Source organism: Stenotrophomonas bentonitica, from assembly GCF_002887735.1.
In the GTDB taxonomy this organism is placed as follows: Bacteria; Pseudomonadota; Gammaproteobacteria; order Xanthomonadales; family Xanthomonadaceae; genus Stenotrophomonas; species Stenotrophomonas bentonitica_A.
The window spans coordinates 1-45547 of record NZ_PKQP01000014.1 but is presented as its reverse complement, the minus strand read 5'-3'; the positions used below and the strand labels follow the sequence as shown (position 1 = coordinate 45547).

Sequence of the window (45547 nt, the reverse complement as noted above, 5' to 3'; positions counted from 1 at the left end):
CGCCTGGGCGTGGTCGTTCCGGTGACACTGGCGTTGATCTTTGCTCTGCTGTTCATGGCCTTCGGTTCGGCCAAGGATGCGACCATCGTGTTCAGTGGCGTGCCACTGGCGCTGACCGGCGGTGTACTGGCACTGGCCTTGCGCGGGATTCCGCTGTCGATCTCGGCCGGCGTGGGCTTCATCGCGCTGTCGGGCGTGGCCGTACTCAACGGGCTGGTCATGATCGCCTTCATCCGCCGTCTGCGCGAACAGGGCGATCCGCTGGACGAGGCTGTGCGCGACGGCGCCCTTGGACGCCTGCGGCCGGTGCTGATGACCGCCCTGGTGGCCTCCCTGGGCTTCCTACCCATGGCCTTGAATGTCGGTGCTGGCTCGGAAGTGCAGCGGCCGCTGGCCACTGTCGTCATCGGCGGTATCGTCTCATCCACCGCATTGACCTTATTGGTGCTGCCGGTGCTCTATCGTTGGCTGCATCGCGACCGAGCTCCCCGCGCCGGTGGCACTGCTTTGGAATCTTCGACACCATGAACGAGATCAACCTGGAACAGGTGCGTGCGGCGATGTTTACCGACCCGGGCGTGAAAGCGGTCGATGACCTGCGCCTGGTCCCCGCCAAAGAGCACGGTCGTGCGATCGCGGCCACCATCACTGTCGCGGCGCCCTCGGTCGACCTGGACCTGGTGCACGCGGTGACCGCGCGGGTGCTTGCCGACCAATTCGGCATCGATCAGGTCATGCTGTGCTTCAACGACCCGGGACCGGTGCCGCCGCCACCCACCGCAGCACCCCTGAAGAAATTGTGATCACTGACGGCGGCCTTGCGTCCACGCGGTCATTGCGCGAGCGGCAGCCAGATCCAGAGCGCGATGAGCGTGGCCAACAGGACGGGGGGCGTGAGGATCAGCCCCACCTTCATGTACTGCCCCCACGTAATCCGTTGGCCCTTGCCGGCAAGGACGTGCAGCCACAGCAGGGTCGCGAGCGACCCAATCGGAGTGAGCTTGGGGCCAAGGTCGTTGCCCACGACGTTGGCATAGATCATCATTTCGCGGGTGGCGGCCGGAAGATTGGCCCCGTCGATGGCCAGCGCGCCCACCAGGGTTGCCGGCATGTTGTTCATGATCGATGCGAGACCCGCCACCGCGAAGCCGGTACCGATCGTGGCCACAAAGGTTCCCTGCGCTGCCAGCCACTCAAGCACCGCACTTGCCACCTTTGTCAGCCAGGCGTTGCCAAGCCCATAAACCACAAGATACATGCCAACCGAGAACAGCACGATCTGCCAAGGCGCGCCGCGCAGAATCTTGGTCAGGGCCATGGTGGCGCCTCGGCCGCCTCTCGCCCAGCGACCTGCAATTGCCACCAGCACCAGCGCAGCCGCACCCGTCACCAAGGCGATGGGGACGCCGAGCGGCCCGGTTACGAAGTACGCAACGAGCAACGATGCAAGAAGGGGCAAGGCGGCGCGAAAGACTGCCTTGTCGCGGATCGCCTCATGCGGCGCTTCAAGATCGTGGAGCGGGTAAGTGCGCGGAATGTCGCGGCGGAACCAGAGCCACAGGACGATCAGCGTGGCACCGACCGACACCAAATTCACCGGCACCATGACCGCTGCGTAGCGTCCAAATGAGACGTCAAAGAAGTTCGCGGTGACGATGTTGACCAAGTTCGAGACAACGAGCGGCAGGCTGGCCGTATCAGCAATGAAGCCGCAAGCCACAGTGAACGCCAGCGCACTTGCAGGCGGGAAGTTCAAGCGCAGCAGAATGGCAAGAACAATCGGCGTCAGCAGGAGTGCAGCGCCATCGTTGGCGAATACTGCCGCGATCGCAGCGCCCAGCAAGACGACCAGCGGGAAGAGCTTCCGGCCATTGCCGCCGCCCCAGCGGGCCACATGCAGGGCAGCCCATTCGAAGAAGCCGGCTGCGTCTAGGATGAGCGAGATGATGATGAGTGCGACGAAAGTGAACGTCGCATCCCAGACAATCCCCCACACCGTGGCGACGTCACCCCACCCGACGACGCCGGTGGCCAACGCTACTGCGGCGCCGGCGAGTGCCGACCAACCGATACCGAATCCGCGCGGCTGCCAGATGACGAATACAAGGGTGACGATGAATATCGCGAGGGCAAGCATGCCGCGCTCCGACAAAGGTTAGATGGAGCGCTGATTCACGCGCTTGGACAGTTCTTCGGCGCTCTCAACGCGCTCGGAATAGCGATCGGTCAGATACACAGAGCGACCACGCACGAGCCAAGTGAACTTCACCAACTCCTCGCACACGTCAGCAACTCGCTGATAGTACGCAGATGGCTTCATGCGTCCGGCCTCATCAAATTCCTGGAATGCCTTGGCCACCGAGGACTGGTTCGGGATGGTGACCATACGCATCCACCGGCCGAGGACGCGCAGCTGGTTTACCGCGTTGAAGCTCTGCGAGCCGCCGGACACCTGCATCACCGCCAAGGTTTTGCCTTGTGTTGGGCGCTTGGCGCCGTCGGCCAGAGGAATCCAATCGATCTGTGCCTTCATGATCCCGGTCATGGCGCCGTGGCGTTCCGGGCTGACCCAAACCATGCCTTCGGACCAGTACGCGAGCTCGCGCAACTCACCCACCTTCGGATGATCCGGGGTGGCTCCGTCAGGCAGTGGCAAGTCATGCGGATCGAAGATTCGCACCTCGCAGCCATACCAGCGCAAGAGTCGGCCGGCTTCTTCTGCCAGCAGCCGGGAATAAGAGCGTTCCCGCAGCGATCCATAGAGGATGAGGATCCGCGGTGGGTGCCTTGGCTCGCCGGGCCCAGCTAGTGCGTCAACGTCGATCGGTGCAAGTTGCGTTGCGTCGATGCTCGGCAGATCTACGGCAATGCGATCAATCACGTCGACGCCCCGGCTGCGGTCACGATTTCGCCGTCTTCCTTGGTGAAGGAGGACACCGGGTTGTCGAGCAGCGCGAGCACCTTTTCGGACGGTCGGCACAGCGCCACGCCCCGGTCGGAAACAACGATGGGACGGTTGATCAGGATCGGGTGCGCCATCATCGCGTCCACCAGTTGTTCGTTGGTGAGCGCGGGATTATCCAAGCCCAGCTCAGCGTACGGTGTTCCCTTCTGGCGCAGGAGCTCACGAGGGGACATGCCCATCGCGGCGAGCAGCTCGACCAGCTTCTCGCGCGTGGGCGGCGCCTGCAGGTACTCGATGACCACCGGGTCTTCACCAGACTGGCGCATCATTTCAAGGGTATTCCGAGACGTGCCGCAGGCCGGGTTATGGTAGATCGTCAGCGTCATGATGATCCCTCAAGCCACGTCGGGTCGGGTCGGGGCGACGTGGCGCCCTCGAACTGCCCGATGTCGCTTACCTGCGCCGTCAAGGCCGCCCGCGACAGCGTGTGGATCGGTAGCGCGACGAACGCCTTGATGCGGTTCTCCATGTACACCAACGCCTGCCGGAAGGCAGCGCGCTGCCACATGTCCCCGCGCGTTTCGTGGCTAGGGTCCTCGATGCCCCAGTGCCCGGTAACCGGCTGTCCTGGCCAGAACGGGCAGGCCTCGCCGGCGGCTTGGTCGCAGACGGTGAACACGAAATCCATGCGCGGGGCATCCGGCACTCCGAACTCGTCCCACGCCTTGGAGCGCAGGCCCTCGACTGGGTAGTCGGCCTGACGCAGCGTCTCGATTGCCAGAGGGTGGACCTCCCCCTTGGGGTGGCTGCCCGCGGAGAACGCATTGAAACGGCCATCGCCGATCTTGCGAAGGACGCTCTCGGCCAGGATCGAGCGGGCTGAATTACCGGTGCATAGGAACAGGACGTTAAAGGGCTGAGGAAAGCTCATGCGCAGGTCTCCGCGGTACAAGGAGTGACGAGGTTATTGAGGGCGCCGCAGATGTCCGGATTCCCGGAACAGCAGTCCTCAGTGAGGAATTCAAGAAGCTGGCGCATGTCCTCGTAGCTGGCCGCGTACAGGACGCGCCGCCCGTCGCGCCAAGAGCGCAGAAGGCTCGCCCGCTCCAGGGTCGCAAGGTGAAAGCTCATGCGCGGTGGCGCAATCCCAAGCGCTTCGGCGATCTCGCCCGACGGCATGCCATTGGGGCCTGCGCGCACGAGCATCCTGAATGCGGCTAGGCGGTCGGAATGCGCAAGGGCAGACAGCGCTGAGACAGCAAAGTCATCTTTCATAACTGCACTATACAACTATTCTTGTAGAATCAAAATGAGGTGGCGGACCCTCCGCCTCTACTCGGCGGAGCTGAGGAAGGTCGCCCGTGGCCGATGGCAACACCGTCCACGGCGAGCCTGTCTCGACATAGCGCCGCTCCTTCGCCATTTTCGCGAGGTCAGCTTCCAGGTGAAGCCAGTTAGTGGCCGACGCAGTTCTGGTCCGAGGGCGACACCGCCGCTCCTCGGATATCCCGCAGACCCAGCTACTGTGCAGGAGCGATTCGGGTGATCCTGGCCGTCATGCCTCGCGCCTCGAAATCGAACTGCACTTTCTGTCCGACCTCCACCGGAGCGATCAGCTCGGGCGATGCCGTGAAGCCCATCGTCATAGCCGGCCAGTGCAGTGCCTCTACCGGGCCATGGGCGATGGTGATCTTGCCGGCAGCAATGTCGACGGACTCCACCGTGCCGGCGGCTGAAGCGTTTTTAGCCCTCTCGGGCGAAGCGGGTTTTTCCCGATCAGCCATCTGTGCATGTTCTGTGGCCGACATAGCCATGTTGTCAGCCGTCGCAGCGGAGCCATGGGTGGTCGCATCGTCATTGCTGGGTGCCTGCGAGCATGCTGCCAGCAGCAGTATCGCCAGGGTGGACGCGAAGGGCATCAGTTTCATCTGTTCTTACCTCGATTATTGAAGGGTGACTGCAGAGTCATGCGACGGCAACGCAGTCGGCCTGCCGCCACCGTTATAAAAGCAATTTCAATGTGGTCTTTGACACGTCGCGGCATCTGGCGGCGGTGCCGCGGGCGTGGTTCGTGACAAAGTGCGACCACGCAGCAGGCGATACGCGGCCGGAATCACCAGCATCGACAGCAATGGCGCGGTGACCATCCCGCCGATCATCGGCGCGGCGATGCGTTGCATGACTTCCGACCCGGCACCGCCACCGATGAACAAGGGCAGCAGGCCGGCGAGGATCACGGCGACGGTCATGGCCTTGGGTCGCACGCGCAGCACCGCGCCTTCGCGGATGGCCGCCTCCAGCGTGGCGAGAGTCTCCGGTTCGCCCGCAGCGAGGCGCCGCTCCCAAGCGTGGCGCAGGTACAGCAGCATGATCACGCCGAACTCGGCGGCGACGCCGCCCAACGCGATGAAACCGATCATGGTTGCGATCGACATCGCGTGGCCGAGTCCCCAGATCAGCCACAGCCCGCCGACCAGCGCCAGCGGCACGCTCAGCAGAATGATGGCTGCCTCGCTGAAGCGGCGGAACACCAGGTAGATGAGCAGAAAGATGATCGCCAGAGCGGCCGGCACGACCCACTGCAACCGAGCCAGCGCCCGCGCCAGGTATTCGTACTGGCCCGACCATGCAATGCCATAACCCGGCGGCAAGGTGATGTCCTTGGCGGTGCGCTGCTGCAGGTCCTTCACCACCGAACCGAGATCCCGGCCGGCGACATCGACGAAGATGTAACCGACCAGACGTCCGTTCTCGCTCTTGAGCATCGGCGGTCCGGGCGTCAGCGTCAGATCGGCCACTTGCCCCAGCGAGAGTTCCACGCCACCTGGAGCCACCAGTGGCAATTGCGCTAGCGCCGCCAGCGAATCGCGTTGCCCGCGGGGGTAGCGCAGCACAATGGGATAGCGCTCGCGGCCCTCGATGGTCTCGCCGATGGGATCGCCACCGACGACCGTGGCGATGAGCTGCTGCAGATCCGCCTGGCTCAAGCCGTAGCGGGCTGCGACTTCCGGACGGATGCTGACATCAACATAGCGACCGCCGGTCACGCGCTCGGCCAACGCGGAACTCACACCGGGCACCGTTCTCGCGAGGCGTTCAAGTTCGCTGCTGATCTGCTCGATAACCCGGGTGTCCGGCCCCGACACCTTGATCCCGATCGGGCTCTTGATGCCGGTGGCAAGCATGTCAATGCGGTTGCGGATCGGTGGCACCCACAGGTTCGTCAGACCCGGCACCTTCACCGCCGCATCAAGTTCAGCACGCAACTTGTCCATGGTCATGCCAGGCCGCCATTGATCGCGCGGCTTGAACGTCACCGTGGTCTCGAACATCTCGATCGGCGCCGGGTCGGTTGCGGTATCGGCACGGCCGGCCTTGCCGAACACGTGCGCGACCTCGGGCACGGTCTTGATCATGCGGTCGGAAAGCTGCAGCAACTGACCGGACTTTCCCGCCGACAACCCCGGCAGCGCTGTGGGCATGTACAACAACGTGCCCTCGTCGAGCGGCGGCATGAACTCGCTGCCGATGCGCGCATAGGGAACGGCAGTGAGCAGCAGCAACAATCCGCTCAAACCCAGCGTCAGGCGCGGGTGCCGCAGGACCCAGTCCAGCACCGGCCGGTAGCCGGCGATCAGCACGCGATTGACGGGGTTGGCCTGCTCGGGACGGATGTGGCCGCGGATCAGGTAACCCATCAGCACCGGGATCAGGGTCACCGACAAACCGGCCGCCGCCGCCATCGCATAGGTCTTGGTGTAGGCCAGCGGGGAGAACAGCCGGCCCTCCTGCGACTGCAGCGCGAACACCGGCACGAACGACAAGGTGATCACCAGCAGGCTTGCGAACAGTGCCGGACCGACCTCGATGGCCGACGCGGCCATCAGATCCCAGCGTTCCTCGCCCTCCGGGTCACGACCGTTGGTTTCGCGCCAATGCTCCAGATGCTTGTGCGCGTTCTCGATCATCACCACGGCACCGTCGACCATCGCGCCAATCGCGATGGCGATGCCGCCCAACGACAGCAGGTTCGCGGTGATGCCCTGGTAGCGCATCACGATGAACGCGGCCAGCACGCCAAGCGGCAGCGTGATCACCGCGACCAGTGCCGAACGCAGGTGCCAAAGAAACAGAGCGCACACCAGCGCCACCACCAGGAACTCCTCGCCCAGCTTGTGGGTGAGATTGCGTACGGCCCCATGGATGAGCTCGGAGCGGTCATAGACCGGCACGATCTCCACGCCCTCCGGCAGGCTGGCTTGCAACTGCTTCAGTCTTGCCTTGACGTTCTCGATCGCGCTCAACGCATCCTTACCGGTGCGCAGCACGATCACGCCACCGGCGACTTCGCCCTCGCCGTCGAGTTCGGCGATGCCGCGGCGGAAGGTCGGGCCACGGGTGATGGTGGCCACTTCGCCCAGCAGGACGGGCACGCCGGCGGCGGTGCTGCTGAGGGGGACGCGCTCGAAATCCTCGCGGCTGCGCAGGTAGCCCTCGCTGCGCACCATCAGTTCGGCCTCGCCCTGTTCGATCACCGAGCCGCCGGTGGCACCGTTGGCCGCATCCACCGCCGCGATCACCTGCGCCACGGTGAGGTCGCGGGCCGCCAGTGCCTGCGGGTCGGGCACGATCTGCCAAGCGCGCACCATGCCGCCGACGCTGGCGACCTCGGCCACGTCGGGCACGGTCTTCAACTCGTAGCGCAGGAACCAGTCCTGCAGCGCCCGCAACTGGCCCAGGTCATGCTGGCCGGTGCGGTCCACCAAGGCGTACTCGTAGATCCAGCCCAAGCCCGTGGCGTCGGGCCCAAGGGCCGGACTGACGTCTGGAGGCAATTGATCGCGGACCTGGCTCAGGTACTCCAGTACGCGCGAGCGCGCCCAGTACAAGTCGGTGTCGTCGTCGAACAGGATGTAGACGTAGGAGTCTCCGAAGAACGAGAACCCACGCACGGCGGTGACGCCGGGCACCGACAACATCGTCGTGGTCAGTGGATAGGTGACCTGGTCTTCGACGATGCGGGGCGTCTGGCCGGGCCATTGGGTGCGGATGATGACCTGGGTGTCGGACAGGTCGGGCAGCGCATCCAGCGGTGTGTGTAGCGCCGACCACAGGCCGGCGGCAGCCAGCAGCACGGCCGCCATCAGCACGAGGGCGCGGTTGGCGATGGAGGCGCGGATCAGGTGGGCGATCATGGTTGATCTCCCGCGCGTTCTCCGATCGGCTCAAGCCGTTCCACCGTCAGTCCCTTGGCGTCGGAGCGGACAAAGGCGTGTACGCGGTCGCCAGTCTGGATGTCCTTGGCCACGTCCGGATTGGCCAGCGGAAAAGCCATCGTCATGCCCGGCATGTTCAGCGTCGCGAACGGGCCGTGGTCGAGGGTGATCTGTCCGCCGGCGATGGACTCGACGGTGGCCTCAGTCTCGTGCAGGACCGCTTGGCCCGCGGCTTCGGGCGCCTTGGCCGTTTCAAGACGTCCGAGCAATCCCGACAAACTGGCCTCCGAGTCGATCAGGAACTGGCCCGACACGACCACGCGCTCGCCGCCCTTGAGCCCGGCGAGGATTTCGGTGCGGCCACCGCCACTGCGGCCGGTGCGCACGCGCACCGGCTGGAAGCCGCCCTTGGCGTCCTGCACGATCACCCGACTGTCCGTGCCGGTGGCGATCAGCGCTTCGGTGGGCACCAGTGGTACCGGTGCGCCGCCTTCGGGCTGCACCGTCACCTCGGCAAACATGCCCGGCGCCAGCGCGCCGTCGGGATTGCGCAGCACGATCCGGGCCTGCTGCGTGCGGCTTGCCGTGTCGACTTGCGGCAGCAGGGTTTCGACTTCGCCTGCGAAGGTCTGCCCCGGAAATGCGCTGACGACCGCCTCGACCGGCGTGCCCGGTCGCAACCGCGCCGCATCGGCCTGCGGGATCGCCGCCTCCAGCCACAGCGTGGCCGTGCCGTTGACGCGGAACAGCGGTGTGCCGGGCATCACCGTCTGGCCTTCGCGGGCTAGCACTTCGGTGACCACGCCGTCGTGCGGTGCGCTCAAGGTCACGCTGCCGTCGCGGCCCAGGCCGCCGGGCACGCCGAGTACGCGCAGCCGTTGCTGCGCGGCCGACTGCAGTTCCCGTGCCGACGCGGACTGCGCATGGCGCAGCGCCTGCGCTTCGGCCAGCGCACTGCTCCATCCTGGTGCCAGCAACGCCGCCAGCGGCTGACCCCGTGCGACCCTCGTGTACGGGGCCTTGACTTGCACCCGGCTCACCAGGCCTTCGGTCACCGCGCTAACCACGGCTTCCCGGCGAAGATCCCAGGCCAGCGTGCCTGGCACGCGCATCGTCGCCGCCAACCGGCCGACCTCGACTTCCTCGGTGCGGATGCCCACGCTCTGCCGCAGGCCCGGGTCGATGTTGACGCCACCGCCGGCCACTTCGTCGGCGTACTTCGGCACCAGTTGCATGTCCATGAAGGGCGACTTGCCCGGCTTGTCGAAGTGCTGGTCTGGCACCATCGGGTCGTACCAGTACAGCGCTTTGCGCTCGCCAGCAGCGGTCGCCGGTGCATCGGCTATCGCCATGTCGTGGTCGCTTCCGCGCTGGGCCCACCAGTAACCACCGGCGAGGCCGGCCACCAGCAGTGCGGCCGCTGCGGCGATCATCGCCACTCGATTCATCGTGTACGTCATGGCGAGCGTTCCTCTTCGGGCAGCAGATAGGCCAGCGCCGCCCAGGCGCGGCCGAGTTCGCCCAGGTGGCGGGCGTGCATCACGTGCAGTTCGATTTCGTCGCGGCGCGCTTCGAGCCACGGTTGCAGGTCGGCGCCGGCGGCGTAGGCGGCCAGCGCGGTCTTCGCGCGGTCACGGGCCAGCGGGAGCGACTCGGTTTCCTTGCGCGCCACCTGCCGCTTGAGTCCTTCCCATTCGGCCAGGGTCATGCGCACGCGCTCGGCCTGTGCACGACGGGCGTCCTCGCGTTCGGCGGCCACCGTGTCCAGTTCGGCACGCCGCGCGGCCACGCCGCGGTCCTGCCGGTTGCGCGGGAACAACGGCAGATCGATCGCGAACTCGACCATCAGCATGTCGCTGCGTGGCAGGCCTTCGGGCGTGCGTTCGCGCTGCCCGTAAGTCACGCCGAGGCTCCAGTCCGGCCGCTTCTCGGCAATGGCAGCATCGACTTGCGCTTCGGCGATGGTCTCGCGGGAGTGCCAAGGCAGAAGTGGCCCTTGTCGATCGACCGAGGCCACCAGCGTGGCTGGGGCAACCGGCAGCGTCATCAGCTCGGGCGGTGCGCCCTCGATGCGAAGCGCCATCGGTTCTTCGCCCAACCAGCGTGCCAAGCTGGCACGCGCGGCTTCCAACGACGCCTCGGCGTCGTCGATGCGGTTTTCCACTTCCAGCGCGGCGTTTTGCGTCGCCATCGCGTCGACCGCCGAACCGGTGCCGCCGGCGAGCCGTGCCTTGGCGGAGCGAACGGCTATGCCGGTTGGTTCGCGCAGGGCCTGCAACGCCGTGACTTCTCGTTGCGCCGCCCACTGGGCGATCCAGGCTCGCGCCACGGCCTGTCGCACGGCGAGTCGTTCGGCCACCGACAGCGCCTGTGCCTGCTCGACGGTGCGGTCGGCGACCGCCTGGCGTACCTGACGCTTGGCATGAGCCGGAAAGTCTTGCATCACGCCGATCTGCTTCATGGTCATGAAGTCGGCGCTGGCGTCGAACGCGTCGGCGCCCGTTACCGGTAGATTGGCGACGCCCAGCGTCAACCTAGGGTCGGGCAAGGCCGCCGCGCGGACGGCTTCTTCCTGGCTGGCCGCAATCTGCGACTGACGCGCCTGGAGCATCGGGGCGCGCTCGGCCGCCAAGCGTACCGCGTCATCGAATGTGATGCTGGCCGTAGCAGACCAGGCAGGAGCGACGGCAAACAAGCCGAAAGCGAGCACCCAGACGCGCAAACGGCAAATGCTGCACCGGTGGTGCAGCGGGGAAGAAAACGACATGAGACCTCCGAACACGCAACGACGAGCGCGCCGGCGGATCCGGCAGCGCGGGGACGAGTTACGTTGGGGGTCTAGATCTGCAGGCTACAGAAGCGCTGCGCCGGCGGCGGGTCGGACCGGCAGGTGGGCACGTCTTCGTAGTACTGGGCTTCAACCGGCGGCAGTAAGGCCGCGGTCAACGCGAAGTGCACCGGCGGCAGGCCGAGCGACGGCACCTGTGGCGCTTTGAGGTCTTGGCTGGTGACGTGATCCCGCAGACAATGCTGGTCGCACAGGGCCGGTACCTGCGGATCGGGCATTTCCATGCCTTCGCAACCGGCCATGACCATCCGCGGTTCCAGTGGCGTTTCGCTGACGGGACACGCATAGGCGGCCAGCGCGATTTGCTGGAACAACAGCGCCAGCAATGCCAGCCAAGCAAAGCGCAGACGGAGCGAACGGGTCCGGAACGCGCGCAGCTTCATCGGCGACCCGCGCAGGGCAACACGACCACCCGAGCACACGGGCGTTGGTTACGCGTAAGAGGGGCCAAGGAAGAGAGCATTGCGAATGAGCATAGCTCTGCGAGTGCTTGCTTGGAAGCGCGGTACATGCCGGAAGTTCACGGAATGGTGGTTTCGTACTGCTTGACGTCTGTCTGACGGGCCCAACGGGGTATCACGCGGGATAATTCAATATTATCCCGCCTGAAGCCGAGGTCCCCGGCTCGGTTTGTCCAGCCGTTGAGTAGTACGTAATTACATGGTATGTAATACATTACGAAATACACGTGAGAGGGCGAATGGCGCGTTCTGGCTTGTACAAAAGCGATGTGCAACGCGCCCGGGACAGTCTCCGGGCCGAAGGCAAGAACCCCTCGGTGGACGCGGTACGCGTGGCACTGGGCAATACCGGGTCCAAAACAACCATCCACCGCTACTTGAAGGAACTGGAAGAGGAGGAAGGGCACGGCGTGGGCGCCAAGATCGCGGTCAGCGACGCCCTGCAGGACCTGGTGGCTCGCCTGGCCGAGCGGCTGCATGCCGAGGCCGAAACGATGGTCGCGCAGGCACAGGAACGGTTCCAGGCCGAGCTGCACGAGCGCACCCAAGCCTTGGAACAGGCCCGGCAGGAGGCCGGCAATCTCAGCGCGCAGCTTCAGCGCACCGAGACAGCTCTGCAGACAGAACGCGAGGCGGGCGAAGCCGCCAGCGACGAGGTGGCCAGCCGCACCACCGAGCTGGCACAACTGCAGGAACGCATTGAGGGCCTCACGGCGCGGCTGGCAGAGCACGAAAGCCACGCACGCTCCCTGGAGCAGAAGCACGAGCATGCCAGGGAAGCCCTTGAGCACTACCGCACATCGGTCAAAGACCAGCGCGAGCAGGAGCAACGCCGGCACGAGCACCAGGTGCAGGAACTGCAGGTCGCTCTGCGCCAGGCCAACGAAGCATTGACAGCCAAGAACCACGACCTGGTGCAGCTCAACCGGGAAAATGGCCAGTGGCTGGAGCGCCACACCCGCCTGGAAAGGGAGGTGGCGCAGCTGCGCCAGACCATCCAGTCACAGCAGGGCGAGCTCGATGCGCTGCGCCTGACGGCGGCCGAATACCAGGCGCTGCAGGTGCGATGGAGCCAAGACACTCAGGCCTTGGAAGTGACTCGACAAGAGCTCGCGCAAGCCCGGACCGAGCTGGTCCAGGAGCGCGAACGACGCGAGCACGCCGAGGCGGAGACCCTACGCGCCACTGTGCGCCTGAGCACCTTGGAGCCGCTGCTTGCCCAGCTGCAGCCAGCCAGTGCCGGCGGCAAAGGAGCCAAGCGGATCTCATCGGAAGAGACGCCGGGGTCATAGCCTAGGAACGGAACATCCGCCACGATCGCAAGGAGCTTTGCCATGAGCGTAGTCACCACCACACCCCCCGAAATCACCCGTGCGGTGCGGCGCTTAACCGATTCGGTCGTGCGCGGCGCAGAGCCGGTCTATCTCCCTGTGCAGCCAGAAGCCGATGCGATCGTGCACGAGTGCTTCCCCAATGTGCAGGCCAAGGTCGCGCGCGACGGTGGTCAGATGCTGTGCGGATGGCAGCTATGGGAATGGCCGCACGTGCTGGTCGAGGCAGAATTCCACGCGGTGTGGGTCAGCCCCGCAGGGGAAATGATCGACATCACGCCAAAGCCCGAAGGCGAGAGGCGCATTCTTTTCGTGCCGGATCCGCGCAGGCGCTATGAGGGCGTGTCGATCGACAATGTCCGCATGCCGCTGCGCGATGACCTGCTGATCAAGCACTTCATCCAAATGTCCGAAGCAATTGTCCAGGTGATGAGCCGCGGCGAGCGCGCATCTCAATACGGAGAGGTGAGCGTCCCGGCCAACGAAATCCAGCCCCTGCTACAGGCGAGGGATTTCCTGGGCCAGTCACTCGGCGCGGGACTCCGCGAGCATGCGCCGTGCCTGTGTGGCAGCGGCAGCAAGTACAAGCGCTGCCATGGCGCGCAAGTAGAAGCATTCTTCCGTCGTTGACGGTGGTGCCCCTGGTCGGAATCGAACCGACGTGTACGCGCTCATCTGGCGCGTGCTCTCACCGGGGTATAAGGCCGGCGCTCTGACCAACATGAGCAACAGGGGCGTGATCCATCAATGCGATCACGCCGGTATTCGGTGGTCGAGCTGGCAGATGTGACTCATGGCGCAAGCATACCCAATTCGCTCATAGCTTCAAAGCCAGCAGAGCCTCTATACCCTGAGTCGCCGGTACGACTTGGCCCATGCTGGCGGCGGCAGGCGATCGGTAGCGACCAGCCACGCCATCCGCAACGCCTGCGCATCCACCAGCGCGTGATGGCGCTTGGCGTTTTGCTCCGGATGTGCGGCGAACCAATCTTCTACCAGCATTCCCGTGAGGCCGTCCTTCAGCATGCGCGTCAGGATGGGGGTGGGAATTGGGCCGCAGGCTGCAGCCTGCTCGTCAGGCAGTTCAAAGCCATCCAAGGCGTACTGCAAGAGGTGCAAGTCGTTTGGGTAGTCCGCCATCACCGCTGGCGTCGCAACCGACCCCAAAAAGGCACGAAGCGCCGTGGTGAAAGCCGCATCCGACATGGCCGCATTTCCGCGGGTCAGCAGCGGGTATACGGCCTGGCGAACAAAATCGGTCGGCGTTTCGGAAAGATCGGCACGTTCGGCGTAAAAGTCCTGCTCCCCATCCTCCCGGACCAACGCGAGGCTGACCAACTCAGCGCCCAATACATCGGACCACTCGGTATCAAGAAAGTAATATGTCACCGCCATCCCTCCATGGTGCCACAACACCATGCGATAGATAACCCGTTGCACGGTGCAACGTGAAATCTGGGGAAGGAGGTGGTCCCGTCGTCACAAAACGGCTCTCCGACCTCGTCGCCGTTGGGCGCAGCGGCCCAATATGCAGGGATAGTGGGTTTTTTAGCTGTTGCCGAGGTTGTCACTTCCCGCCCTGGGCAGGGTGCTTTCATCCATCTTGGGGCGTTTGCCGATGGGTAACGCTCCGCTAACCATGTATACGACGTCCTCGGCTATGTTGGTTGCGTGGTCACCAACCCGCTCGATATTTTTCACGACAAACAGGAGGTGAGCTAAGTCAAATGCAGAGGCGCGGTCGTCGGCCATGCATTGGACGATATCCTTGAACAAGATCGTGTGCATCGCGTCAATTACTGCATCTTCCTCCCAAACGCGATAAGCCGAATGAATGTCCATCGTGGCAAAGGACTCCCGCGCTGATTTCAGCTGTAATAGCGTGAGCTCGGCCATACGCTGCATAGGCTCCGCAAGCTCTGCTGGTATCGGAGCCTCGCTCATTGCCATCGAGCGTTTGGCAATGTTGTAAGCAAGATCGCCCACGCGCTCCAGGTTTGAACTAATTCGGATTGCCGCCATCACATGGCGAAGGTCGATCGCCAGCGGCTGTCTACGCGCGATCATGCTCACAGCGTCGCTATCAATCTGCGCCGCAAGCCGGTTCAGTCGCTCCTCACGCTCTGCCACTTCCTTGGCCATTTGCTCGTTGCCACGCCGTAGCGACCAGACGGCATCCGTAAGCTGCTGTTCGGCAAGGACGCCGAGCTCAAGGATGTGTGAAGTAAGCCCCCGCAGCTCTACATCGAAAGACTGGACAATATGGTCGGTCATGACCTTTGCTCCTCAGCCGAAACGGCCGGTGATGTACTCGTGGGTCTTCTGCTCTTTCGGATTGGTAAAAAACTCCGCCGTAGGGCCACTCTCAATGAGCTGTCCCATGTGCATGAATGCCGTCCTGTCCGAAATCCGCGCAGCCTGCTGCATGTTGTGGGTAACAATGACGATAGTGTACTGCGCACGCAACTCGTCGATCAGCTCTTCAATCCGCGCAGTTGCAATGGGATCGAGTGCAGATGTGGGTTCATCAAAGAGAATGATCTCGGGGTTGGGCGCGAGCGCCCTGGCTATGCACAGACGCTGCTGCTGACCGCCGGATAACTCGAATGCTGACTTACCTAGCCTGTCCTTCACCTCATCCCAGAGCGCAGCTCCGCGCAATGCGCGTTCGACATGCTCAGTGACAACTGATTTGTTGCGCACACCGCGAATCATGATCCCTGAGACCACGTTGTCAAAGATTGATTTCGGGAACGGATTTGGCTTCTGAAAAACCATGCCAATGCGCAGCCTCACGCGCATCGGGTCCACATCCGGCCCTACGATATTCAGGTTCTCCGGCATGAGGGTAATCGCGCCGGAGTACCGGTTGTTCGGATACAGGTCATGCATCCGGTTGAAGCAGCGCAGTAGCGTACTTTTGCCGCAGCCCGAGGGGCCGATCAGCGCAGTGACCTGATTGCTGCCGATCGACAGGTTGATGTCCTTCAGCGCGTGGAACTTGTCGTAATGGAAGTCAAGCCCACGGACCTCAGCACGCACCTTCGCATCGTGCGCGGGGGTTGAGGTGCGTTCGGCCACGGGAACCGGAATTGAGATGGTCGAGTGATTCATGTTGTCTCCGTGGATCACCGCAAGCGGCGGCGAAGGCGGTAACGCAGCCAGATTGCAAAGCCGTTCATCAGCAGGGTCATGCCCAGCAGCACCAGCCCGGCGGCGGCTGCATTCACGTGAAAGCCAGCCTGCGGTCGCGACACCCAGTTGAACATCTGGATGGGCATCACGGTGAAGGGGGAGCTGAGCCATTCAAAACTGATGAGGGGAGCAGATGCCTGGATTGGTGACGGCGGCAGGAAGGCAATGAACGTCAGTGCGCCGATGGTGATGATCGGCGCGGTCTCGCCAATGGCCCGCGACATGCCCACGATGGCGCCGGTCAGGATGCCCGGACGCGCGGCGGGAAGCAGAAAGATGCTGACGGTCTGCCACTGATCTGCCCCCAGCCCGAAAGCAGCCTCGCGGATGTCTTGAGGAATGGCGCGCAGTGACTCGCGGGTCGCGACAATGATGATGGGCAGGATCAGCAGAGCAAGCGTCATGCCCGCGACCAGGATCGTCTGGCCGAGCCCGAACATCTGGACGAAGAGCCCCAGCGCCAGCAGTCCGAAGATAATCGAAGGAACGCCAGCAAGGTTGGTGACATTGACCTCAATAAAGTCGGTGACCCAGTGCTTCGGGGCGTATTCCTCAAGATAGACGCCTGCGGCGACCCCCACCGGCACGGCAAGAACCCCGGTCACCAGCATAACAAGGCAAGTACCGATCCAAGCCGAGAGAATACCGGCCGACTCAGGTCGGCGAGAGGGGAAGTTGGTGAAAAAGTCTGGAGTGAGTCTGGCCGCGCCGTCGACTACGAAGTCGGCTACAAGCGCCATCAGAATGGTCAGGGTCAGGAACAGTACCAGCAGCCCGAGCACGGTGAAGCACAAGTCTGAAACTCGTGCGCGCCGTGTAATTGCAGCATCGTCAAGGCCCATGGGCTCGATGTGGTCGCGCATCAGTAGGCCTCCCGGTAGCGCTTGCGAAGCCAGAAGGCGAAGAGGTTGAAACTGAACGTAAGTGCGAAAAGCGTCAGTCCGGCGGCGAAGATGGTCTGATAGGCAATCGACTCATGTGGAAGATCGCCCATGCTCAACTGCACGATGTATGAGGTGATAGTTGCTGCACCCTCGAGCGGATTGGTCGCGATCCTGGCCTGCTGGCCGGCAGCGATAGCCACTACCATAGTCTCGCCGACCGCCCGCGACATTCCGAGCAGGTAAGCGGCGGTGACGCCCGAGAGCGCAGCTGGCGTCACCACCTTCAGTCCGGTCTGCAGGCGGGTGAATCCCAGTGCGTATGCCCCCTCACGCAGCGAATCAGGCACGGCGCGCATGGCGTCTTCGCTCATGGATACGATGTAGGGCAAGATCATGATGCCGATGACCACCCCAGACACGAGCAGGTTGAAGCGCGCCAGACCCGGGATGAAGGATTGAAAGATGGGCGTCAAGAACAGCAGAGCGAAGTACCCGAAAGCGACCGTTGGTACGCCTGCAATGAGCTCAAGGAACGGCTTTACCGCTTCACGGAGCCTGGGCTTGGCGAACTCGCTGAGATACAATGCGAGAATCGTGCCGGCAGGCACGGCAACAACCAAGGCAATGGCCGTGGTCATCAGCGTACCCGACAGTAGTGTCATGATCCCGAAGTGCTTCTCTTCGAAGACGGGCGTCCACTGCGTATCGGTCAGGAAGTCCACGATGGAGACCTGAGTGAAGAACTTCAAGCTCTCACTGAGTAGGACGTAGAGGATGCCGAAGGTGACCAGAACTGATAGCGCCGCTGCGACGAACAGTACCAGGCGAATGCCTGTGTCGATGGCATGGCGGCGGCGCAGGAATGCGTCGCTTGGCTGAAGCGGGACAGGACCCACATCGAGGAAGGAACCACTACTTTTCATCAGACGGCCTCAGCCAGCGCGCACATCGCTGTGCGCGCCGACCATGATTGTCAGTAAACCAGCTTCTCTTTCAGCAGCTCGTCGATGGAAACGCCAATCTTCGAGCCAGTGAAGCCGGTGCCAATCTCTCGCTTTGCAAAGCGCTCGCGCATTGCGGCCAACGCGTTCTCCGGCAGTGGTACGTAGCCCACCTCCTGCACCAATCCCTCAGAGTGCTTGGAGTCCAGATAGAACTCGACAAAGCGCGCGACTTCGGGCTTGGTTTCGGCGGCCTTCTTGCTTACGTAGATGAAGATCGGGCGCGACAGAGGCTGATACTGGCCGGAGCGCGCGGTTTCGACACTGGGCGCGACCGCCTGGGCGGCGGCGTTGGTCTTGATGCCTACTGCCTTGAGCTTGTCGGCGTTTTCTTCGTAATAGGCCAGACCGAAGAACCCCAGTGCATTGGCATCACCCGAGACTCCCTGCACCAGCACGTTGTCGTCCTCCGAGGCCGTGTAGTCGCCGCGACTGGAGTGCTCCTTGCCAACGATGGCAGCGGTGAAATAGTCGTAGGTGCCCGAATCGGTGCCTGCACCGTAGAGGACCAGCGGCTTGTCCGGGAAGCTCGGACGGATCTGGTTCCAGTTGGTGATCTTGCCCTGTGCTTCAGGGACCCACATGGCCTTCAGTTCGTCGACGGTGAGGTCATTGGCCCAGGTGTTCTGTGGGTTGACCACGACTGTCAGAGCGTCCATCGCGACTGGCAGCTCGATGTACTCTACGCCAGCGGCCTTGCAGGCTTCCTTCTCCTCACCCTTGATCGGGCGCGACGCATTGGAGATGTCGGTTTCACCGCGACAGAACTTCTTGAAGCCGCCGCCGGTTCCTGACATGCCGACCGTTACTTTGATGCCGGCATTTTCTTTCTGGAACTCTTCAGCCATCGCTTCGGTGACGGGAAACACGGTCGATGAGCCGTCCGTGCTCACCATGCCGGTGAGCTCGCCGGCTTTTGCAGATGCCCCGGCACTGTCCTGGCCAGTGGAAGCAGGTGTTCCAGACGGCGAGCAGGCGAGGATGCTGAGCGTTGCGGCGGCAAGCAAAGTGAGGCGCAGGTACATGTAAGTCTCCGAGGTTCAGTTGAGCATGGGTGCGATGGTTAGGTACCCCCGACTCCCCAGCCGGGCGGTACACGACTATTTGAGCGGCCGCGGTGGGGCAGGGACCTCCGCCACGCAATCGCAGGCGGGATCGGTGGGATGAGGCTGCAGACAGAGCTCGGAACGACCGCCGCAGCAATCGTCCAGCAGGAAGGCCAGCAAACCATGCATGCCGTCCAGGCAGGCGCGATAGCGCACGAAGCGGCCTTCGCGGGTGCCGCAGATCAATCCGCCTCGGCTCAGCACGGCCAGATGGTTAGACAAGGTGTTGTGCCGCATTCCCATCATGTCGGTCAGGACACCGGCGGTCAGTCCTTCCGGCTCGTGGTTCACCAGCGTGCGGAAGATCACAAGACGTGCGCCGTTGCTCAGTGCCGACAGTGCATCCAGCGCATGGTCGATCGACATCGATGCGCTGAGTGAGCGCCGTTCGAAGTAATCAAAATCCAAGACGCGTTGGGGCTGGGCCATCACGGTGCTCCAATTGCACAAGATGTCGACATGTCGAGATATGTCGACATGACGAAATGGTGGACCCTCTATGTGACACCGTGATGACACACACCTATTCAGTTATCGATCAACGTCGCTCACAAAAAATCCCGCGGGAGCGGGACGTTGAGGGGAGCAAGCTGGCACGGTTGGCAACAGGGGTCAGCTCCTGTCCTGGTGGTCTGCGCAATAGGCAGTGACCTGCCTCATCGCCTCGCGGGCGTAACGCGTGACCCCAATCAGCGTGGCAGAGGCCATGCCGTTCCAATCCCCGTATCCCAACAACCAAACCGAGGGCACCGCCAACGCGCGCAGGCCGCTGCCGTCGACCTCCACCTGGCCCTGCGGGGTTACAAGGTCCAGGCCCTTCAGGTGCGACAGCGCCGGGCGGAAGCCGGTGCACCAGATCACTGCATCGAACGCACGTTCGGTGCCGTCAGTCCATTGCATGCCGGTGGGGGAAAAGCGGGCCGGCGGTGGGACTGCGGCGAGCACCCCCCGCGCGCGCGCATCGAGCACCGGCGGCACCATGACGATGTCGCCGAAACCGCCTGGTGGCAGGTCAGGCTCCCGGCCTTCCTGCTGCGCCTTCCATCGCTCAGTCGCGCGTTCGAACAGCACGCGGCCGTCGACGTCATCGGCCAGGAACGCCGGTTCCTGCTGGGTGATCCAAGTGGTTTCAGCCACCATCGATACTTCGGCCAGAATCTGCGCACCGGAATTGCCACCGCCCATGATGGCCACCCGCATTCCGGCGAACGGCGCAGCGGTACTGTAGTGGGCAGAGTGCAGCTGGATCCCCGCAAAGGAGTCCAGCCCCTCGTACTCAGGCATGTAGGGTTTCCCCCATGTTCCGGTGGCGCTGATCACCGCCCGGGCCAACCATTGCCGACCGTCGCTGGCCTCCACCCGCAGCCGTCCGCCGGCGCGGCTGATTCGTTGCACGCGGATGGGGCGAATGATTGGAAGCGCATATTTCTGTTCATACTGCGCCAGGTAAGCGAGCACCTCCGCCCGCGCAGGGTAGGGGCCCTGGCTGGCGGGCATGGGCCACCCGGGAATCGAGCTCCAGCCCGCCGGGGAAAACAGATGCAACGAGTGCCAGGCATGCTGCCATGCCCCGCCGGGCGATGTTTCCGCATCGAGAATCACATAGGACAGCCCGCTGCGACGCAGGAAATAGCCGGCCGAAAGACCCGACTGCCCACCTCCGACTATCAGCACGTCGACGCTGTCCATCTGTGCTCCCTCGCGCCGCCGCACTCAGGCGGCGTTCTTACGCTGCTGTTGATCGGAAATTCTGAGTGCATCCAGATAGCGCTCCGCATCCAGCGCGGCCATGCAGCCGAAGCCGGCCGAGGTGATCGCCTGGCGGTAGTGCTGGTCGGCCACGTCGCCGGCGGCGAACACGCCTTCCACCGAGGTCTGGGTGGCGTTGCCGCCCAGGCCCGAACGGGGGCACCTCAGAAAACGGAAAATAAAGCACGCTAAGGCATAGCTGACCTTGCCAGGCCTGCTTCGCCCTGTAGTGACGCGATCAACGGGCAGGAAACATTCCCCTTTCGTGCATGGCAGGCGCACACGAGTTCAGACAGCACGGTTTCCATGCGCGCCAAGTCGGCCATCTTCTCGCGCACGTCCTTGAGCTTGTGTTCGGCCAGGCTGCTGGCCTCCTCGCAGTGGGTGCCATCGTCGAGCCGCAACAGCTCGGCAATCTCGTCCAGACTGAACCCCAGCCGCTGTGCCGATTTCACGAATTTCACCCGAACCACGTCCGCCTCCCCATAGCGGCGGATGCTGCCGTAAGGCTTGTCCGGTTCCGGCAACAGGCCCTTGCGCTGATAGAAGCGGATTGTCTCCACGTTGACCCCGGCCGCCTTGGCAAAAACGCCAATGGTCAGGTTTTCCAAATTATTTTCCATATCGCTTGACTCCGTACATGAGTACGGAAGTAAGGTTACGCTATCCAATCCAAATTCAAAAGGGCCAACGTATGTCTGAACCACAAAACGGGCGCGGTGCGCTCTTCGCCGGCGGGCTGGCCGCCATTCTTGCATCGACCTGCTGCCTGGGGCCGCTAGTACTGGTCGCCCTGGGCTTCTCCGGTGCTTGGATCGGCAACCTGACGGTGCTGGAACCCTATCGACCGTTGTTCATCGGCGCGGCGCTAGTGGCGCTGTTCTTCGCCTGGAAGCGGATTTACCGGCCCGTGCAGGCATGCAAGCCAGGTGAGGTCTGCGCGATTCCGCAGGTGCGCGCCACCTACAAGCTGATTTTCTGGATCGTGGCCGTGCTGGTCCTGGTCGCGCTTGGATTTCCCTATGTCGTTCCATTTTTCTATTAACCAGGAGTTCATCATGAAGAAACTGTTTGCCTCCCTTGCCCTCGCCGCCGCTGTTGCCCCGGTGTGGGCCGCTACCCAGACCGTCACGCTAGCGGTTCCCGGCATGACTTGCGCCGCCTGCCCGATCACAGTCAAGAAAGCGCTCTCCAAGGTCGAAGGCGTGAGCAAGGTCGATGTGGGCTTCGAGAAGCGCGAGGCCGTCGTCACTTTTGACGACACCAAGGCCAGCGTACAGAAGCTGACCAAGGCCACCGCAGACGCCGGCTATCCGTCCAGCGTCAAGCAGTGAGCCAGCAAGCCAACGACAACAGCGAGAGCCGCTTCATGGGACTGATGACACGCATTGCCGATAAAACCGGCGCGCTCGGCAGCGTCGTTTCCGCGATGGGCTGCGCCGCCTGCTTTCCAGCCCTCGCCAGCTTCGGCGCGGCCATCGGGCTGGGCTTCTTGAGCCAGTACGAGGGACTGTTCATCAGCCGCCTGCTGCCGCTGTTTGCCGCGCTGGCCTTCCTGGCGAACGCGCTGGGTTGGTTCAGTCATCGGCAATGGCTGCGCAGTCTGCTCGGCATGATCGGCCCGGCCATCGTGTTTGCGGCCACGGTCTGGCTGCTCGGCAACTGGTGGACGGCGAACCTGATGTACGTCGGCCTGGCCTTGATGATTGGGGTGTCGATCTGGGACTTCGTGTCGCCGGCGCATCGCCGTTGCGGACCGGACGGCTGCGAACTCCCCGCCAAGCGCTTGTGAAAGACGGCTGACCGTGCGACACGGCGGCCCACACGAATAAGGAACGATGGTATGAGCACTCTCAAAATCACCGGCATGACTTGCGACTCGTGCGCAGTGCATGTCAAGGACGCCCTGGAGAAAGTGCCCGGCGTGCAATCAGCGGATGTCTCCTACGCCAAGGGCAGCGCCAAGCTCGCCATTGAGGTCGGCACGTCACCCGACGCGCTGACGGCCGCTGTAGCTGGACTCGGTTATCGGGCCACGCTGGCCGATGCCCCCTCAGTTTCGACGCCGGGCGGATTGCTCGACAAGATGCGCGATCTGCTGGGCAGAAACGACAAGACGGGTAGCAGCGGCGCATTGCATATCGCCGTCATCGGCAGCGGCGGGGCCGCGATGGCAGCGGCGCTGAAGGCCGTCGAGCAAGGCGCACGTGTCACGCTGATCGAGCGCGGCACCATCGGCGGCACCTGCGTCAATGTCGGTTGTGTGCCGTCCAAGATCATGATCCGCGCCGCCCATATCGCCCATCTGCGCCGGGAAAGCCCGTTCGATGGCGGCATCGCCGCTACCACGCCGACCATCCAGCGCACGGCGCTGCTGGCCCAGCAGCAGGCCCGCGTCGATGAACTGCGCCACGCCAAGTACGAAGGCATCTTGGAGGGCAATCCGGCGATCACTGTGCTGCACGGCTCCGCCCGCTTTAAGGACAATCGCAACCTGATCGTGCAACTCAACGACGGCGGCGAGCGCGTGGTGGCATTCGACCGCTGCCTGATCGCCACCGGCGCGAGCCCGGCCGTGCCGCCGATTCCCGGCCTGAAAGACACTCCGTACTGGACTTCCACTGAAGCGCTGGTCAGCGAGACGATTCCTAAGCGCCTGGCCGTGATTGGCTCATCAGTGGTGGCGCTGGAGCTGGCGCAGGCGTTCGCCCGACTCGGAGCGAAGGTGACGATCCTGGCTCGCAGCACGCTGTTCTTCCGCGAAGACCCAGCTATAGGCGAAGCCGTCACGGCCGCATTCCGCATGGAGGGCATCGAGGTGAGGGAACACACCCAGGCCAGCCAGGTCGCGTATATCAATGGTGAAGGGGACGGCGAATTCGTGCTCACCACGGCGCACGGCGAACTGCGCGCCGACAAGCTGCTGGTCGCCACCGGCCGCGCGCCCAACACACGCAAGCTGGCACTGGATGCGACGGGCGTCACGCTCACCCCGCAAGGCGCTATCGTCATCGACCCCGGCATGCGTACAAGCGTGGAACACATCTACGCCGCAGGCGACTGCACCGACCAGCCGCAGTTCGTCTATGTGGCGGCAGCGGCCGGCACTCGCGCCGCGATCAACATGACCGGCGGTGACGCGGCCCTGAACCTGACCGCGATGCCGGCCGTGGTGTTCACCGACCCGCAAGTGGCGACCGTAGGTTACAGCGAGGCGGAAGCGCACCATGACGGCATCAAAACTGATAGTCGCACGCTAACGCTGGACAACGTGCCGCGCGCGCTCGCCAACTTCGACACGCGCGGCTTCATCAAACTGGTGGTTGAAGAAGGCAGCGGACGACTGATCGGCGTGCAGGCAGTGGCCCCGGAAGCGGGCGAACTGATCCAGACGGCCGCACTGGCGATTCGCAACCGGATGACGGTGCAGGAACTGGCCGACCAGTTGTTCCCCTACCTGACGATGGTCGAAGGGTTGAAGCTCGCGGCGCAGACCTTCAACAAGGATGTGAAGCAGCTTTCCTGCTGCGCCGGGTGAGGACAAGGAGGTGTGCGATGAGCGCCTACACGGTATCGCAACTGGCCCATAACGCTGGGGTGAGCGTACATATCGTGCGCGACTACCTGGTGCGCGGCTTGTTACGGCCGGTGGCCTGCACCACGGGCGGCTACGGCGTGTTCGACGATGCGGCCTTGCAACGGCTGTGCTTCGTGCGCGCGGCCTTCGAGGCGGGTATCGGCCTGGATGCCCTGGCGCGGCTGTGCCGTGCGCTCGACGCAGCGGACGGCGCACAAGCCGCAGCGCAGCTTGCCGTGCTGCGCCAGTTGGTCGAGCGGCGGCGCGCGGCGTTGGCCCATCTGGACGCGCAACTGGCCTCCATGCCAGCCGAGCGGGCGCACGAGGAGGCATTGCCGTGAACGCCCCTGACAAACTGCCGCCCGAGACGCGCCAACCCGTTTCCGGCTACCTGTGGGGTGCGCTGGCCGTGTTGACCTGCCCCTGCCATCTGCCGATTCTCGCCGCCGTGCTGGCCGGGACGACCGCCGGTGCCTTCCTTGGCGAGCATTGGGGTGTTGCCGCGCTCGCGCTGACCGGCTTGTTCGTTCTGGCCGTAACGCGGCTGCTGCGCGCCTTCCGGGGCGGATCATGACGAGTTCGCAGCCCGCCGGATGGACGGCGGCCGAGTTGGCGCAGGCGGCGGCGCGCGGACAGCTTGACCTGCATTACCAGCCGCTGGTCGATCTGCGCGATCACCGGATCGCTGGCGCGGAAGCGTTGATGCGCTGGCGGCATCCGAGGCTTGGCCTGTTGCCGCCCGGCCAGTTCCTGCCGCTGGCCGAGTCGTTCGGCCTGATGCCGGAAATAGGCGCGTGGGTGCTGGGCGAGGCCTGTCGCCAGATGCACAAGTGGCAAGGACCGGCATGGCAACCGTTCCGTCTTGCCGTCAATGTGTCCGCCAGCCAGGTTGGGCCAACGTTCGACGACGAGGTAAAGCGGGTGCTGGCCGATATGGCCCTGCCCGCCGAGCTTCTGGAGATCGAACTGACCGAATCGGTCGCATTCGGCAATCCAGCCCTGTTCGCCAGTTTCGACGCCTTGCGCGCCATCGGCGTGCGCTTCGCCGCCGACGACTTCGGCACCGGCTATTCCTGCCTGCAACATCTGAAATGCTGCCCCATCACCACATTGAAAATCGACCAATCCTTTGTCGCCAGGCTCCCGGATGATGCCCGTGACCAAACTATCGTGCGGGCGGTGATCCAGCTCGCGCACGGGCTGGGCATGGAGGTGGTAGCCGAGGGTGTGGAAACACCCGACTGCCTTGCGTGGTTGCGGCAGGCGGGTTGCGACACGGTGCAGGGTTTCCTGTTCGCCAGGCCGATGCCGGCGGCGGCCTTCGTCGGCTTCGTCAACCAATGGAGGAACACCACCATGAACGCCAATGAACCGAGCACCAGTTGCTGCGTGTGCTGCAAGGAAATCCCGCTCGATGCCGCCTTCACGCCGGAAGGGGCCGAGTACGTGGAGCATTTCTGCGGGCTGGAGTGCTATCAGCGCTTCCTGGCGCGGGCCAGCACTGCGACCGAAACCAGCGTCAAACCGGACGCTTGTGATTCGCCGCCGTCAGGTTGAGGCACACCCTAACCTGATGTCAGATGCCATGTGTAAATTGCGTCAGGATAGGATTGAATTTTGCATTTATTGACATATCTCGTTGAAGGTCATAGAGTCTTCCCTGACATTTTGCAGGGAATTCCATGACTGGACAGCGCATTGGGTATATCAGGGTCAGCACCTTCGACCAGAACCCGGAACGGCAACTGGAAGGCGTCAAGGTTGATCGCGCTTTTAGCGACAAGGCATCCGGCAAGGATGTCAAGCGTCCGCAACTGGAAGCGCTGATAAGCTTCGCCCGCACCGGCGACACCGTGGTGGTGCATAGCATGGATCGCCTGGCGCGCAATCTCGATGATTTGCGCCGGATCGTGCAAACGCTGACACAACGCGGCGTGCATATCGAATTCGTCAAGGAACACCTCAGTTTTACTGGCGAAGACTCTCCGATGGCGAACCTGATGCTCTCGGTGATGGGCGCGTTCGCCGAGTTCGAGCGCGCCCTGATCCGCGAGCGTCAGCGCGAGGGTATTGCGCTCGCCAAGCAACGCGGGGCTTACCGTGGCAGGAAGAAATCCCTGTCGTCTGAGCGTATTGCCGAACTGCGCCAACGTGTCGAGGCTGGCGAGCAAAAGACCAAGCTTGCTCGTGAATTCGGAATCAGTCGCGAAACCCTGTATCAATACTTGAGAACGGATCAGTAAATATGCCACGTCGTTCCATCCTGTCCGCCGCCGAGCGGGAAAGCCTGCTGGCGTTGCCGGACTCCAAGGACGACCTGATCCGACATTACACATTCAACGATACCGACCTCTCGATCATCCGACAGCGGCGCGGGCCAGCCAATCGGCTGGGCTTCGCGGTGCAGCTCTGTTACCTGCGCTTTCCCGGCGTCATCCTGGGCGTCGATGAACTACCGTTCCCGCCCTTGTTGAAGCTGGTCGCCGACCAGCTCAAGGTCGGCGTCGAAAGCTGGAACGAGTACGGCCAGCGGGAGCAGACCCGGCGCGAGCACCTGAGCGAGCTGCAAACCGTGTTCGGTTTCCGGCCCTTCACCATGAGCCATTACCGGCAGGCCGTCCAGATGCTGACCGAGCTGGCGATGCAAACCGACAAAGGCATCGTGCTGGCCAGCGCCTTGATCGGGCACCTGCGGCGGCAGTCGGTCATTCTGCCCGCCCTCAACGCCGTCGAGCGGGCGAGTGCCGAGGCGATCACCCGTGCTAACCGGCGCATCTACGACGCCTTGGCCGAACCACTGGCGGACGCGCATCGCCGCCGCCTCGACGATCTGCTCAAGCGCCGGGACAACGGCAAGACGACCTGGTTGGCTTGGTTGCGCCAGTCACCGGCCAAGCCAAATTCGCGGCATATGCTGGAACACATCGAACGCCTCAAGGCATGGCAGGCACTCGATCTGCCTACCGGCATCGAGCGGCTGGTTCACCAGAACCGCCTGCTCAAGATTGCCCGCGAGGGCGGCCAGATGACACCCGCCGACCTGGCCAAATTCGAGCCGCAACGGCGCTACGCCACTCTCGTGGCGCTGGCCACCGAGGGCATGGCCACCGTCACCGACGAAATCATCGACCTGCACGACCGCATCCTGGGTAAGCTGTTTAACGCTGCCAAGAATAAGCATCAGCAGCAGTTCCAGGCGTCAGGCAAGGCCATCAACGCCAAGGTACGTCTGTACGGGCGCATCGGTCAGGCGCTGATCGACGCCAAGCAATCAGGCCGCGATGCGTTTGCCGCCATCGAGGCCGTCATGTCCTGGGATTCCTTTGCCGAGAGCGTCACCGAGGCGCAGAAGCTCGCGCAACCCGATGACTTCGATTTCCTGCATCGCATCGGCGAGAGCTACGCCACCCTGCGCCGCTATGCACCGGAATTCCTTGCCGTGCTCAAGCTGCGGGCCGCGCCCGCCGCCAAAAACGTGCTTGATGCCATTGAGGTGCTGCGCGGCATGAACACCGACAACGCCCGCAAGCTGCCAGCCGATGCACCGACCGGCTTCATCAAGCCGCGCTGGCAGAAACTGGTGATGACCGACGCCGGTATCGACCGGCGCTACTACGAACTGTGCGCGCTGTCCGAGTTGAAGAACTCCCTGCGCTCGGGCGACATCTGGGTGCAGGGTTCACGCCAGTTCAAGGACTTCGAGGACTACCTGGTACCGCCCGAGAAGTTCACCAGCCTCAAGCAGTCCAGCGAATTGCCGCTGGCCGTGGCCACCGACTGCGAACAATATCTGCATGAGCGGCTGACGCTGCTGGAAGCACAACTTGCCACCGTCAACCGCATGGCGGCAGCCAACGACCTGCCGGATGCCATCATCACCGAGTCGGGCTTGAAGATCACGCCGCTGGATGCGGCGGTGCCCGACACCGCGCAGGCGCTGATAGACCAGACAGCCATGGTCCTGCCGCACGTCAAGATTACCGAACTGCTGCTCGAAGTCGATGAGTGGACGGGCTTCACCCGGCACTTCACGCACTTGAAATCGGGCGATCTGGCCAAGGACAAGAACCTGTTGTTGACCACGATCCTGGCCGACGCGATCAACCTGGGCCTGACCAAGATGGCCGAGTCCTGCCCCGGCACGACCTACGCGAAGCTCGCTTGGCTGCAAGCCTGGCATACCCGCGACGAAACGTACTCGACAGCGTTGGCTGAACTGGTCAACGCTCAGTTTCGGCATCCCTTTGCCGGGCACTGGGGCGATGGCACCACATCATCATCGGACGGACAGAATTTCCGAACCGCTAGCAAGGCAAAGAGCACGGGGCACATCAACCCAAAATATGGCAGCAGCCCAGGACGGACTTTCTACACCCACATCTCCGACCAATACGCGCCATTCCACACCAAGGTGGTCAATGTCGGCCTGCGCGACTCAACCTACGTGCTCGACGGCCTGCTGTACCACGAATCCGACCTGCGGATCGAGGAGCACTACACCGACACGGCGGGCTTCACCGATCACGTCTTCGCCCTGATGCACCTCTTGGGCTTCCGCTTCGCGCCGCGCATCCGCGACCTGGGCGACACCAAGCTCTACATCCCGAAGGGCGATGCCGCCTATGACGCGCTCAAGCCGATGATCGGCGGCACGCTCAACATCAAGCACGTCCGCGCCCATTGGGACGAAATCCTGCGGCTGGCCACCTCGATCAAGCAGGGCACGGTGACGGCCTCGCTGATGCTCAGGAAACTCGGCAGCTACCCGCGCCAGAACGGCTTGGCCGTCGCGCTGCGCGAGTTGGGCCGCATCGAGCGCACGCTGTTCATCCTCGACTGGCTGCAAAGCGTCGAGCTACGCCGCCGCGTGCATGCCGGGCTGAACAAAGGCGAGGCGCGCAATGCGCTGGCCCGTGCCGTGTTCTTCAACCGCCTTGGTGAAATCCGTGACCGCAGTTTCGAGCAGCAGCGCTACCGGGCCAGCGGCCTCAACCTGGTGACGGCGGCCATCGTGCTGTGGAACACGGTCTACCTGGAGCGTGCGGCGCATGCGTTGCGCGGCAATGGTCATGCCGTCGATGACTCGCTATTGCAGTACCTGTCGCCACTCGGCTGGGAGCACATCAACCTGACCGGTGATTACCTATGGCGCAGCAGCGCCAAGATCGGCGCGGGGAAGTTCAGGCCGCTACGGCCTCTGCAACCGGCTTAGCGTGCTTTATTTTCCGTTTTCTGAGACGACCCCCGAACGGATGTCCAGGTAGCCGTTGTTCATGGTCAGCTGGCCGTCGAACAGGCTGGTGTTGGGGTGGTGGCCGATGGCCACGAAGAAGCCGTGCGCCTCCAGGTCGCGGGTGCTGCCGTCCAGGGTGGACTTCACGCGCACGCCGGTGACGCCGGCGTCGTTGCCCAGCACCTCGTCCACCTGGTGGTGCCAGACGGTCTCGATCTTGCCGGCGGCGACCTTGGCGAACAGCTTGTCCTGCATGATCTTTTCCGCCTTGAGCGTATCGCGGCGGTGGACCAGGTAGACCTTGCGGGCGATGTTGGACAGGTACAGCGCCTCTTCCACGGCGGTGTTGCCGCCGCCGACCACGACCACGTCCTGGTCGCGGTAGAAGAAGCCGTCACAGGTGGCGCAGGCCGACACGCCGCGGCCCTTGAAGGCCTCTTCGGTCGGAATGCCCAGGTACTTGGCGGTGGCGCCGGTGGCGATGATGAGCGCGTCGCAGTGTACTCGGCGCTGTCGCCGATCAGCGTGAACGGGCGCTTGGAAAGGTCGGCGGTGTGGATGTGGTCGAAGATCACCTCGGTCTCGAAGCGCTCGGCATGGGCCTGCATGCGTGCCATCAGGTCCGGGCCCATCAGGCCGTGCGCGTCGCCCGGCCAGTTGTCCACCTCGGTGGTGGTCATCAGCTGGCCGCCCTGCTGCAGGCCGGTGATCACCACCGGGTTCAGGTTGGCGCGGGCGCCGTAGACCGCGGCCGTCCAGCCGGCCGGGCCGGAACCGAGGATCAACAGCGGGATGTGTTGGGTCTTGCTCATGACTCAATGACTCCGTGCGTCGGCAGGAAAGTAGCGCTTGCCCAGCCGCAGGGCGACATGGACCAACAGGATCAGCACCGGCACCTCCACCAGCGGTCCGATGACCGCAGCGAAGGCGACCGGCGAAGCCAGACCAAAGGCGGCGATGGCGACGGCGATGGCCAGCTCGAAATTGTTGCCAGCAGCAGTGAAGGCGATCGCGGTCGTGCGCGGATAGTCCTTGGCAATGAACTTGCCCATGAAGAAGCTCAGCACGAACTGAATGATGAAATAGAGCGTCAGCGGGATCGCGATGCGCACTGCGTCCATCGGGATGCGCAGCACATCGCCCCCCTTCAGGCTGAACATGGCAACGATCGTGAAGAGCAGCGCCGCCAGCGTGATCGGACTGATCGCCGGCAGGAACTTATCTTCATACCAACGCACGCCCTTGCGCGCCTTGAGCCAGCGGCTGGTGAGGAACCCTGCGAGGAAGGGGATGCCCAGATAAATCAGCACCGCCTCGGCAATGGTCCAGAAGCTGACGTCGATCACGCTGCCCTGCAGCCCGAACACCGGCGGCAGCCACGACAGGAAGAACCAGGCATAGACACTGAACAGCGCGATCTGGAAGATCGAGTTGAAGGCGACCAAGCCCGCCACATACTGCCCATCGCCACGGGCGAGTTGGTTCCAGACCAGCACCATGGCTATGCAGCGTGCCAGGCCGATCAGGATCAGGCCGGTCATATATTCGGGGTAGTCGCGCAGGAACAGCACCGCCAAGCCGAACATCAGGAACGGACCGATGATCCAGTTCTGCACCAGCGAGAGCATCAGCACGCGCTTGTCGGCGAACACCTTGGGCAGCTCTTCGTACTTCACCTTGGCCAGCGGCGGATACATCATCAGGATCAAGCCAATGGCGATCGGGATGTTGGTCGATCCAATCGACAGGCTGTGGAGCGCGCTGGGGACGCCTTCGAACATCGCGCCCAAGCCGACGCCGAGGGCCATCGCCAAGAAAATCCAGAGCGTAAGGTACCGGTCCAGGAAGGACAGGCGGGGGGAATCAGTAGTCATGGCAGGTCTCGGAAAAGCGGTTAGTCGATCTGCGCGATCGGGTCGAGGCGGGCCTTCAGCGCTGCGCGGTCGTCCCAGTCGCTGTCAGGAATCTCCAGGAAGGCCTGTAGGCGTCGCTTGATGGTCTGATGGGCACGGTCAAAGGCTTCTGCCTTCTGCGCATCCGAACCTTCCACGCCGGCCGGGTCGAACAGGCCCCAATGCACGCGAACGAAGTCACCAAACACCACCGGGCACGCCTCGGCGGCCGCGCTGTCACACACGGTGACGATCAGGTCCATGGCAGCGGCATCGACTTCGGCAAATTCGTCCCAGGACTTGCTACGCATGCCCTCGACCGGGAAGCCTTCGCGCTCCAGCTGGGCAATGGCAAAGGGATTGACGCGACCGGCCGGCTGGCTGCCCGCACTGAAGGAGAGATAGCGGCCTTCGCCCCATTTTTTAAGGGTCGATTCGGCAAGCACGCTGCGGGCGGAGTTGCCAGTACACAAGAACAGAACACGACGGGTCATTTGAGCGATCTCTATGACGGGGGAAGGTCAGCAGCCAGCAGGACGTTCGCAGGCTTGTTCGTCGGCGCAGCAGTTTTCGGTCAGGTAGGCCACCAGCGCGCTCATCGCCTCGAACTCGGCCCGGTAGCAGATGGTGCGACCGCGCTGCTCGGCGGTGATCAGGCCAGCGGCCAGCAACTCCTTCAGATGGAAAGAGAGGGTGGCACCGGGAAGGGAGAGGGACTGGGCGATGTCGCCGGCCAGCTTGCCGCCACTTCCGGCCTGGACCAGCAGGCGGAAGATGGAAAGCCGGGTGGCGTGACCCAGGGCGGCCAGGGCGTGAGTTGCGTTTTTATGTTCCATGCCTCTAGAATAGTCGAATCGAATAGGCAGGACAACCCCCATGCAACACCTTCCCAATGTCGTCCCGGGCGCCTTGAACCCTCCGGTGGCCGAAAAGCTGAGCGAGCCGAATGCCGCGCCGCACCGGCCCCGCATCCTGATCTTGTACGGTTCCCTGCGCCCGCAGTCGTTCAGCCGCAAGCTGGCTTTGGAGGCGCAGCGGTTGCTGGAACATCTGGGCGCAGAGACCCGAGTGTTTGATCCGCATGAGCTGCCGATGCTCGATTCGGTGCCGGCCACCCACCCCAAGGTGCAGGAGCTGCGCCAGGCTTCTTTGTGGTCTGAAGGGCACGTGTGGATCAGCCCGGAACGCCACGGCACTTTGACCGCCGTGTTTAAGAACCAGATTGACTGGCTACCGCTGGAAGAGGGGAGCGTGCGCCCGACCCAAGGTCGCACCCTGGCAGTGATGCAGGTCTGCGGTGGCTCGCAATCGTTCAACGTGGTCAACGCGCTGCGCGTGCTCGGCCGATGGATGCGGATGGTGACGATCCCCAACCAGTCGTCGGTCGCCAAAGCGTGGCAGGAGTTCGACGACGAAGGTCGAATGAAGCCTTCGGCGTATTACGATCGCGTGGTGGACGTGATGGAGGAACTGGTCAAGTTCACCCTGCTGGTGCGCGGGCGCAGTGACTACCTGGTCGACCGCTACAGCGAGCGCAAGGGCGCCGTTGAAGCGGCGGCGCTGGCGGCCGCTGCAGGCGTGGTCGAGACCATTTTGAATCAGGAGGAAAGTGCGTGAACGCTGTCATCTACCACAACCCCAAGTGCGGCACCTCGCGCAACACACTCGCGCTGATCCGCTTCGCCGGGATCGAACCGGAAGTGATCGACTACCTGGCCCACCCGCCCAGCCGCGCGCGCCTGGTCGACCTCATCACGGCCGCAGGGTTGAGCGTGCGTGATGCCATCCGGCAGAAGGGCACGCCGTATGACGAGCTGGCACTGGGCAATGCAGCACTGAGCGACGACGCGCTGCTTGATGCGATGCTGACGCACCCGATACTCATCAATCGTCCTTTGGTACAAACCGATAGGGGTACCCGTCTGTGTCGGCCATCAGAAGTGGTGCTGGACATCCTGCCGCCGCTGCCCGGACCGTTCCGAAAGGAAGATGGAGAGTGGGTGACCGGGCATACCGGAAGCTCGACGCCGTGATCCCATTGCTTGGCTGGGCTCGCTGCCGTTGAGAACCACAGGAGGTCATGCCCTATGTCGCCGCTCGATCCCGCAACAACCGAAAGCGCGTGGCGCGTCTTCCTGGTGTTCCTGCGACTGGGACTGACGTCGTTCGGCGGCCCGATTGCCCACCTGAGCTATTTCCGCCACGAGTTCGTCGAGCGTCGCCGTTGGCTGACGGACCGTAGCTATTCCGATCTGGTGGCCCTGTGCCAACTACTTCCGGGCCCGGCCAGCAGCCAGGTTGGAATGGCGCTTGGCCTGCGTCGAGCCGGCTGGCCTGGTCTGGTGGCCGCCTGGGCAGGCTTTACCCTGCCCTCGGCCGTGCTGATGATCCTGTTTGCCTTGGGCGTTGCCGGATACCAGGGCATCGTTGAATCCGGCTGGCTGCATGGCCTGAAGATCGTGGCAGTTGCCGTGGTGGCCCAAGCGGTATGGGGAATGGCCCGGTCCCTGTGCCCGGACCGTCTGCGCGCAGGGATGGCATTTGTTGCCGCTGTGTTGACCTTGGCCATGCCCTCGGTCGTCGGCCAGATCGTGGTGATCATCTTCAGCGGACTGCTCGGTCGCTGGATGCTGAAGATCGAACCAGTTTCCGGCCAATCAGACGGCGGCTATCCCGTCTCGCGAAGAACCGGCACGGTGGCACTGGTGCTACTGGTGCTGCCACTTGTTCTGCTGCCGGTGTGGGCCGCGGCGAGCGGATCCCCCCTGGCCATGCTGTTGGAGGGGGTCTACCGCGCCGGCGCCCTGGTCTTTGGCGGCGGCCACGTCGTGCTGCCATTGCTGCAGACCGCGGTTGTCCAGAGCGGCACCGTGAGCACGGCAGATCTGCTCGCCGGGTACGGTGCGGCGCAGGCGGTGCCGGGCCCTCTTTTCACATTCGCAGCGTACCTGGGGGCCATGGCCGCGGGTCCGTTGAGTGGCTGGGCGGGAGGTCTTACGCTGTTGGCGGTCATTTTCATGCCTGCCGTTCTCGTGCTCGTAGGAGTGCTGCCCTTCTGGGAGTCGCTAAGCCACCGCAAGGATCTGCAGGCTTCAATTGCAGGCGTCAACGCCGGGGTCGTCGGGATCCTGCTGGCAGCGTTGTACGACCCGGTGTGGACGAGTGCGATCCATGACCGATGGGATGTCACGATGGCGCTGGTTGCGTTCGGGCTACTGGTCGTCGCGCGTGCACCGCCGATCGTGGTGGTGTTGCTGGCTGCCATGGCGGGTTGGGCGATGGCGCGGTAGTCAGGGCATCTGCCAGAGCATATAAGCCGCCGTCATGAAAATGAGTAGCGCGAATGCAACATTCAACACTCCACGGTGCTCTGCCAACGCTGCTGATGCGCGCGCTCCGGCGATTCCGCCCGCACTTCCAGCAACGACGAATGCGGCAGCAAGTGGCCAGTTGACCAGGCCGGATTGAGCATAGTTGATGGCAGTCGTCAGACCGAAAGCGGAGACAGCTACGAGGGAGCTGCCTATTGCGGCCAGCATCGGCATGCCCGTGGCGGCCATCAGCCCAGGGACAACCAGGAAGCCGCCGCCAATACCGAAGAATCCGGAGAGTGCCCCGGAGAACGCCCCTAATCCGAGCAGTGCCGGCATGTTCCCTTTGCTGAGGCGGACGCTTGCATCACCTTCCGCATTGCGTTTGCGCAGCATAAGAATGCCTATCACGACCATCAGCAGGGCAAACATGAACAATAGTCGCTGCCCATCCACGGCCTTACCTAAGCTGGAGCCCAGATAGGCGCCAGCGATGCCTGCCAACGCGAAGACCGACGCGCACGGCCATCTCACGTTTCCCCGGCGGGCATGAACGAAAAGGTTGGAAAGTGCATTGGCAGCAACCGCCAATGCACTGGTACCGATGGCGACGTGTGGACTGTCGATGCCCACCAGGTAAAGCATGAGCGGGACAGCCAGAATAGAGCCGCCTCCGCCGACCAGCCCGAGTACGAAGCCCACCAGAATGCCGGAGAGTCCACCCAGCGCGAGCTGCAACAGGGAAAGGGTTTCCATGTCAGTTGGCCGTTAGGCAGCGGAAGAGGGGGCGCCTCGCAGGCGCGAAGCAAGAGAGGACAGGTCGTAACCAGCCTCACCGGCAATGGACAGCACCTGTTCGGGCGTAGCTCCGCCGTTACGAACCTGGGATAGGGCCCATAGCGACGTCGAGCGGGTGCCGGTCCTGCAGTAAGCGACGATGGGTGCAGGCAGTTGTTCCAGCAGCACGCCAAACTGCTGCACATGTCCATCGGTGATGCCGCCAGGCACGACGGGCAGATAGGCAAAGCCCAGGCCCGCCCTGGAGCAGGCCGCCTGCAGTGCAAGGTGATCGGGCTGGTCCGGCTGCTCGCCGTCGGGTCTATTACAGATGACACTCGAGATGCCCGCCTTTTTCAAGGCAGGTATGTCGGTGGGAACCAGTTGGTCGGTCACATGCAAGCTCGGCGCAAGTGAGTGCAGATTCATGGCGAATTCTCTGTTGAGCGGGGACGGTGGAGGAGCCAGTGGAGGAGCATGCCGACGACCATGGCGGCCGCGAAAACGAGTGCAAAGGGTTGACCCGTTGGCAACAGTGCAATGGCCGGGCCCGGGCATACGCCTGCCAGCCCCCACCCAACGCCAAACACTGCCGCGCCAATGACCAGGTTCCGGTCGATCTGACGCTGATTGGGAATGTGCAGCGCCGCAGCGAGCACAGGAGCATTGCGTGCGCGGACCCATCGATAGGCGATCGCTGACGGAATCAGCGCCCCGGCCATGACAAGTGCCAGTGATGGATCCCACCTGCCTGTGACGTCAAGAAAGGCGAGTACGCGCGTGGGATTGGCCATGTCCGAGACGACCAGGCCCAGGCCAAACAAGGCGCCACACAGAACTGCCGCCAGCCGGATCATGTTCCGCCTCCGATCATCATGCGGACAACCGCCACGGTCGCCATGCCCATGAGCATGAAAACGCCCGTGGCAACCATGGAGCGTGGTGACAGCCTGGCCAGGCCGCAAACGCCGTGACCGCTCGTGCAGCCAGATCCGAGGCGGGTTCCAAAGCCGACCAGCAGCCCGGCCAACACCAACAACGGCGTAGCGGAGATTGAAAGCGACGGCAGCGAAATGGGCTTGACCGCGAGCGCCAGCCCGGACGCCACCAGCAGCCCTGCCAGGAACAGGGCCGACAAGGAGCGGTCGCCAGCGGACGACAGGCCAAGAGTGTTTGCAAGCAAGCCGGAGACGCCGGCAATGCGACCGGTCAGCAGCAGAAATCCACCCGCTGCCGTACCGATCATCAGGCCGCCGATGACGGGCCAGTACCACGCCAAAGAGGGGAGGGTCATAGCAGGTCCACCGGCAGTTTGAGGTAGCGCACCCCGTTGTCATCCGGGTCGGGCAGATGGCCCGCGCGCATGTTGACCTGCACTGAGGGCAGGATCAGGCGCGGCATGGGGAGCGTCGCGTCGCGGCTCTCACGCATCTCCACGAACATGTCCTCCGTCACACCTTGATGCACATGGATATTCGCGGTTCGTTCCGCGCCCATGGTGGTTTCCCATGCGAACCGATCCCGGCCCGTGGCCTTGTAGTCGTGGCAGAGGAACACCCGGGCGTCATCCGGCAGGGCCAGTAGACGTTGGATGGAGCGATAGAGCTGGCGGGCCGAGCCACCGGGGAAGTCGCAGCGGGCCGTGCCGTAGTCCGGCATGAACAGAGTGTCGCCCGGAAAGACCGCATCCCCGATGACGTAGGCCATGCACGCAGGGGTGTGGCCTGGCACGTGCAAGGCAGTTGCCTGGAGATTCCCAACGGTGAACTCCGCGCCATCGGCAAACAGATGGTCGAATTGGCTCCCGTCGCGCTTGAACTCCTTGCCAGCGTTGAAAACCTTGCCGAAGGTGTCCTGCACGCCGGTGATGTGCTCGCCAATGGCAAGCGTTCCGCCGACCCGCCGCTGCAACCACGGTGCAGCGGAAAGGTGATCGGCGTGGGCATGCGTTTCCAGCAGCCACTGAACCTGCAGCCCTTCGTCATGAATGTACTGGACCAGCGCCGCGGCGGAGTCGGTCGAGGTGCGTCCAGAGGGCATATCGAAATCAAGAACGCTGTCGATGATGGCGCACGCCGAAGACCGGGGGTCGCGTACCACGTGGCTGGCCGTAAAGGTGGCGGGGTCGAAGAACGTCTTCACGCAAGGCGAAGGCGTGTGGCCACCTCGCGCTTCACGCACGATGTTTTGAGCTCTCTCCAATGAAGAATCGACGACGACAGGCCTGTTCACGACTCGCTCCCGGTGGTTGTATGATGGATATTAATACATACTTACGTAAACTATGTAAGTGCCGCTTCGTGTCCTTTGGCCGGTTCAGCTGGCGTGCGGATTAACAGGTACGCTCTAGCTCTCCTTTCTGGTGAACCGCTCTTGACCAACCGCCTCACCGCCAACAACCTGGCCGACATGAAGGAACGGGCGCCTGAAGTGGCCGAGTTGCTGCGCTTCATGGCCACGCCGTCGCGTCTGCTGTTGCTTTGTCAGCTGTCCCAAGGGGAGTCGACCGTCGGCGCCCTCGAGGAGGCCACCGGCATCCGACAGCCGGCCCTTTCCCAGCAGCTCGCCGAACTGCGTCAACGGCATCTGGTGACGACCCGGCGAGAGTCACGTTCAGTCTTCTATCGCATCAATGACAGCCGCGTTGAGGCGATGCTGGTTGCCATGCACAGGATCTTCTGCGTGGATCAGTCCGACGACCGGGAGTGAGCAGACGTGGCGTGCCGTACGCTGGCACCCACCGCGCTGATGATCGCTCCAGCCGACGCCAACAGCACATCCTTGTGCGCATCCCACACGTCGCCCTGGATGCCGAGATAAGCCATTCCAAGGTCCTGGTCGACCACCAGAACCGCGCCCCATTCGATCAGTTCATAGGCAGCGGACGTGGCGACGATGAACTGAGTGGCAATCAGGGTCAGCGTCAGCTCGCTGGCCACAGCACGCCTTGCGTAGAGCTCTCTCGCCGCGGGAAAGACCAATACGCCGTAGGCGAGGTGAACGAGTCTGTCGAAAGGGTTGCGATCCCAGCCGAACAGGTCGGTGATCCTGTAGCCCGCAAGTTTCTGCGCCCAAGCGTCGTAAGGGACTTCCGAGTACGTAAAATGAGCGCCCACGGCATGCAGGCACAGAAAAAGCAGAAGCGAGACATTGGTTGCGGGCCGGAACGGGCGCTTCCACTGCTGGAAGACAACGTAGGGAATGGCGATGAATACCAGCAGATTCTCCAGCAACCAGTCGCGCCGGTGGTAGGGTTCGACTGCGGCAAGCAGCCAGCACCCTATGTAGATTCCAAGGCAGAACAGCGCGAAGCGCCAGGAGTCCGACTGCGTGCTCCCCAATCTGCCTTTCGCCGCTGCCGAGGCACGATCCTGGCGTTGGGGGTACTCAATGGGCATAAAGGACCGGAATGGTCGCCCCCTGCAATAGCTCCATCGTCATCCCTCCGATGGTCCGCTCGCGCAGGCGGGAGTGTCCGTATCCGCCAACCACGATCAACGTCGCCTTGGTCGCGCGGGCGTGATCGAGCAGGACCTCGCTGGAACGGCGGTGTCTGGCAAGCAGCCGGGTGGCCGATGCGGCGATGCCCCAGCTCCGGAGGTGTTCAATGAGGGAAGCTGTGACAGTGCCAGCAGCACCCTCCATCTCGTCCGAATGGCTGCATATCTCCACCAGAAGGACAGTCTGCACCTGCTGTAGCAATGGGATCGCGCTGTGCAGGGCGCGGCATGCGTTTGGGGTGTCTTTCCAACCCACAATCGCACACGAGTGGTCGCTTGCCCGCCAATGCGGCGGCACCACCACAACGGGCCTTCCCGCGTCAAAAAGCAGCGCATTGAACAGGGCCACGCCCGCTGGGTCGGCCTTGGCGAATCCTGACCAGCCCCCGACAATGGCCAGATCCGCAGAGAAGGCCAGTCGAGCGGCGAGCTCTGCAGGAGATTCAATGCCCGCTTCGTGAACTTCTACGGAAACACCAGGGTGCTCTGCGATTCTGGCCCTGATCCTTGAGGCTCTTTCCGAGGCCTCCCGCCGACATGCGTCCTGGGCAGCCAGGAACGATGCGCGGGGCGTCGGATCAGCAGTCCCGATCGCCGGCGGAGGCAGGTCGACCGTTTCGATGATGCGCACCCGCGCGTCCTGCGACCTGCCGATCTCGACGGCGAAGCGGATGGCCGCGTCATCTGCTGATGAGTCTGACAAAGGCACAAGAATATCCTTCAACATGGCTCTGGCATCCTGGTGCGTCAACGTGACAGGAACAGGGGCGTGAGGGTGCGCTCGAAGAGCTCCCTCGTCGTTCCCCCCAGCAGCCATTCGCGCGCGCGCGAATGGCCATAGGCGCCGCAGACGAGTAGATCCGCCTGGCTATCAAATGCGTGGCCCAGTAGCGCTTCAGCCACGCTCCCCCCATCTGACGACACGGGAGTAAATATCGCTTCTCGCCCCTGCCGCATCAGACTGTTGATGAACGCCTGAGCATGTTCATTGACCCGGTCACTTCCGTCCACGGTGGTAACCACAAGGGCACACGCGAAATCCAATCTCAGGAAATCATGTGCCGCGCGAGCGGATTCGGGGGTTGCACTCCAGCCGATGACGGCCCGCTTGAAGATTCCGTCGAAACGGGTTCTCCCTGGCAATGCCAGGATGGGGCGTCCGGATCGGCTAACCAGTGAAGAGAACTGAGCATGTTGCAGCCTGCGCTCGGCGTGGTCATGTCCGGCGCACGCCATTATCACCTGGTCGAAACCCTGTGCGCGCAGGGCAATCGCGTCCACAGGACGTTCCGCGCGCCCGTCCTCGATCTGGATGTCATGCGGAACGCTCCACTGCGCAACCCGGCGCAAGAGCGTGGCGACTCTGGGCGGGACTTCGGCGCGTGCAACGTCGGGCAAGGGAGATTCCACTGGCTGCACCAGCGTGATGTGCCCGCCACGGGCGCCGACAAGCGCTGCTGCCAGCTGCATGGCAGAAGCATCAGCGGGCGTATCCGTCAAAGGGACAAGAATATCCATCTTGGCTGTTGGACACAGAGGCCGGCGTTGCCCCGCATTCTCCGCCAGTCCTGCACGGAGATATTGACGTGGGTCAAGGTGTTGACGATCACCCGCTACGCCCGGCGGCCACAGCGAACGTTCCGACGATCAGGCTGGTCCCGATCAACAACGGAGCAGAGAAGCGCCATCCGCCCCTTGCCGCGGCGATCAAGCATTTCAGCAATGAGTTGGTCGCGAGTGCGATGGTGATCGCCTGTATCGCGATACCGTTGCTGATCCGCTCCGCACCAACCATCTGGGCGGCAGAGGCGGTGGCGGCATGTACGTCGGCAATGCCGGAGATGCCCAGAGTCCAGGGCAGGCTCTCGTCACCCAGCCAGTCTCGCAGCAGACTTGCTGCCAGAAGCAGAATGACGATCAGCCCAACAAAAACCACGATCGCCAACGGTTTGAATGGCCGCACGATGGCCAGCCCGGACACCGCTGAGGTACTGAGCAAGGACCGCCATCCGAATGCCAATGCTATCCCCATGGCCACGATTGCCGAGCAGACCAGCGGGACCATGCTGTAGGCGAGTAATGCAGGTGCCAGCGTGCCCATTACCAGGCCCAACTGCAGAATCATGGCCACGTTGGAAAGCAAGGCTGCTCCTGCGAATGCAGGCGCCAGCCGGGGCGACGACCGCGCCCCGTCCGCCATTGCCGCGATGGTGGCGGTACTGGAGACAAACCCACCGGCGAAGCCGGTCAAGGCCAAGGCCGACCGGGCCCCAGATGGCGTAGCGCCAGGTGCGCTCCGACGCTGACTGCCATCAGCGCCACGATGAGTGTGCCGAGCCGACTCGGGTTGATGACTTCCCAAGGGTCGACGGTGCGGTCTGGAAGCAAGGGAAGAATCAGAAAGCCAGCAACCAGCACCGTTGCGACGTCCCGAAGCTCACGGCTGGAAACCTTCGCATTCACCTTCCGTATCAGGGCAGGGCCCCCAACCAGTATCACCAGGATGGCACTGCCGGCGAGGATCGCCGTTGCAGGTGCGCTTACCGCAATGGCGCCTACCAGATACAGGGCAGGCAGCACAATCAGACTGGCCGCGGCTGCCTGGGAGTGTCGTGGGCGAGGGCAGACTGCCAGGCCCAGCAGCACTGCGCCAGCTACCAGCGCCGCGCCTCCCAGCAGCGCTCCCAACCCGCCTGAGATCGCGACCAGCGCAAGCACAACACTGCCCCCAAAGCGCGTGTGGGCCGCCGCCATCCTCCCGCCTGCTCGCTGCCAGGCCAGTCCAACAAGGGCGCCCACGACAGAGGCGGTAATCAGCCCCGCGGCGGTGCCTGCCGGATCCTGGACGATGCTCAGCATTTTTGGTTGCCCACTGGAATCGGTCAATGGCGATTCTGCTCGGGCATTTGTCCAGAACGAATCCCGGGATGACTTGATCCAAGTCAACGATCCAGGGGAACTTTCGTTGACTTCGATCAAGTTCATTCGTCGCGCGGGGCTCAAGCTAACGACTCCTTCACCCCGGGGAGACCGATCATGTACTGCGACATTCTGCTGCCCTTCGTCTTGGGGCGCCTGCACGAGCAGGCGTTGGGTCTGGCCACGGCGCTTTCGCGTGAGCAGGGGAGCCGTCTGGTAGCTCTGGCTGGGGCCAGTGTAGTTGTGCCGGTAGCGACGGGTTGGATGTACTACCCTGCCGTCTACACCGCTCTGCACGAGCCGGCCAAGGAAACGGTCAGGATGCTTGCCACGTCGCTGGAGGAGCGGCTGGCGGGCGCAGGGGTAGATTGGCTCGTGTCCGCGAACGAGAGGGTGTGGGAGGGGCCTGTGGATCAGGTGATGCCTCAGTCACGATGCGTTGACCTGACCATCTTGGGGTTGCATCGCGATGACCCCGGCATTGAGGACACGCTTGTCTCCTCGTTGCTGGTGGAATCGGGCGTGCCGCTGCTGCTCGTGCCACCGGAAGCACGCGATGCGGTGCCGCGTGACGTTGTAATTGCATGGAAAAGCACGAGGGAATCCATTCGCGCGGTCCATGATGCCTTGCCGTTGCTTGTCGCTGCACAGCGTGTACACCTGTTGTCTATCGATGCCGGTCCCGGCGAACCCAGCAGGGAGAAAGACGCGACTCTGCGCCTGGTGACTCATCTACAGCGCCACGGCGTCTCAGCCTCGCCTGTGCACCGCGGCTATGAGGAAGGTGGAGCAGGACCGGCCATACTGAACTTCGTGAAGGAGAGCGGCGCCGATTGCATTGTCGCCGGCGGCTACGGCAGATCCCGTGCCTCGGAATTCCTGTTTGGCGGCGTTACCCGCACACTGATCCGGCACAGTCCGATACCAGTATTTCTCGCCCACTGAGATCGGCGTGAAGCCCGCTGGCCACCCAGTTCTCCCGTACCGGGCATCGGCTGCCGAGCAACGCCGGCTTGGCCTGCCGCACGGCTGATCCAACGCCCTCCCAGGTGATCCATGTACGTGAACAATCCGCCTCACGATGCAACCCGCCTCAGTGTCTCGTTCCTGGGCGGCACGGATACTGTCACCGGCTCACGCTACCTGATAGAGGCCGGTGGCGCCCGCGTCATGGTGGATTGCGGGCTCTTCCAGGGATACAAACCGCTGCGATTGCGGAACTGGCTACCGTTTCCGGTGGATCCCGCATCCATTGATGCGGTGGTGCTCACCCACGCGCACCTGGATCACAGCGGATATCTGCCACGACTGATGAAGCAGGGATTCCATGGATCCGTGTGGTGCACACCGGCCACCCGGGATCTATGCAGGACACTTCTCCCCGACGCCGCGCGCCTGCTGGAGGAGGAGGCGCGCCACGCCAATCAGCGTGGCAGCTCGAAACACCATCCGGCCGAGCCGCTCTACACCGAGGAGGATGCGCAACGGTGCCTGGATCTAATGCGCGTCGTCTACTTTTCCGATCCCTTTGAACCGGTGCCTGGCGTAACGGCTACGTTTCGCAAACAGGGACACATCCTTGGCGCCGCATCGGTATCGCTGATCCATCGGGGCAGGCGCATCACGTTCAGTGGTGATGTCGGTCGTTCGAACGATCCGGTGATGCGCCCTCCCTGGGCGCTGCCGGCATCGGATTGGGTCGTGGTCGAATCGACATACGGCAATCGGCGCCATCCGACGACGTCTTTGACGGACCTGCTTATCGAGCCGATCCGGCGCACCCTCGGGCGGGGTGGAGTGGTGATGATACCGGCGTTCGCGGTGGGGCGCGCCCAGCTCTTGTTGCACGTGATCGCCACCCTGCAGGCGGAAGGGCGGATTCCGCGCGCCCCGATCTACTTGAACAGCCCCATGGCAAAGGACGTCACCTTGCTCTATGGGAAATACAGAAACGAACATCTGCTGGATGACGCCGCACTGGAGCGGTTGCACGCGGCAACCCGGCTCGTCAATAGCATCGAGGAATCCAAGGCTCTCAACCTTCGGCAAGGCCCTATGATCATCGTCGCGGGTAGTGGAATGCTGACCGGGGGACGCATTCTTCATCATCTCATCGCCTTTGGCCCGGATTGTCGCAACATGATCCTTTTGCCAGGCTTCCAGGCAGGGGGAACGCGCGGGGCGGCATTGGTGCGCGGTGACAAGTTACTGCGAATCTATGGTCAGGACGTGCCGATACGTGCCGAGGTGGTACAGGTGGAAGCAGCTTCTGCCCACGCCGACGCCGATGAACTTCTAAGCTGGCTGCGCACGGCACAGACGACTCCGCGGCGGGTTTTCATCACACACGGAGAGCCAGACGCTGCCGACGCTCAGAGGTTAGCCATTGAGCGGCAGCTGCATTGGTCTGCATGCATCCCCGAGTACTTACAGCACATTGATCTCGACCCGGGCTGAGTAAGGTCCGGCATGGCTGCAGACGCCGTAGTTCGTTGGCGCCCGTCGGCATGGGCGGAGAGTGCGAATCTTCTGAAAAACGGGATACTTTCGTGACACACCTTGTTTTCCGCGATTGGGTTGAAGCAGCTCTCGGGCTCGCAGACGCGTTGAGTGCGTACAAGCGAACCCGAGCATCGCTACTTGCTGTTTCGTGTACCGTGCTGCCCATGGGACGCCTCATCGCAGATTCGCTTGGGGCGCAGCTTAGGCTCGCGGTAATAGCTGACGTGCGTGCGGCAAAGCGTGGCCTTTGTGTATGCCGGCGCGTGCGCGTTGCCGGGTCATCAGCTCTATGCGCCTGCCAGCGCAGACGCATAGAGCCAGGGGCTGCGATCACATCTTCTTTAACGGCACCGCGGTGGGCGGCGGCGGTACCGGGCCCGGGTCGTTGAAACACAGCATGATCTGATCGATGCCGAATTGATCGGCCAGGACCTGGGCAATCACAGCATGCACCAGGTCCAGGTCGACCGAGGGCGCAGCGACGGTGATGGTGGCCGCGATCGCACGGCCATGCTCACCGGCGACCAGGCGCAGGTCGTCCACCGCTTTCACGCCCGGGTCGGTAAACATCGCCGCACGGACCTGTTCCAGGTTGAGCTCGTTCATGGGGACTCCAAAGCAGTGCTACCGGCGCGGGGAGCTCGGTCGCGATGCAGCCAACGATAGAGCACCGGCAGCACCAACAAGGTCAATGCGGTGGATGAGACGATGCCGCCGATGACGACAGTGGCCAGCGGCCGCTGCACTTCCGAGCCAGCACCGACATTCAAGGCCATGGGTAGGAAGCCCAGCGAGGCTACCAGGGCGGTCATCAACACCGGTCGCAGGCGTCCAAGGGCGCCGTCGCGCACAGCGTCGTCTAGCGGATCGCCCTGTTCGCGCAGACGGCGGATGAAGGCGATCATGACCAGCCCGTTGAGTACGGCCACGCCCGACAGCGCGATGAAGCCCACGCCGGCAGAGATCGACAACGGAATCCCGCGCAGAGCCAGTGCCAGCACACCGCCGGTCAGCGCCAGCGGCACGCCACTGAACACAATGGCCGCATCCTTGGCCGAGCCGAAGGCCATGAATAGCAGAGCGAAGATCAACGCCAGTGTCACCGGAACGACCACGCCCAGGCGTTGGGTGGCCGAGATC

At 63.4% G+C, this 45547-nt stretch carries 53 protein-coding genes, 1 tRNA gene and 2 pseudogenes; 19 read left to right on the top strand and 37 right to left on the bottom strand.

Translation table 11 applies throughout. The features are described 5' to 3' along the window. Both C0R07_RS18465 and C0R07_RS18460 read left to right on the top strand, forming a co-directional pair. A partial coding sequence (locus C0R07_RS18465; protein WP_174704373.1) for an efflux RND transporter permease subunit occupies positions 1-528 on the top strand: 528 nt, incomplete at its 5' end. Beyond that, positions 525-803: a hypothetical protein gene (locus C0R07_RS18460; RefSeq protein WP_074052285.1), complete on the top strand. Its 279-nt coding sequence runs from the start codon at positions 525-527 to the stop codon at positions 801-803. The genes C0R07_RS18465 and C0R07_RS18460, both read left to right, overlap by 4 nt. Positions 804-832: 29 nt before the next feature. Here C0R07_RS18460 and C0R07_RS18455 read toward each other — a convergent pair whose 3' ends face one another. The 10 genes from C0R07_RS18455 to C0R07_RS18410 all read right to left on the bottom strand — a co-directional run bounded on the left by C0R07_RS18455 (position 833) and on the right by C0R07_RS18410 (position 11352). Continuing rightward, positions 833-2137, bottom strand: coding sequence for an arsenic transporter (locus C0R07_RS18455; protein WP_102789632.1), 1305 nt, complete (start codon positions 2135-2137; stop codon positions 833-835). An 18-nt stretch (positions 2138-2155) separates the two neighbouring features. Beyond that, positions 2156-2881 carry an arsenical resistance protein ArsH gene (gene arsH, locus C0R07_RS18450; protein WP_102789631.1) on the bottom strand — a complete coding sequence of 242 codons (726 nt, stop codon included), beginning with the start codon at positions 2879-2881 and terminating at the stop codon, positions 2156-2158. Continuing rightward, the gene (arsC, locus tag C0R07_RS18445) at positions 2878-3291 is read right to left on the bottom strand and encodes an arsenate reductase (glutaredoxin) (protein WP_102789630.1); all 414 of its coding nucleotides are present in this window, start codon (positions 3289-3291) and stop codon (positions 2878-2880) included. Before arsC (C0R07_RS18445) ends, arsH (C0R07_RS18450) begins: the two co-directional genes overlap by 4 nt. Next, the gene (locus C0R07_RS18440) at positions 3288-3836 is read right to left on the bottom strand and encodes an arsenate reductase ArsC (RefSeq protein ID WP_102789629.1); all 549 of its coding nucleotides are present in this window, start codon (positions 3834-3836) and stop codon (positions 3288-3290) included. Before C0R07_RS18440 ends, arsC (C0R07_RS18445) begins: the two co-directional genes overlap by 4 nt. After that, positions 3833-4180 (bottom strand): ArsR/SmtB family transcription factor, encoded by a 348-nt coding sequence (locus C0R07_RS18435; RefSeq protein ID WP_102789628.1) that lies wholly within the window; start codon positions 4178-4180, stop codon positions 3833-3835. The genes C0R07_RS18440 and C0R07_RS18435 overlap by 4 nt, the downstream gene beginning before the upstream one ends. 245 nt (positions 4181-4425) lie before the next feature. Beyond that, positions 4426-4833, bottom strand: a complete 408-nt coding sequence (locus tag C0R07_RS20185; protein WP_246333236.1) for a copper-binding protein — start codon at positions 4831-4833, stop codon at positions 4426-4428. Between the two features lie 87 nt (positions 4834-4920). Beyond that, on the bottom strand, positions 4921-8100 hold the full coding sequence (locus C0R07_RS18425) for an efflux RND transporter permease subunit (protein ID WP_102789627.1): 3180 nt from the start codon (positions 8098-8100) through the stop codon (positions 4921-4923). Further along, positions 8097-9581, bottom strand: coding sequence for an efflux RND transporter periplasmic adaptor subunit (locus tag C0R07_RS18420; protein WP_167390410.1), 1485 nt, complete (start codon positions 9579-9581; stop codon positions 8097-8099). The genes C0R07_RS18425 and C0R07_RS18420 overlap by 4 nt, the downstream gene beginning before the upstream one ends. Further along, positions 9578-10888 (bottom strand): TolC family protein, encoded by a 1311-nt coding sequence (locus C0R07_RS18415; RefSeq protein WP_102789626.1) that lies wholly within the window; start codon positions 10886-10888, stop codon positions 9578-9580. Before C0R07_RS18415 ends, C0R07_RS18420 begins: the two co-directional genes overlap by 4 nt. A gap of 71 nt (positions 10889-10959) precedes the next feature. Next, a complete protein-coding gene (locus C0R07_RS18410; RefSeq protein WP_102789625.1) occupies positions 10960-11352 on the bottom strand; it encodes a hypothetical protein in 393 nt (130 codons plus the stop codon). A 317-nt stretch (positions 11353-11669) separates the two neighbouring features. Between C0R07_RS18410 and C0R07_RS18405 the strand changes: the two genes are divergently transcribed. Together C0R07_RS18405 and C0R07_RS18400 are read left to right on the top strand one after the other, a co-directional pair. Beyond that, positions 11670-12722 (top strand): DNA-binding protein, encoded by a 1053-nt coding sequence (locus C0R07_RS18405; RefSeq protein ID WP_102789624.1) that lies wholly within the window; start codon positions 11670-11672, stop codon positions 12720-12722. Between the two features lie 42 nt (positions 12723-12764). Then, on the top strand, positions 12765-13391 hold the full coding sequence (locus tag C0R07_RS18400; RefSeq protein ID WP_102789623.1) for an SEC-C domain-containing protein: 627 nt from the start codon (positions 12765-12767) through the stop codon (positions 13389-13391). Positions 13392-13394: 3 nt separating this feature from the next. Here the strand turns inward: C0R07_RS18400 and C0R07_RS18395 are convergent. The 11 genes and pseudogenes from C0R07_RS18395 to merR form a co-directional block, all read right to left on the bottom strand. Further along, positions 13395-13497 (bottom strand) — tRNA-Ile (locus C0R07_RS18395). 107 nt (positions 13498-13604) lie between these two features. Further along, positions 13605-14156 (bottom strand): 3'-5' exoribonuclease, encoded by a 552-nt coding sequence (locus tag C0R07_RS18390; RefSeq protein WP_046982952.1) that lies wholly within the window; start codon positions 14154-14156, stop codon positions 13605-13607. 153 nt (positions 14157-14309) lie between these two features. Continuing rightward, complete coding sequence (gene phoU / locus C0R07_RS18385) at positions 14310-15035, bottom strand: phosphate signaling complex protein PhoU (RefSeq protein WP_049446666.1); 726 nt, start codon at positions 15033-15035, stop codon at positions 14310-14312. 12 nt (positions 15036-15047) lie between these two features. Then, a complete protein-coding gene (gene pstB / locus C0R07_RS18380; protein WP_239496569.1) occupies positions 15048-15875 on the bottom strand; it encodes a phosphate ABC transporter ATP-binding protein PstB in 828 nt (275 codons plus the stop codon). Positions 15876-15889: 14 nt separating this feature from the next. After that, on the bottom strand, positions 15890-16819 hold the full coding sequence (pstA, locus tag C0R07_RS18375; RefSeq protein ID WP_102789622.1) for a phosphate ABC transporter permease PstA: 930 nt from the start codon (positions 16817-16819) through the stop codon (positions 15890-15892). Next, the gene (gene pstC, locus C0R07_RS18370; RefSeq protein WP_174704372.1) at positions 16819-17763 is read right to left on the bottom strand and encodes a phosphate ABC transporter permease subunit PstC; all 945 of its coding nucleotides are present in this window, start codon (positions 17761-17763) and stop codon (positions 16819-16821) included. Before pstC ends, pstA begins: the two co-directional genes overlap by 1 nt. A gap of 50 nt (positions 17764-17813) precedes the next feature. Continuing rightward, complete coding sequence (locus C0R07_RS18365; protein WP_046982950.1) at positions 17814-18866, bottom strand: PstS family phosphate ABC transporter substrate-binding protein; 1053 nt, start codon at positions 18864-18866, stop codon at positions 17814-17816. Between the two features lie 75 nt (positions 18867-18941). Then, positions 18942-19376, bottom strand: a complete 435-nt coding sequence (locus C0R07_RS18360; protein ID WP_019184704.1) for an ArsR/SmtB family transcription factor — start codon at positions 19374-19376, stop codon at positions 18942-18944. 183 nt (positions 19377-19559) lie between these two features. Continuing rightward, on the bottom strand, positions 19560-20636 hold the full coding sequence (locus C0R07_RS18355) for an ArsO family NAD(P)H-dependent flavin-containing monooxygenase (protein ID WP_046982949.1): 1077 nt from the start codon (positions 20634-20636) through the stop codon (positions 19560-19562). 24 nt (positions 20637-20660) lie between these two features. Then, positions 20661-20852 (bottom strand): annotated as a pseudogene (locus tag C0R07_RS18350) (thioredoxin-disulfide reductase); the annotation flags it as partial. A 32-nt stretch (positions 20853-20884) separates the two neighbouring features. Then, positions 20885-21319 (bottom strand): Hg(II)-responsive transcriptional regulator, encoded by a 435-nt coding sequence (gene merR, locus C0R07_RS18345; protein WP_005303925.1) that lies wholly within the window; start codon positions 21317-21319, stop codon positions 20885-20887. Positions 21320-21390: 71 nt separating this feature from the next. Here merR and C0R07_RS18340 point away from each other — a divergent pair, with 71 nt between their 5' ends. The 9 genes from C0R07_RS18340 to C0R07_RS18300 all read left to right on the top strand — a co-directional run bounded on the left by C0R07_RS18340 (position 21391) and on the right by C0R07_RS18300 (position 29485). Then, complete coding sequence (locus C0R07_RS18340) at positions 21391-21741, top strand: mercuric transport protein MerT (protein WP_001294663.1); 351 nt, start codon at positions 21391-21393, stop codon at positions 21739-21741. A 13-nt stretch (positions 21742-21754) separates the two neighbouring features. Beyond that, on the top strand, positions 21755-22030 hold the full coding sequence (gene merP / locus C0R07_RS18335; protein ID WP_000732292.1) for a mercury resistance system periplasmic binding protein MerP: 276 nt from the start codon (positions 21755-21757) through the stop codon (positions 22028-22030). Continuing rightward, the gene (merC, locus tag C0R07_RS18330; RefSeq protein WP_000082530.1) at positions 22027-22488 is read left to right on the top strand and encodes an organomercurial transporter MerC; all 462 of its coding nucleotides are present in this window, start codon (positions 22027-22029) and stop codon (positions 22486-22488) included. Before merP ends, merC begins: the two co-directional genes overlap by 4 nt. Positions 22489-22539: 51 nt before the next feature. Then, complete coding sequence (gene merA / locus C0R07_RS18325) at positions 22540-24234, top strand: mercury(II) reductase (RefSeq protein ID WP_000105636.1); 1695 nt, start codon at positions 22540-22542, stop codon at positions 24232-24234. A gap of 17 nt (positions 24235-24251) precedes the next feature. Further along, positions 24252-24614 (top strand): mercury resistance co-regulator MerD, encoded by a 363-nt coding sequence (gene merD / locus C0R07_RS18320; protein ID WP_001277456.1) that lies wholly within the window; start codon positions 24252-24254, stop codon positions 24612-24614. After that, complete coding sequence (gene merE, locus C0R07_RS18315; RefSeq protein ID WP_000993386.1) at positions 24611-24847, top strand: broad-spectrum mercury transporter MerE; 237 nt, start codon at positions 24611-24613, stop codon at positions 24845-24847. Before merD ends, merE begins: the two co-directional genes overlap by 4 nt. Continuing rightward, on the top strand, positions 24844-25830 hold the full coding sequence (locus C0R07_RS20255) for a DUF3330 domain-containing protein (protein ID WP_102789621.1): 987 nt from the start codon (positions 24844-24846) through the stop codon (positions 25828-25830). Before merE ends, C0R07_RS20255 begins: the two co-directional genes overlap by 4 nt. A 125-nt stretch (positions 25831-25955) precedes the next feature. Next, positions 25956-26516 (top strand): recombinase family protein, encoded by a 561-nt coding sequence (locus C0R07_RS18305; protein WP_000147567.1) that lies wholly within the window; start codon positions 25956-25958, stop codon positions 26514-26516. A 2-nt stretch (positions 26517-26518) separates the two neighbouring features. Next, a complete protein-coding gene (locus C0R07_RS18300) occupies positions 26519-29485 on the top strand; it encodes a Tn3-like element TnAs3 family transposase (protein ID WP_001138064.1) in 2967 nt (988 codons plus the stop codon). Positions 29486-29512: 27 nt separating this feature from the next. On the opposite strand, the pseudogene C0R07_RS18295 reads toward C0R07_RS18300, so the two are convergent. The 4 genes and pseudogenes from C0R07_RS18295 to C0R07_RS18280 all read right to left on the bottom strand — a co-directional run. Continuing rightward, positions 29513-30318, bottom strand: a pseudogene (locus C0R07_RS18295) (NAD(P)/FAD-dependent oxidoreductase); the annotation flags it as partial. Positions 30319-30321: 3 nt separating this feature from the next. After that, positions 30322-31380, bottom strand: a complete 1059-nt coding sequence (gene arsB / locus C0R07_RS18290; RefSeq protein ID WP_046272491.1) for an ACR3 family arsenite efflux transporter — start codon at positions 31378-31380, stop codon at positions 30322-30324. Between the two features lie 20 nt (positions 31381-31400). Beyond that, positions 31401-31892: an arsenate reductase ArsC gene (locus C0R07_RS18285; RefSeq protein WP_046272490.1), complete on the bottom strand. Its 492-nt coding sequence runs from the start codon at positions 31890-31892 to the stop codon at positions 31401-31403. Between the two features lie 27 nt (positions 31893-31919). Beyond that, positions 31920-32234: an ArsR/SmtB family transcription factor gene (locus tag C0R07_RS18280; RefSeq protein WP_046272489.1), complete on the bottom strand. Its 315-nt coding sequence runs from the start codon at positions 32232-32234 to the stop codon at positions 31920-31922. A 40-nt stretch (positions 32235-32274) separates the two neighbouring features. On the opposite strand from C0R07_RS18280, the gene arsH (C0R07_RS18275) reads away from it, so the two are divergent. From arsH (C0R07_RS18275) to chrA, 3 genes are read left to right on the top strand one after another with little or no spacing between them, the layout of a single operon-like run. Next, positions 32275-33015: an arsenical resistance protein ArsH gene (arsH, locus tag C0R07_RS18275; RefSeq protein WP_046272488.1), complete on the top strand. Its 741-nt coding sequence runs from the start codon at positions 32275-32277 to the stop codon at positions 33013-33015. Beyond that, positions 33012-33431, top strand: coding sequence for an arsenate reductase (glutaredoxin) (gene arsC / locus C0R07_RS18270; protein ID WP_046982947.1), 420 nt, complete (start codon positions 33012-33014; stop codon positions 33429-33431). Before arsH (C0R07_RS18275) ends, arsC (C0R07_RS18270) begins: the two co-directional genes overlap by 4 nt. Before the next feature lie 54 nt (positions 33432-33485). Beyond that, positions 33486-34688 (top strand): chromate efflux transporter, encoded by a 1203-nt coding sequence (gene chrA, locus C0R07_RS18265; protein ID WP_046272486.1) that lies wholly within the window; start codon positions 33486-33488, stop codon positions 34686-34688. On the opposite strand, the gene C0R07_RS18260 is transcribed toward chrA, so the two are convergent. From C0R07_RS18260 to C0R07_RS18240, 5 genes are read right to left on the bottom strand one after another with little or no spacing between them, the layout of a single operon-like run. Beyond that, positions 34689-35450 carry a sulfite exporter TauE/SafE family protein gene (locus C0R07_RS18260; RefSeq protein ID WP_080341470.1) on the bottom strand — a complete coding sequence of 254 codons (762 nt, stop codon included), beginning with the start codon at positions 35448-35450 and terminating at the stop codon, positions 34689-34691. Between the two features lie 27 nt (positions 35451-35477). Continuing rightward, a complete protein-coding gene (locus tag C0R07_RS18255; RefSeq protein WP_049430400.1) occupies positions 35478-35915 on the bottom strand; it encodes a TIGR01244 family sulfur transferase in 438 nt (145 codons plus the stop codon). Then, the gene (locus tag C0R07_RS18250) at positions 35912-36343 is read right to left on the bottom strand and encodes a YeeE/YedE family protein (protein WP_046272483.1); all 432 of its coding nucleotides are present in this window, start codon (positions 36341-36343) and stop codon (positions 35912-35914) included. Before C0R07_RS18250 ends, C0R07_RS18255 begins: the two co-directional genes overlap by 4 nt. After that, entirely contained in the window at positions 36340-36780 is a 441-nt protein-coding gene (locus C0R07_RS18245) for a YeeE/YedE family protein (RefSeq protein ID WP_005413386.1), read from the bottom strand. Before C0R07_RS18245 ends, C0R07_RS18250 begins: the two co-directional genes overlap by 4 nt. After that, a complete protein-coding gene (locus tag C0R07_RS18240) occupies positions 36777-37688 on the bottom strand; it encodes an MBL fold metallo-hydrolase (protein ID WP_080101844.1) in 912 nt (303 codons plus the stop codon). The genes C0R07_RS18245 and C0R07_RS18240 overlap by 4 nt, the downstream gene beginning before the upstream one ends. Before the next feature lie 207 nt (positions 37689-37895). Between C0R07_RS18240 and C0R07_RS18235 the strand changes: the two genes are divergently transcribed. Further along, positions 37896-38195: an ArsR/SmtB family transcription factor gene (locus tag C0R07_RS18235; RefSeq protein ID WP_032967187.1), complete on the top strand. Its 300-nt coding sequence runs from the start codon at positions 37896-37898 to the stop codon at positions 38193-38195. On the opposite strand, the gene C0R07_RS18230 is transcribed toward C0R07_RS18235, so the two are convergent. From C0R07_RS18230 to C0R07_RS19795, 5 genes are all read right to left on the bottom strand, one after another. Next, positions 38174-38884: a DUF2238 domain-containing protein gene (locus tag C0R07_RS18230; RefSeq protein ID WP_102789620.1), complete on the bottom strand. Its 711-nt coding sequence runs from the start codon at positions 38882-38884 to the stop codon at positions 38174-38176. The genes C0R07_RS18235 and C0R07_RS18230 overlap by 22 nt on opposite strands. Continuing rightward, on the bottom strand, positions 38874-39713 hold the full coding sequence (locus C0R07_RS18225) for a universal stress protein (RefSeq protein ID WP_049430394.1): 840 nt from the start codon (positions 39711-39713) through the stop codon (positions 38874-38876). Before C0R07_RS18225 ends, C0R07_RS18230 begins: the two co-directional genes overlap by 11 nt. Before the next feature lie 20 nt (positions 39714-39733). Continuing rightward, positions 39734-40504 carry a universal stress protein gene (locus C0R07_RS18220; protein WP_049447182.1) on the bottom strand — a complete coding sequence of 257 codons (771 nt, stop codon included), beginning with the start codon at positions 40502-40504 and terminating at the stop codon, positions 39734-39736. 88 nt (positions 40505-40592) lie between these two features. Then, positions 40593-41237 carry a DUF4010 domain-containing protein gene (locus tag C0R07_RS18215; protein WP_167390409.1) on the bottom strand — a complete coding sequence of 215 codons (645 nt, stop codon included), beginning with the start codon at positions 41235-41237 and terminating at the stop codon, positions 40593-40595. After that, positions 41234-41965, bottom strand: coding sequence for a hypothetical protein (locus tag C0R07_RS19795; protein WP_167390408.1), 732 nt, complete (start codon positions 41963-41965; stop codon positions 41234-41236). Before C0R07_RS19795 ends, C0R07_RS18215 begins: the two co-directional genes overlap by 4 nt. A 57-nt stretch (positions 41966-42022) precedes the next feature. Here C0R07_RS19795 and C0R07_RS18210 point away from each other — a divergent pair, with 57 nt between their 5' ends. Then, positions 42023-42850, top strand: a complete 828-nt coding sequence (locus C0R07_RS18210) for a universal stress protein (RefSeq protein ID WP_049430389.1) — start codon at positions 42023-42025, stop codon at positions 42848-42850. A gap of 111 nt (positions 42851-42961) precedes the next feature. Next, positions 42962-44362: an MBL fold metallo-hydrolase RNA specificity domain-containing protein gene (locus C0R07_RS18205; protein WP_100443864.1), complete on the top strand. Its 1401-nt coding sequence runs from the start codon at positions 42962-42964 to the stop codon at positions 44360-44362. 375 nt (positions 44363-44737) lie between these two features. On the opposite strand, the gene C0R07_RS18200 is transcribed toward C0R07_RS18205, so the two are convergent. Both C0R07_RS18200 and C0R07_RS18195 read right to left on the bottom strand, forming a co-directional pair. Further along, entirely contained in the window at positions 44738-45013 is a 276-nt protein-coding gene (locus C0R07_RS18200; protein ID WP_005413380.1) for a hypothetical protein, read from the bottom strand. Further along, the coding region (locus C0R07_RS18195) for an efflux RND transporter permease subunit (protein WP_174704371.1) at positions 45010-45547 on the bottom strand (538 nt) is incomplete at its 5' end. The genes C0R07_RS18195 and C0R07_RS18200, both read right to left, overlap by 4 nt.

What these genes read in the sequence shown, in the direction of transcription:
- C0R07_RS18390 (WP_046982952.1), bottom strand. Translation starts at nt 14,156, where the DNA reads ATGGCGGTGACATATTACTTTCTTGATACCGAGTGGTCCGATGTATTG.
- C0R07_RS18460 (WP_074052285.1), top strand. Translation starts at nt 525, where the DNA reads ATGAACGAGATCAACCTGGAACAGGTGCGTGCGGCGATGTTTACCGAC.
- phoU (WP_049446666.1), bottom strand. Translation starts at nt 15,035, where the DNA reads ATGACCGACCATATTGTCCAGTCTTTCGATGTAGAGCTGCGGGGGCTT.
- C0R07_RS18355 (WP_046982949.1), bottom strand. Translation starts at nt 20,636, where the DNA reads ATGGACAGCGTCGACGTGCTGATAGTCGGAGGTGGGCAGTCGGGTCTT.
- C0R07_RS18230 (WP_102789620.1), bottom strand. Translation starts at nt 38,884, where the DNA reads ATGCCCATTGAGTACCCCCAACGCCAGGATCGTGCCTCGGCAGCGGCG.
- C0R07_RS20255 (WP_102789621.1), top strand. Translation starts at nt 24,844, where the DNA reads ATGACGAGTTCGCAGCCCGCCGGATGGACGGCGGCCGAGTTGGCGCAG.
- arsB (WP_046272491.1), bottom strand. Translation starts at nt 31,380, where the DNA reads ATGACTACTGATTCCCCCCGCCTGTCCTTCCTGGACCGGTACCTTACG.
- C0R07_RS18410 (WP_102789625.1), bottom strand. Translation starts at nt 11,352, where the DNA reads ATGAAGCTGCGCGCGTTCCGGACCCGTTCGCTCCGTCTGCGCTTTGCT.
- C0R07_RS18400 (WP_102789623.1), top strand. Translation starts at nt 12,765, where the DNA reads ATGAGCGTAGTCACCACCACACCCCCCGAAATCACCCGTGCGGTGCGG.
- merP (WP_000732292.1), top strand. Translation starts at nt 21,755, where the DNA reads ATGAAGAAACTGTTTGCCTCCCTTGCCCTCGCCGCCGCTGTTGCCCCG.
- pstC (WP_174704372.1), bottom strand. Translation starts at nt 17,763, where the DNA reads ATGAAAAGTAGTGGTTCCTTCCTCGATGTGGGTCCTGTCCCGCTTCAG.
- C0R07_RS18305 (WP_000147567.1), top strand. Translation starts at nt 25,956, where the DNA reads ATGACTGGACAGCGCATTGGGTATATCAGGGTCAGCACCTTCGACCAG.
- C0R07_RS18280 (WP_046272489.1), bottom strand. Translation starts at nt 32,234, where the DNA reads ATGGAACATAAAAACGCAACTCACGCCCTGGCCGCCCTGGGTCACGCC.
- pstB (WP_239496569.1), bottom strand. Translation starts at nt 15,875, where the DNA reads ATGAATCACTCGACCATCTCAATTCCGGTTCCCGTGGCCGAACGCACC.
- merD (WP_001277456.1), top strand. Translation starts at nt 24,252, where the DNA reads ATGAGCGCCTACACGGTATCGCAACTGGCCCATAACGCTGGGGTGAGC.
- C0R07_RS18205 (WP_100443864.1), top strand. Translation starts at nt 42,962, where the DNA reads ATGTACGTGAACAATCCGCCTCACGATGCAACCCGCCTCAGTGTCTCG.
- C0R07_RS18255 (WP_049430400.1), bottom strand. Translation starts at nt 35,915, where the DNA reads ATGAATCTGCACTCACTTGCGCCGAGCTTGCATGTGACCGACCAACTG.
- C0R07_RS18200 (WP_005413380.1), bottom strand. Translation starts at nt 45,013, where the DNA reads ATGAACGAGCTCAACCTGGAACAGGTCCGTGCGGCGATGTTTACCGAC.
- merR (WP_005303925.1), bottom strand. Translation starts at nt 21,319, where the DNA reads ATGGAAAATAATTTGGAAAACCTGACCATTGGCGTTTTTGCCAAGGCG.
- C0R07_RS18415 (WP_102789626.1), bottom strand. Translation starts at nt 10,888, where the DNA reads ATGTCGTTTTCTTCCCCGCTGCACCACCGGTGCAGCATTTGCCGTTTG.
- C0R07_RS18225 (WP_049430394.1), bottom strand. Translation starts at nt 39,713, where the DNA reads ATGTTGAAGGATATTCTTGTGCCTTTGTCAGACTCATCAGCAGATGAC.
- C0R07_RS18285 (WP_046272490.1), bottom strand. Translation starts at nt 31,892, where the DNA reads ATGACCCGTCGTGTTCTGTTCTTGTGTACTGGCAACTCCGCCCGCAGC.
- C0R07_RS18210 (WP_049430389.1), top strand. Translation starts at nt 42,023, where the DNA reads ATGTACTGCGACATTCTGCTGCCCTTCGTCTTGGGGCGCCTGCACGAG.
- C0R07_RS18340 (WP_001294663.1), top strand. Translation starts at nt 21,391, where the DNA reads ATGTCTGAACCACAAAACGGGCGCGGTGCGCTCTTCGCCGGCGGGCTG.
- chrA (WP_046272486.1), top strand. Translation starts at nt 33,486, where the DNA reads ATGTCGCCGCTCGATCCCGCAACAACCGAAAGCGCGTGGCGCGTCTTC.
- C0R07_RS18235 (WP_032967187.1), top strand. Translation starts at nt 37,896, where the DNA reads ATGAAGGAACGGGCGCCTGAAGTGGCCGAGTTGCTGCGCTTCATGGCC.
- arsC (WP_102789630.1), bottom strand. Translation starts at nt 3,291, where the DNA reads ATGACGCTGACGATCTACCATAACCCGGCCTGCGGCACGTCTCGGAAT.
- C0R07_RS18455 (WP_102789632.1), bottom strand. Translation starts at nt 2,137, where the DNA reads ATGCTTGCCCTCGCGATATTCATCGTCACCCTTGTATTCGTCATCTGG.
- C0R07_RS18440 (WP_102789629.1), bottom strand. Translation starts at nt 3,836, where the DNA reads ATGAGCTTTCCTCAGCCCTTTAACGTCCTGTTCCTATGCACCGGTAAT.
- C0R07_RS18245 (WP_005413386.1), bottom strand. Translation starts at nt 36,780, where the DNA reads ATGACCCTCCCCTCTTTGGCGTGGTACTGGCCCGTCATCGGCGGCCTG.
- pstA (WP_102789622.1), bottom strand. Translation starts at nt 16,819, where the DNA reads ATGCGCGACCACATCGAGCCCATGGGCCTTGACGATGCTGCAATTACA.
- C0R07_RS18420 (WP_167390410.1), bottom strand. Translation starts at nt 9,581, where the DNA reads ATGACGTACACGATGAATCGAGTGGCGATGATCGCCGCAGCGGCCGCA.
- C0R07_RS20185 (WP_246333236.1), bottom strand. Translation starts at nt 4,833, where the DNA reads ATGAAACTGATGCCCTTCGCGTCCACCCTGGCGATACTGCTGCTGGCA.
- C0R07_RS18365 (WP_046982950.1), bottom strand. Translation starts at nt 18,866, where the DNA reads ATGTACCTGCGCCTCACTTTGCTTGCCGCCGCAACGCTCAGCATCCTC.
- merA (WP_000105636.1), top strand. Translation starts at nt 22,540, where the DNA reads ATGAGCACTCTCAAAATCACCGGCATGACTTGCGACTCGTGCGCAGTG.
- C0R07_RS18360 (WP_019184704.1), bottom strand. Translation starts at nt 19,376, where the DNA reads ATGGCCCAGCCCCAACGCGTCTTGGATTTTGATTACTTCGAACGGCGC.
- C0R07_RS18425 (WP_102789627.1), bottom strand. Translation starts at nt 8,100, where the DNA reads ATGATCGCCCACCTGATCCGCGCCTCCATCGCCAACCGCGCCCTCGTG.
- C0R07_RS18300 (WP_001138064.1), top strand. Translation starts at nt 26,519, where the DNA reads ATGCCACGTCGTTCCATCCTGTCCGCCGCCGAGCGGGAAAGCCTGCTG.
- C0R07_RS18250 (WP_046272483.1), bottom strand. Translation starts at nt 36,343, where the DNA reads ATGATCCGGCTGGCGGCAGTTCTGTGTGGCGCCTTGTTTGGCCTGGGC.
- C0R07_RS18220 (WP_049447182.1), bottom strand. Translation starts at nt 40,504, where the DNA reads ATGGATATTCTTGTCCCTTTGACGGATACGCCCGCTGATGCTTCTGCC.
- C0R07_RS18435 (WP_102789628.1), bottom strand. Translation starts at nt 4,180, where the DNA reads ATGAAAGATGACTTTGCTGTCTCAGCGCTGTCTGCCCTTGCGCATTCC.
- arsH (WP_046272488.1), top strand. Translation starts at nt 32,275, where the DNA reads ATGCAACACCTTCCCAATGTCGTCCCGGGCGCCTTGAACCCTCCGGTG.
- C0R07_RS18405 (WP_102789624.1), top strand. Translation starts at nt 11,670, where the DNA reads ATGGCGCGTTCTGGCTTGTACAAAAGCGATGTGCAACGCGCCCGGGAC.